Here is a 55,383-nt window from a genome sequence, read left to right as displayed (position 1 = left end):
GACTTGACGTCCACCTTGGTGAGGTCGCCACCCGGCGAGGCTACCGGCTGCAGCGGTCGCTCCAGCGCAATGTCGAGAACCTCATCGATCCAGCGCACCGGGTGGATGTCGAGCGAGCTGGTGATGTTGGCCGGCATATCCGCCAGATCCTTTTTATTCTCCTCCGGAATGATCACCGTGGTGATGCCGCCACGGTGCGCCGCGAGCAGCTTCTCCTTCAATCCGCCGATCGGCAGCACGCGACCGCGCAAGGTGATCTCGCCGGTCATCGCGACTTCGGAGCGAACCGGGACGCGCGTCAGCACCGACACCAATGCCGTGCACATTGCGATGCCTGCACTGGGCCCATCCTTCGGCGTGGCTCCCTCAGGCACGTGGATGTGCATGTCGAGCTTCTGATAGAACTCCGGATCAATGCCCAACGCCTCGGCGCGGGCACGCACCACGGACAGTGCCGCCTGGATGGACTCCTTCATGACATCGCCCAGCTGGCCGGTATGCACCAACTTGCCCTTGCCCGGCACCACCGATGCCTCGATGCTGAGAAGATCTCCGCCAACCTGAGTCCAGGCCAGGCCGGTGACGAGACCGACTTCGTTCTGCAACTCCTTTCGGCCGAAGTCGAAGCGGCGTACGCCCAGGTAATGCTCCAGGTTATCGCTCGTCACGGCGATGCCGGACGGCGCCTTTTTCGCCTTGGCCTTGGTCGGCTTGATCTTCGCGCCGGTGGCAGCCTTGCCCGTCGCCTTGACCTCGCCAAGCGTCAACTCCTTCACCACCTTGCGGCAGATTTTGGAAATCTCGCGCTCGAGGTTACGCACACCGGACTCGCGCGTATAGAAGCGCACGATGTCCCGCACCGCGGCCGCGTCGACGCTCAACTCCTCCGACTTCAGGCCGTTGGCCTTGAGCTGCTTGGGCAGCAGATAGCGCTGGGCAATCGCCAGCTTCTCATCCTCCGTGTAACCGGGGATGCGGATGACCTCCATGCGATCCAGCAGCGGCCCCGGAATGTTCAGCGAGTTGGCGGTGGCGATCCACATCACCTCGGAGAGGTCCAGATCGACTTCCAGGTAGTGATCGTTGAAGGTGTGATTTTGCTCTGGGTCGAGTACTTCCAGCAGCGCCGAAGACGGATCGCCGCGGAAATCCATCGACATCTTGTCGATCTCGTCCAGCACGAACAGCGGGTTCTTGGCGCCGACCTTGTTCAAGTTCTGCACGATGCGTCCCGGCATCGAGCCGATGTAGGTACGGCGATGACCGCGGATTTCCGCCTCGTCACGCACGCCGCCAAGACTCATGCGCACGAACTTCCGGTTGGTCGCCTTGGCGATGGATTGACCCAGCGAGGTCTTGCCCACGCCCGGCGGTCCCACCAGGCAGAGGATCGGCCCCTTCATGGTGTTCACACGCTGCTGCACGGCGAGGTACTCCAGGATGCGTTCCTTGACCTTCTCCAAGCCAAAGTGATCGGCGTCCAGCACCTCCTGCGCGAGCTGGAGATCCTTGCGGACCTTGGAACGCTTCTTCCACGGCACGCCAACCAGCCAGTCGAGATAGTTGCGCACGACGGTCGCCTCGGCGGACATCGGCGACATCTGCTTGAGCTTGTTGAATTCCTGGCGAGCCTTGGCAAGAACCGCCTTGGGCATCCCGGCCCCTTCGATCTTGCGCTGCAACTCCTCGACTTCGTTGGGTCCCTCTTCCCCCTCTCCCAACTCCTTCTGAATCGCCTTCATCTGCTCGTTCAGGTAGTACTCGCGCTGGCTCTTCTCCATCTGCGACTTCACTCGACCGCGGATGCGCTTTTCCACCTGCTGCAGATCCATCTCGCCATCCACCAGACCGATCAGCAGCTCAAGACGCTGCCCGACGTCGGCCGTTTCCAGCACCTTCTGCTTGTCGGCCATGCGCACTGAGAGATGGGCAGCAATCGAGTCCGCCAGGCGCGAGGGATCCTCGATTCCCGACAGCGTCGCGAGCACCTCCGGCGGCAACTTGCGGCTCTGCTTCACCAGTTGCTCGAACAGCGAGGTCAAGGTGCGGGATACCACGTCGAGCTCCCGTTCCTTCGAGCTGTAGACCGGCTCGATGACGTGCGAGCGGGCGGTGAGCATGCCGCCGTCGTCCTGGTAATCTTCGATGGCCACGCGAGCCTGCCCCTCCACCAGCACCTTGACGGTGCCGTCGGGCAGCTTCAGCAGCTGCAACACACCGGCGAGGGTGCCGACCTGGTGCAGGTCGGCGATCTCCGGATCGTCAATGTCGGGACTCTTCTGGGCAACCAGCAGGATCTGGCGCTCGCCTTCCATCGCGCGCTCCAGGGCGCGCATGGATTTGTCGCGACCGACAAACAGTGGGATCACCATGTGGGGATAGACCACCACGTCGCGTAACGGCAGCACCGGCAGCGCATCGAGCGACGCCGGCGTTCCGGTGGACACGGTGGTTGAAGAGGCGTTCTTTGCCATGGAGATTTCTCGAGTCAGGCCTGCCCCCGACACTGCGCCGGGGCCACTATCTCGTCAAGTGGAGGCATCGAGCCGTCCGCGCAAGTCCGTGACAGGCATTGGAAAAAGAAAAAGCCCGGCACGGGCCGGGCTCTCGCATCAAGCATCCAGCGTTACTCAGGCAGCGCCACCGCCCTCGCCCACCGCTCGCTGCTGCAGATTGCCGCGATAGATGAGGTAAGGCTCAGCCTGACCTTCGATGACAGCATCATCAACCACTACCTTGCTGACGTGCTCCAGCGACGGCAGCTCATACATGGTATCGAGCAGCACCTGCTCCAGAATAGTGCGCAAGCCGCGCGCGCCCGTCTTGCGCTTGAGCGCCTTGCGCGCGATGGCCTGCAGGGCCTCGGGGCGGAACTCCAGTTCGGCACCTTCCATCTCGAACAGCTTGCGGAACTGCTTGGTCACCGCGTTCTTGGGTTCGGTAAGAATCTTCACCAGGGCCGCTTCGTCCAGCTCATCGAGCGTCGCCACCACCGGCAGGCGGCCCACGAATTCCGGAATCAGTCCGAAGCGCACCAGATCGGCCGGCTCGACATCAGCCAGCACCTTGCCCAAGTTGGTGGTGCGCTCCTTGGAACGAACCTCGGCAGAGAATCCGATGCCCGTGGTTTCAGAGCGTTGCTGAATCACCTTCTCCAGACCGGCAAAGGCACCGCCGCAGATGAACAGGATGTTCTTCGTGTCGACCTGCAGGAATTCCTGCTGGGGATGCTTGCGCCCGCCCTGTGGCGGCACCGAGGCCAGCGTGCCCTCGATCAGCTTGAGCAGCGCCTGCTGCACACCTTCTCCCGACACATCGCGGGTAATGGACGGGTTCTCGCTCTTGCGTGAGATCTTGTCGATTTCGTCGATGTAGACGATGCCCGACTGCGCCTTCTCGACGTCGTAATCACACTTCTGCAGGAGCTTCTGGATGATGTTCTCGACATCCTCGCCCACGTAACCCGCCTCGGTGAGCGTGGTTGCATCGGCGATCGTGAAAGGCACGTTCAGCAGCCGTGCCAGCGTCTCGGCCAAGAGGGTCTTGCCCGAGCCGGTCGGCCCGATCAGCAGGATGTTGGACTTGCCCAGTTCGATCTCGTCGCTCTTCTGGCGCGACTCCATCCGCTTGTAGTGGTTGTAGACCGCAACGGCCAGCGACTTCTTCGCGCGCGTCTGCCCGACCACGTACTGGTCCAGCGTTTCCATGATTTCGCGGGGCTTCGGCAGCTGCGTGCGGCCGGAGGCCGCCTTCTCTTCCAGCTCTTCGCGGATGATGTCGTTGCAGAGCTCGACACATTCGTCGCAAATGAACACGGAAGGGCCCGCGATCAGCTTGCGCACTTCATGCTGGCTCTTGCCGCAGAAGGAGCAGTAGAGAATCTTGCCGCTGTCGGTGGAACGCCCCTGCCGCTCGTCGCTCATGCTTGTGATCCTGCCTGTAACTCGGTTTTCGACCCGAGAATAACACAGGGCCCTGCGCCTGAATCCAGACGCAGAGCCCGGGAAAAACAGCCTGGTGACTGCTCGATCAGGCCGACTTGACGCTGTCGACCGCCCGACGGTCCAGCACGGAATCGATCAGGCCATACTCCTTGGCCGCCTCGGCGCTCATGAAGCGGTCGCGCTCCATGTCCCGCTCGATCTTGTCCAGCGGTTGACCAGTATGGTCGACGTAGATCTGGTTCAGGCGGCGACGCAGGTAGAGGATTTCCTGAGCCTGGATCTCGATATCCGTCGCCTGTCCGCGAGCACCACCGGAGGGCTGGTGGATCATCACGCGGGAGTTGGGCAACGAGTACCGCTTGCCCTTGGCGCCCGCCATGAGCAGCAGCGAGGCGGCACTGCAGGCCTGGCCGATGCACATGGTGCTGACGTCGGGCTTGACGAACTGCATCGTGTCGTAGATCGCCAGACCGGCGGTCACCGCGCCACCGGGGCTGTTGATGTACAGATGGATGTCCTTCTCGGGGTTTTCCGATTCCAGGAACAGCATCTGCGCCACCAGCAGGTTGGCGACGTGATCGTTCACCTCGCCCACCAGAAAGATCACCCGCTCCTTCAGCAAACGGGAGTAGATGTCGTACGAGCGCTCACCGCGGGCCGTCTGCTCGACGACCATGGGAATCAGGTTGAGGTTGGTGATCGTATCCATGGTCATTTGTGCGGCACTCCGGTGATTGGCGTGATGGAACAACCCGAGAATACGCGGCTCAGGCACCCGCCGGACGCATCACCTCATCAAAGCTCAGATTCTGGGCCGTGGTGCTGGCGTGTTCTGCCACCCACTCGGCCACCTGGTCTTCCATTACGCGGTTCTGCAGTCCCTGCATCAGTTGGGGATCGGAGTTGTACAGTTCAATGACCTGCTCCGGCTCCTCGTAGGTCGAGGCGATTGCTGCCAGCTGCTCGGCCACGCGCTTGCGATCGATCACCAGCGACTGCTTGCGGGCGATCTCACCCATCAACAGGCCAGCCAGCACGCGCTTGCGCGCCATCGGAGCAGCGGCCTCGACCAGCTGCGGCGGGGGCTGCTGGCCCTTCGGAACGCTGCCCGCAGCGAGGGCACGGGCTTCGGACTGCACCATCAGGTTCGGCACATCGACATCGGCGTAGGTGTCGGCGAGCTTCTCCGCCACCTCGGACTTCAGGCGCGCCATCAGCGTGGCTTTGAGCTCGCGCTCCAGGTTGGCACGGACTTCCTTGCGGAAAGTGTCCAGGTCGCCGTCGGCGATGCCGAACAGCTTGGCGAACTCCGCGTCGACTTCCGGCAGCTGGGGCTCCTGCACCTTAACGATGCTGAAGCTCACCTTGGCCGTCTTGCCGGCCAGCTGTTCATTACGAAAGTCGGCCGGAAATTCAACATCGGCCTCGAACGACTCCTCGCCCTTGCGGCCGGTCAGCGCCTCGTCCAGCGCCTTGAACAGCGTGCCCGAGCCCAGCACGCTGCCGGCACGCTCCAGGCCCTCGGCCGGGAAGCGATAGTCGCCCGCCTGCGCGGCGTACTCGAACATCACGAAATCGCCATCCTTGGAGGCGCGGTCCACGGCGTCGAACGTGCGGCGCTGCTGACGCAGCGTCTCGATCATCTTTTCGATGTCAGCGTCGGACACCTCGGCCACCGGGCGCTGGATCGCCAGCGTGGAGACGTCGATGGCCGGGAACTCGGGCATCACCTCGAAGGTGGCCGTGTAGGCGATCTCGCCATTCTCCGGCTTGCCCGTGGTGTCGATGGCCGGATTCGCCACCGGGCGGAGGTTCTCCTTGTCGAAGGCCTCGCGCAGCGTGCTACCGATCAGATCTGAGAGCACCTCGCCACGCACCTGCGCGCCAAAGCGCTGCTGGATGACGGTCGTCGGCACCTTGCCCGGACGGAAGCCCTTGAGGCGGACCGTGCGGCCCATTTCCGCGATGCGCGCGCTGACCTGCGACTCGTAGCGCTCGGCAGGAAACTTCACGGTGAGCTTGCGCTCGAGCTTGCCAACGTTCTCAACCGAAACCTGCATGACGACTCCTGGATGACCTTGATGACGGGCCTGACGAAGGCACCGTGGCGGCACGGTAGCCGCCCGTAACGTGAAAAAAAGCAAGGGATTGGTGCGAAAGGCGGGACTCGAACCCGCACGGTGTTACCCGCCAGAACCTAAATCTGGTGCGTCTACCAGTTCCGCCACTTTCGCCTCACCACCGTCGAAGCACCGTAAGCGGCAGATTTCACGAGCAATTTGCTTCGGGCAGAAGCCCTGGCGCAGATCGTTTCGCGCACTCTGCAGAGCGGCTCTAAGTCGATGATTCCCTTACACGAAAGCCCCGTATTCTAGGGTCGCGCCAGCCCGCAGCACAAGCGCTCCGGAGCCGTGGCTGATGCTTTCCCCCGCCGAAGGAAATGCCTGCCCGGAAAAGCAAAACGCCGGTCGATGTCGACCGGCGTCCTGGGTTCACTGGTGGGCCGTGTAGGATTCGAACCTACGACCAATTGATTAAGAGTCAACTGCTCTACCAGCTGAGCTAACGGCCCTGAAACTTCAAATTTGGGGTGAGCGATGGGATTCGAACCCACGACATCCGGAATCACAATCCGGGACTCTAACCAGCTGAGCTACGCCCACCATAAAACACTTTGTTGGCGCGCCCGACAGGACTCGAACCTGCAACCGTCGGCTTAGAAGGCCGATGCTCTATCCGGTTGAGCTACAGGCGCAGTCACCGCACGGAAGAGCCTAGCGTGGTCGGGGCAGAGGGATTCGAACCCCCGACTTTTGCGTCCCAAACGCAACGCTCTACCAGACTGAGCTATACCCCGCCAAAAACATCGATCACGTTCGCTGCGCGAAGCTTTCAAATGTACGGGTGACGTGTCGCCCAGTCAATCCGTATACGAGCACACACCGAACCACCTTGCCGTTCGGCCTACAGGGCAATCCACCGCCCCGCAGCTTGGAAGCATCCGCGAGCGGACATTTCCTGGATGAAGATGGCGCGCCCGGAGAGATTCGAACTCCCGACCGCCTGGTTCGTAGCCAGGTACTCTATCCAGCTGAGCTACGGGCGCACACTTCAAAACGTTTCGCCTTGGCTTCTCATCCACCGGAGTGAAGAGCGCCGAAGCAAGAAGCGGAATTATTCAGATACAGCCGTCGGGCGTCAACACTTTTTTGAATTTTTTTGTTGCACGGTGCCGGTCGCCCAACGACGGCACCGCTCCCACTTGGGATCATCGGCTCGTTTGGCCGTCCAAACAGAAACGCCGCGAAAGACGCGGCGTTCTGGATAAGTGAAAGCGCTTGATGCCGGTCCGTCAACTCTGGACAGCGGGATTGCCGAGCTTGCTCGAACCCGTATCGCCCCGCGGGGGCAACGGCGGCATGGGACCACCCGGGCCGCTCTTGGACCAGTCGGCCGGCGGACCGGGCACACGGCCCTCCATGATCTCGTTGATCTGGTGCGCGTCGATAGTCTCGTACTGCAGGAGCGCCTCGGCCATCACATGCAGCTTGTCGATGTTGTCCGTCAGCAACTGCTTGCTGCGCGCATAAGCGCGATCGAGGATGCCGCGCACCACCGCATCGATCTTGCTCGCGGTTTCGTTCGAGATGCTCTTGTGCTGGGTAACCGAGCGCCCCAGAAACACCTCGTCCTCGTCCTCGCCGTAGGTGATCGGCCCGAGCTCGTCGGAAAGCCCCCATTTGGTGGCCATGTTGCGGGCCATCTTGGTGGCTCGCTCGATATCGTTCGAGGCGCCCGTGGTGACCTTGTCCGCTCCGAAGATCAACTCCTCCGCCACGCGACCGCCGTAGAGCGAGCAGAGCTGTGACTGGATCGCCACGCGGTTGATGCTGTACTTGTCGCTCTCGGGCAGGTACATCGTCACACCGAGGGCGCGACCACGAGGAATGATGGTGACCTTGTAGACCGGGTCGTGCTCCGGGACGAGTCGACCCACAATCGCATGCCCGGCCTCGTGATAGGCGGTGAGTTTCTTCTCGTCCTCGCTCATGGCCATCGAGCGGCGCTCGGCGCCCATGAGGATCTTGTCGCGCGCCTTGTCCAGGTGGCTCATGCGCACTTCGCGCGCATTCTCACGGGCTGCGAACAGCGCCGCCTCGTTGACGAGGTTGGCCAGATCGGCACCGGAGAAGCCAGGCGTGCCTCGCGCGATCACCATCGCGTTGACGTCGCTCGCCATCGGCACCTTGCGCAGGTGCACCTGCAGGATCTGTTCACGGCCCTTCACGTCCGGCAGCCCGACAACCACCTGGCGATCGAACCGGCCCGGGCGCAGCAGCGCCGGATCAAGCACGTCGGGACGGTTGGTCGCAGCGATGACGATGATGCCTTCGGTGCCTTCAAAGCCGTCCATCTCCACCAGCAGCTGATTGAGAGTCTGCTCGCGCTCATCGTGACCGCCGCCCAGACCGGCGCCGCGATGGCGGCCGACGGCATCGATCTCGTCGATGAAAATGATGCACGGTGCGTGCTTCTTGGCCTGCTCGAACATGTCGCGCACACGGCTGGCGCCGACGCCCACGAACATCTCGACGAAATCCGAGCCGGAGATCGAGAAGAACGGCACTTTCGCCTCGCCGGCGATCGCCTTGGCGAGCAAGGTCTTGCCGGTACCCGGTGGGCCAACCATCAATACCCCGCGGGGAATCTTGCCGCCCAGTTTCTGGAACTTGCCCGGGTCGCGCAGGAATTCGACCAGCTCGCCGACCTCCTCCTTGGCCTCGTCACAGCCGGCCACGTCGCTGAAGTTGACCTTCACCTGGTCCTCGCCCTGCAACTTGGCACGGGAGCGACCGAAGCTCATTGCGCCGCGACCACCACCGCCGGACTGCATCTGGCGCATGAACCAGATGAACACGCCCGCGATCAGGATCACCGGCAGCCAGCTCACCAGCAGGCTGACCAGGGAGAACCCGGGCGCCGATTCCTGGCGGACCTCGACGCCCTTGTCCTGCATCTGCTTGATCACGGTGTTGGTGGAGAAGCCGAGCACCGGAGCCACCGTGCGGAAGCTGCTGCCGTCCTTCAGCTTGCCGCTGATGGTGGCTGGATTCTCTGCGCTGATGTTGGCGTTGGACACGTTGCCGTTGTCCACGTTCTGCACGAATGCGCTGTAGGGCAGATCGGACGAAGCACCGCCGTGGGGATTGAAGCTCTGGAACACGGCGATGAGCACCACCGCGATGATCAGCCAGAGCAGGAGGTTTTTAGCCATCTCGTTCATACACGGTTTCCGCCCGGTTGCGCCCCGCCGGACTTGAGCCCGACGGCCAACGCGTACACCTCCCGCGAACGCGCGCGGGAGGCCTTAGGTTTACGCATACTTACGCGCGAAAAGTCCGCACGCAAGCGACGAAGGTAATCATCGAAGCCGGTGCCCTGAAACAGCTTGATCAGGAACGATCCACCCGGCTTGAGCCATTGCTTGCTGAAATCCAGCGCTAGCTCGGCCAGATCCATGGAACGGATCTGATCAGCCAGCGCCACGCCACTCATATTGGGGGCCATGTCCGACAGCACAAGATCGACCTTCTGGTTGTCCAGTCGGGCCTCGAGCTGCGACAACACATCCGCCTCGCGGAAGTCGCCTTGCAGGAAATCCACGCCGGCGATGCCCTGCATGGGGAGAATGTCGAGCGCCACCACCTTGCCGGTATCACCCAGACGCTGACGCACCAGTTGCGACCAGCCTCCCGGAGCTGCGCCGAGATCCACCACGGTGATGCCCGGCTTGAGCAGGCGATCGCGCTCGATCAGTTCCTCGAGCTTGTAGACCGCTCGGGAGCGCACGCCCTCGGCCAGGGCCTTCTTCACGTAGACGTCGTCGAAGTGTTCCCGCAGCCAGCGGGAACTGCTTTTGCTGCGGGGCATGGCGGCAAGATCACAGATACGGGGAATGACCTGCATGATACCCTTTGGGGTCCGTTATCCGCGAATCGAGCGTTTCCCTGCATGGCCCTCTCTCCTTCCCAGCGCCGCTACCTGCGCAGCCTTGCCCACGACCTGAGCCCGGTCATCCTGCTCGGCGCCAAGGGCGCTACCGATGCGGTAGTGAAGGAACTGGACCTCGCGCTGACCCATCACGAACTGGTGAAGGTGAAGCTTTCCGGTGGTGACAAGGACGAGCGCCAGGCGCAGATCCGGTTCCTCGCCGAGGGCACTGGCGCCGAGAACGTGCAGGAGATCGGACACATCGTGGTGCTGTTCCGTCGCAACGCCGACGATCCGAAGCTTGCCCTGCCGCGCTGATGGACCTGTCGCTCGACCGCCCCGAGTCGTTCCTGTTCGTGCGCCGCACGGCGCGCGACCGCATCACGGTGGTCGACCGGGACATCACGGTGAGCTTCCTGCTCGCGCCGGATCGCATGATCGAGGGTTGGCCCGCCTCGGACGCCAGGAGCCTGGGCCCCGACCTTGCCGAGGCGTTCTTCGAGCTGCAGCCGGAACTGGTCCTGCTGGGCACCGGCGAACGGCAAAGCTTCCCTCCGGCCGATTTTCTCGCGGCGTTTCTGCGTCGCGGCGTGGGCATCGAAGTGATGGACAATGCCGCCGCTGCGCGCACCTACGACCTGCTCGCCGGCGAAGGACGCCGTGTCGTCGCGGGTTTCATCCTGCCGGGCCATCCGGCGGCGCCTGAGCCTCAGCGCGCGGGCAGGTAATCGAGCGGATTGACCGGATTGCCGTTACGGCGGATCTGGAACTGCAGCTCGTCGCGCGAGGCGCCGGTGTCGCCCATTTCCGCGATCTGCTGGCCAGCCGACACGCGCTGCCCTTCCTTCACCAATCGCTTGCGGTTGTGGCCATAGGCAGAGAGGAAGTCGTCACTGTGCTTGACGATGATCAGCTCGCCGTATCCAACCAGACCGTTGCCGCTATAGACCACCACGCCATCGGCGGCGGCCCGCACCGGACTGCCGGCCGCGCCGCCGATTTCGATCCCGGGAATGGCATCGCCGCTCTGGAAACCGTTGATCACGCGGCCGTCGGCCGGCCAGCGCCACTGGACGCCACCGGCTGAACGGGTGCCTCCCGACGCCGCTGCGGGCAAAGCCGGCGGTGGCGACACGCTGGCCGGTTCGCCGGCCACCGGCACATTGTCGGCAAGGGCGGGCGAACGCGTGGGAGCCGATGACGAAGCGTACGGCGCGGCGGGGCGCGACCCGGTAACCGCAGCGGGCGATACGCGGGGCGCCGGCGACACCCGCGCCACCGACCGGCTGGTGACGGCATCGCGGGAGGACGGCGAGCGCAGCACCAGCTGTTGTCCGGGTCGGATCGTGTAAGGCGCCGGGATGCCGTTCCAGCGGGCCACGTCGCGGAAATCCACGCCGTGCCGGAACGCGATCGAATAAAGCGTGTCGCCCTTCGCCACCCGATAGCTCGCCGCATGGCCCTGCGGCTGCGAGCGTGAGGATGCCGGATAGGTTGTGATGCGCGGTTGGCTCGTGCGCTGTACGACGACCGATCTAGTCGTGCCGCAGGCGGCCAGCAGGACGGCGAGCAAAAGCATCGCTAGCGACTGGATGGTTCCCTTCATGCCAAGAAGCATAGCGACCTCATGCCGCGTTTCCTATGCGATGACCGGCATGCAGGCGGGCTCAGCGCAGCCACAGCCACCACACCAGCAGCAGGCCGATGACCGCCACGACAGCCCAGCCGATGCGCTCGATGTTCTTGTGCAGGATCTGTTCGGCACGCTCACCCACCACGCGCACCAGCAGGGCCAGCAGCCATACGCGCTTGCCGCGGCCAATCGCCATGCAGGCCAGGAAGGGCACGAGCGGCACGCCGACGATGCCCGCGGCCCAGGTCACGAACTTCATCGGGATTACCGGCTGCAGGGCAGCGAGCATCAAGGCCCCGAGCATGGCCAGCCAATGCTGGCTCATGTCGCTGCGCAACTGCGCCACCCAGGTGCCGATGGTCTGCTGCATCGCCGGGCTGAGCAGGGGGTGGATGCTGTCGTACGCCCAGTGCCCCAGCGCATAGCCGACCAGCGAACCGAGCAGCGAAAACACCAGGCTGAGGTTGGCGTAGAAGAACGCACGATGGCGCTTGCCGAGCATCATCGGCGCCAGCATCACCTCCGGCATTACCGGGAAAATGAAGGCCTCCACGAAGCTGAGCCCGCACAGGTAGTAGATCGCCCGAGGATGGCGCGCCCACTTCAGCGCCCGCGCATACAACGCTCCGAACAGGCGCATCAGCCGATGCCACCAAGCAGCGGAACGAAGCTCACCGGGCCGAGTTCTTCCTGGATGAAGTCACCCTGTCCGTCGCCGCGCATGCGGATCAGCGTCTGGCTGCTGGGCGAACCGACCGGCGCGATCAGCACGCCGGTCGGCGTCATTTGGTCGAGGATGGCGTGCGGAATGGCGTCGCCCGCGGCGGTGAGGATCACCGCATCGAACGGACCCTCGTCCGGCCAGCCGAGCTTGCCGTCGTCGTAGCGGGAACGCAGGTTGGCGATGCCCAGCTGGCGGAATCGCCGGCGCGCCTGGCGCAGCAGCTCCTCGATGCGCTCCACCGTGTAGACCTGCGGCACCAGTGCCGCCAGCACGGCCGCCTGGTAGCCCGAGCCGGTGCCAATCTCCAGCACTTTCTGCGGCATGCCGAATTCGAGCAGCGCCTCGGTCATCCGCGCCACCACCCACGGCTGCGAGATGGTCTGGCCGTGGCCGATCGGCAACGCGGTATTCTCGTATGCGCGCGAGTGCAGCGCCTGGTCGATGAAGTGATGGCGCGGCAGGTTGCGGATCACGTCGATCACCCGCGCATCGCGGATGCCGCTTTCCTTCAGCGTGGCCGCGAGGCGATCGCGGGCTCGCTGCGAGGTCATGCCCTCGCCTTTCAATGCCGACGGCGGCAACGGATGGATGTTCATCGCTCAGGCCGCCTGGTCGTCGATGGCGTCGGTCATCGCCTGCATCCAGCCGCTGACCTTCTCCAGCGCCTGGTAGCGGGTGAGGTCGACGTGGATCGGGGTCACCGACACGTAGCCGCGGCGCACCGCGTGGAAATCGGTGCCGGGGCCGTCGTCCTCGGCGTCGCCGGCCGGCCCGATCCACCACATCGGACGGCCGCGCGGATCGGTCTGCGCGATGCACGCCTCGGCGCGATGGCGCTTGCCCAGCCGCGCCACTTCGAAGCCGCGGATCTGCTCCCACGGCAGGTCGGGCACGTTGACGTTGAGGATGGTATCGGCCGGCAGCGGGTCGACCAGCAGCCGCTCCATCAGCATCACCACGGCCCGCGCGGCGGACTCGTAATGCTCGCCGCGATGGTCCTTGCTGGCGAGCGACACGGCGATCGCCGGCAGGCCGAGGAAGCGCCCCTCCATCGCCGCCGACACGGTGCCGGAATAGATCACGTCGTCGCCCAGGTTGGCCGAGTTATTGATGCCGGAGACCACTATATGCGGCTCCTCATCGAGCAGGCCGGCCAGCGCCAGGTGCACGCAATCGGTGGGCGTGCCGGCGACGCGGTAGTAGCCGTTGTCCATGCGGCCGACACGGATCGGCGCATCCAGCGTGAGCGAATTGCTGGCGCCGGAGCGGTCCCGGTCGGGCGCGACCACCGTTACCTTGCCGACCGCACCGAGGCGCTCGGCGAGCACGCGGATGCCCAGTGCATCCACGCCATCATCGTTGCTTACCAGAACTCGCATGTTGATCCGTAGAAGAACGTTGTCGGGACCGCGGCAGGCGCCTCGCAGCCGAGCCCCGTGCAGGCGTTCGAGTCTAACCGAGCGGCGGGGGAGTTTCATCGACGAAGGCGCGCTTTTGCCGCGTTTCAGCGGGCGCCGCATTGGTTAGCATGGAGTGATGAAGCGCCGCCCGCCCACCACTGTCACCGAGGACGACGCGCGCCTGTTTCGCGAGGCGATCGGCGAGGTGCGCACGTTCGATCCCGCGCCGCTGCCGCCGGCGACGCCCCGACCGGCACCCCGACCGCGCATGTTCGAGGCCGACGAGGCCGCGGTGCCCGGCGAACTGCTGGACATGGCCTTCGACCCGGCACTGATGGAGGTGGGCGAGGAACTGAGCTTCCTGCATGACGGCTACCCGCCCAAGCTGCTCAAGCAGCTCAAGCGCGGCCATTTCAGCGTGCAGGACGACCTGGACCTGCACCACATGAACGCGGCCGCGGCGCAGGCCAGCATCGCCGACTTCCTCGCCGAGGCACGACAGAACGGCCTGCGCTGCGTGCGCATCGTGCACGGCAAGGGGCTGCGCTCGAAATCCGCCGGCCCGGTGCTGAAGGCGTTGACCGACCGCATGCTGCGCCGACGCGACGAGGTGATCGCCTTCGCCTCGGCGCGCCCGGCCATGGGCGGCACCGGCGCGGTGGTGGTGCTGCTGAAATCCTGAGCGGGCGAGCGGTCAGCCGGTCACCGCGGCAAGCTCGCGCACCACGACCGTCGCGTAGGCGCCGGCGGGAAGTTCGAATGCCAGCTCCAGCGTGGCCTCGTCCAGCCAGCGCCAGCGCAGGTCCTTCGGCATCAGCCGCAGCGCGCGCCGCTCCTGCTCCATCCGCGCCTTGACCAGACCCTCGGCCAGATCCGCATGATCGGCCGCCACCTGCCGCTCCAGCGCGCCGACCACCTCGGTGCTGGGCGGCTCACCCTCGCCCCACAACGGACCGGATGGATGGATGTCGCCCTGAGCAAGCCGACCCGCCAGCGCGTCGTCGAACGGCTCCGGGCCAAACCACGAACGTGAGCCGGCCAGCGACCAGATCTCGCCCGGCAGCGCGGTGTCCCACGTGCCCTGCTCCACCCGCGCGGCCAGCACGCTGTTGAAAATCTGCGAGCGTGCGGCGGACAGCAGGATCGAACGCTTGTCGCGATCCATGCGGCGGCCGGCGAACATCGCCCGCGCCTGCGCCAGGTTGCCGCCCTCGCGACCGAAACGCTGCTCGCCGAAATAGTTGGGCACGCCGCGCGCGGCGATCTGCTGCAGCACGCGTTCGGCCGCCTCGCGCTCGCCCTGCACTTCACGCAGCGTGAGCACGAAACGGTTGCCGCGCAGCGCGCCACGCTTGAGCTTGCGCCCGTGCCGCGTGGCGGCCAGCACCTTCACCTCGGCATGCGGAAACGTCGACCAGTCCGGATCCGGACGTCCGGGCAGCTGCACGGAGAACGCCTGCCGCGTCACCGCGTGGCGGTCCTTCAACCCGGCGTACCCCACGTTCACCGGCGGCACTTCGGCAAAGCGGGCCAACTCCCGTGCCACCCAGTCGGTGTTGGCGCCGCGCTTCTCGACCCACAGCAGCGCGTGCTCGCCGGCGCCGTCGGTGTCGTAACCCAGGATTTCCTCGACGACGAAATCTTCCGGCGCCACGCGCAGGCGAGCGGTCAACGGCGCGGCACCGCAGGCAAAGGGCAATTCGGACACGGAACATCACTCCGCCGGACGACGCCGGCCAGAAGAAAAAGACCTAGAGCAGGAAGATCGTCGCCAGGCCAAGAAAGATGAAGAAGCCGCCGCTGTCGGTCATCGCGGTGATCAGCACGCTGGAACCGAGCGCCGGATCGCGCCCGAACCTGGTCATCAGCATCGGAATGCCCACGCCGGCAAACGCGGCCAGCAGCAGGTTGAGCGTCATCGCCGCGGTCATCACCAGGCCGAGCGCAACGTTGTCGTACAACGCGTACGCCACCACGCCGATCACGCCGCCCCAGAGCAGGCCGTTCACCAGCGACACCGCCAGCTCCTTGCGCCACAGCCGGCGCACGCTGTCGGCATTGATCTGGTTGAGCGCCATCGCCCGCACGATCATGGTGATGGTCTGGTTGCCGGAATTGCCGCCGATGCCGGCCACGATCGGCATCAGCGTGGCCAGCGCCACCAGCTGCTGGATCGAGCCCTCGAACAGGCCGATCACCCGCGAAGCGATGAACGCGGTGACCAGGTTGACCGCCAGCCACGACCAGCGGTTGCGCAGGCTGGCCCACACCGAGGCGAAGATGTCCTCCTCCTCGCGCAGGCCGCCGCGACTGAGCGCCTCGCTCTCGCCCTCCTCGCGGATCACGTCGACCATCGCATCCACGGTGAGGCGGCCGATCAGGTGCCCGCCCTCGTCCACCACTGGCGCAGACACCAGGTCGTAGCGCTCGAAGGCCTGGGCCACGTCGTAGGCATCGTCGTGCGGGTGGAAGGTGTTGACGTCCGGCGCCATCACCTCACCGACCATCCGGTCCGGCGAGTTGACCAGCAGCCAGTGCAGCGGCAGCACGCCGGTGAGCAGGTTGTCCTGGTTCACCACGAACAGCTTGTCGGTCTGCGCGGGCAGCTCGTCGAACCGGCGCAGGTAGCGCAGTACGGTCTCCAGGCTCACATCCTCGCGGATGGTCACCATCTCGAAGTCCATCAGCGCGCCGACCTGGTCGTCCTCGTAGGACAGCGCCGACTGCACCCGCTCGCGCTGCTGCGCGTCGAGGCTGGCCATCAGCTCGGGCAGCACCTCGGTGGGCAGATCTTCGACTAGGTCGGCCAGCTCGTCGGCGTCCAGCGGCTCGACCGCCGCCATGATCTCGCCCTGGTCCATGTCGGCGATGAGCGACTCGCGCACCGCGTCGGACACTTCCAGTAGGATCTCGCCATCGCGGTCGGCGCGCACGCGCTGCCACACCGCGAGGCGCTCGGCCAGCGGCAGCGATTCGAGGATGAAGGCGATGTCTGCCGGATGCAGCGGATCGAGCTGCTGCTGAAGCACGTCGGCGCTGTCGCGCAGGGCTTCGGCGATCGGAGCGCGGTCGACCGGGCTGGCGCCGGCGTCGCGCAACTCGTCCAGTTCGTCGCGCATGCGCGACTGCTGCCGCAGCAGTTCGACGATGGCTTCCAACTGCTCCTGCAGCCGGTTGCCGGAACCGCGGGCCTCGACCTCGCTCACGCGCGCTCCAGCAGCACGCAGGCCTGCGCCGCGATGCCTTCGCCGCGCCCGGTGAAGCCGAGTTTCTCGGTGGTGGTGGCCTTGATGCTGATCTGCGCGAGGTCGCAGCCCAGGTCCGCCGCCAGGTTCTGTCGCATGGTCGGCGCGTGCGGGCCGACCTTGGGCGCCTCGCAGATCACGGTGACGTCGGCATTGCCCAGGCGATAGCCCTGCTGCGCCATCAGCGCCGCGGCGTGGCGCAGGAACTGGCGGCTGTCGGCGCCGCGCCAGCGCGGATCCGACGGCGGAAAGTGCTGGCCGATGTCGCCCAGTGCCAAGGCACCGAAGATCGCATCGCACAGCGCGTGGATCACCACGTCGCCATCGGAGTGGGCGAGCAGCCCGCGCCCATGCGGCACGCGCACGCCACCGAGCGTGACGAAGTCGCCATCACCGAAGGCATGCACGTCGAAACCCTGACCGATCCTCACTGTTCTCCCCACCCCTTCATGACGCCGTCCGTGCCAGCAGAAACTCCGCCAGCGCGAAGTCCGCCGCCGTGGTGACCTTGATGTTGTCCTCCGCGCCCTCGACCAGCAACGGCGCGTGGCCGACCAGTTCCATTGCCATCGCCTCGTCGCTTACCGTCACGCGGTCGCGGGCAGCCTGACGCAGTGCCGCCGACAATGCACCACGGCGGAACATCTGTGGCGTGAAGGCGCGCCAGCGCAGTTCACGCGGCTCGGTAAGCTCGCTGCGTCCGGCCGCATCGGCGCGCTTGAGCGTGTCACGCAGCGGCGCGCCGAGCAGGCCGCCATCCGCTCCGCTGGCGCGATCGATCAGGCGGGTGATGTCATCCAGCCGTACGCAGGGTCTTGCCGCATCGTGCACCAGCGCGAAATCGTCGTCGGCCACCTCGTCCGGCAACGCATCCAGCCCGGCCAGCACGGAATCGCAGCGCTCCGCGCCGCCGACAGTGGTCCGCACGGGCTTGCCGTGCAGCTCCGACAACCCGCTCCACAAAGCGTCGCCGGCGGACAGCACCACCATCAACCCGGCAATGTGCGGATGCCGGGCCAGCCGATCGAGCGTGTGCTCGATCAGCGGCCGACCGGCCAGCGTCAGATACTGCTTGGGCCGATCGCCGCCGACGCGCGTGCCGCGCCCGGCCGCGGGGACCACGCACCACAACGGTGCCAGGCTCATGGCTGCGCGGCGTCGGGAGCGGTGGCGGCCGTGGCCGGCGCCGCCGCAGCACCGGGCTTCTCGACCACCTGGTAGAACGTCTCGCCCGGCTTGATCAGGCCGAGCTCGGCACGCGCGCGCGCTTCCACCGCCTGCTCGCCGCTCTTGAGATCGGACACATCGGCAGCCAGCGCCTGGTTGCGCTGCTGCAGGCGCTGGTTTTCATCCGCCTGCTTTTTCACCGCGGCACGCAGGGCGTCGACTTCGCGCATGCCGCCCGTGTCGCTCCACAGCTTGACCTGCAGGGCGATCAGCAGTGCGAGCAGGATCAGCGCGACCCAGCGCAGCATGGCGGCCGTCCTCCCGCTCAGCCAGGCAGGCGCGAGAGATTGGGGAACGCGTCGCGCCCGGCGTACCGGGCGTCGGCACCGAGCTGTTCCTCGATGCGCAACAGCTGGTTGTACTTGGCCACGCGGTCGCTGCGGCACAGCGAGCCGGTCTTGATCTGGGTGGCCGTGGTCGCCACCGCGATGTCGGCGATGGTGGTGTCCTCGGTCTCGCCCGAGCGATGCGAGATCACCGCCGAGTACTTCGCCGCGTCGGCCATGGCGATCGCTTCGAGCGTCTCGGACAGCGTGCCGATCTGGTTCACCTTGATCAGGATCGAGTTGGCGATCTTCTTTTCGATGCCTTCGCGGAAGATCGTCGGGTTGGTGACGAAGAGGTCGTCACCGACCACCTGCACGCGGTCGCCGATGGTATCGGTAAGCAACTTCCAGCCGGCCCAGTCGCCCTCGGCCATGCCGTCTTCGATGGTGACGATCGGGTACTGCTTCGCCCAGCCGGCCAAGAGGTCGACGAACTGCTCGGAGGTGTACTGCTTGCCCTCGCCGGCCAGGTCGTACTTGCCGTCCTTGTAGAACTCCGAGCTGGCGGCATCGAGGCCCAGCAGGATCTCGCTGCCGACCTTGTAGCCGGTCTTGGTGATCGCCTCGAGGATGGTGTCCAGCGCCTCGATGTTGGAGCGCAGGTTCGGCGCAAAGCCGCCCTCGTCACCCACCGCGGTGTTCAGTCCCTTGCCCTTGAGCACGCTCTTGAGCGCGTGGAAGATTTCCGCGCCCGCGCGCAGCGCCTCGGCAAAGGTGGGCATGCCCACCGGCAGCACCATGAATTCCTGCACGTCGATGTTGTTGTCCGCGTGCTCGCCGCCGTTGATGATGTTCATCATCGGCACCGGCAGCATGCCGGGCTTGCCGGTGGTGCCGTCGATCTCCGCCAGGTAGCGCCACAGCGGCAGCTTGCGCTGGGCGGCGACGGCGTGGGCGGCGGCCATGGACACGCCCAGCAACGCGTTGGCGCCGAGCTTGCCCTTGTTCGGCGTGCCGTCGAGGTTGACCAGCTTGGCGTCGAGCCCGCCCTGGTTGGCCGCATCGAAACCCTTCAGCGCGCTGGCGATGGCGCCGTTGACGTGGCCGACGGCCGTCTTTACGCCCTTGCCGCCATAGCGTGCCTTGTCGCCGTCACGCAGCTCCACCGCCTCGCGGGTGCCGGTCGACGCACCGCTCGGCACCGCCGCGCGACCAAAACCGCCGCCGGCCAGGGTCACTTCGGCTTCAAGCGTGGGATTGCCGCGGGAGTCGAGGATTTCGCGTGCGTGGATGCGGGTGATCTCGGTGGTCATGGGTCGTCCGTCAAGTCAGTCGTGTGGATGTGATTGCACTGTAGGAGCCCGCTCGCGGGCGATGCTCTTCGCATTCGATGTGGCATCAAGGCCCGGGCATCGCCCGCGAGCGGGCTCCTACCAAGGTGTCAGAGGGTTTGTTCGACGAAACCGTGCCGTTTGGTCACCGCATCGAGTTCGAGCAGCGTCTCCAGCAGCGCCTCCATCTTGCCCAGCGGCCAGGCGTTGGGGCCATCGCTGAGCGCCTTCTCCGGATTGGGATGCGTCTCGGCGAACAGGCCGGCCACGCCCACCGCCACGGCGGCGCGCGCCAGCACCGGCACGAACTCGCGCTGGCCACCGGAGGTGGCGCCCTGCCCGCCCGGCAGCTGCACCGAGTGGGTGGCATCGAACACCACCGGGCAGTTCGTATCGCGCATCACGCTGAGCGAGCGCATGTCCGACACCAGGTTGTTGTAGCCGAAGCTGGCGCCGCGCTCGCACACCATGATGTCGTCGTTGCCCACATCACGGGCCTTGGCGACCACGTGCTTCATGTCCCACGGGGCGAGGAACTGGCCCTTCTTGATGTTCACGGGCTTGCCGGCGCGCGCCACCTTCTGGATGAAGTCGGTCTGGCGGCACAGGAAGGCCGGCGTCTGCAGCACGTCAACCACCGAGGCGACCTCGTCCATCGGGGTGTATTCGTGCACGTCGGTAAGCACCGGCAGGCCGAGCTGACGCTTGACCTCGCCGAGCACGCGCAGGCCCTCCTCCATGCCCGGACCGCGGAAGCTCTGGCCGGAGGAACGGTTGGCCTTGTCGAAGCTCGACTTGAAGATGAAGTGGATACCCAGCCGCGCGGTGATTTCCTTCAGCGTGCCGGCGGTATCGATCTGCAGCTGCTCGGACTCCACCACGCAGGGCCCGGCGATCAGGAACAGCGGCTGGTTCAGCCCGACCTCGAATCCACACAGCTTCATGCAACCGACTCCTTCGCCGCCAGGCGCTCGGCGCCCTGCACGGCCTTGTATTCGCGCGCGGCGCGGACGAACCCGATGAACAGCGGATGGCCATCGCGCGGCGTGGAGGTGAACTCCGGATGCGCCTGGCAGCCCAGGAACCAGGGGTGCTTCTGCGGCGACAGCTCGACGATCTCCACCAGCAGGTCGTCCATCGACTTGCCCGAGATCACCAGCCCGAGGTCCTCGAACGACTGGCGGTAGCGGTTGTTGAACTCGTAGCGGTGGCGATGACGCTCGCGCACCACGTCCTGGCCGTACATCTCGCGCGCCAGCGTGCCGGCCTTGAGGCGGCACTCCTGCGCGCCAAGGCGCATGGTGCCGCCGAGGTCCGAGCGTTCGCTGCGCTGCTCGACTTCGCCGGTGGCGGTAGTCCACTCGGTGATCAGCGCGATCACCGGGTTGGCGGTGTGGCGATCGTTCTCGCTGGAGTCGGCGTCGGCCAGGCCGGCCACATGGCGGGCAAAGTCCACCACCGCCGCATGCATGCCGTAGCAGATGCCGAAGTACGGCACGCCGTGCTCGCGGGCGTACTTCGCCGCGAGCACCTTGCCCTCGAAGCCGCGCTTGCCGAAGCCGCCGGGCACGAGGATGGCGTCCGCCTTGCCGAGCACCTTCTGGGCACCCTCGGCCTCGATCTGCTCCGAGTCGATCCACTCCAGGTTCACCCGGGTCTGCTGCTTGATGCCGCCGTGGCGCAGCGCCTCGCCCAGCGACTTGTAGGCGTCCTTGTGCTCGACGTACTTGCCGCAGATGGCGACGGTGACCTCGTCCTTCGGATGCACCACGGCATCCACCGTGCGCTGCCAGCCGCTGAGATCGGCCGGCTTGGCGTCCAAGCCGAGCTTCTTCACCACGATGTCGTCCAGGCCCTGGCTATGCAGCCACAGCGGCATCTTGTAGATGACATCGACATCGACCGCGCTGATCACGGCGTTCTCGGGCACGTTGGTGAACAGGGCGATCTTGCGGCGCTCGCCGTCCGGCAGCGCCTCTTCGCAGCGGCACAGCAGGATGTCCGGCTGGATGCCGATCGAGCGCAGCTCCTTCACCGAATGCTGGGTCGGCTTGGTCTTGATCTCGCCGGCGGCCTTGATGAAGGGCACCAGGGTGAGATGCATGAAAAGGCACTTCTCCGGGCCGTGCTCGATGCGCAGTTGGCGGATCGCCTCCAGGAACGGCAGCGACTCGATGTCGCCCACCGTGCCGCCGATCTCCACCAGCGCCACGTCGAAGCCGCGGGTGGCCTCGTGGATGCAGTGCTTGATCTCGTCGGTGATGTGGGGGATCACCTGCACGGTGGCACCGAGATAATCGCCGCGACGCTCCTTGCGGATCACCGACTCGTAGATCTTGCCGGTGGTGATCGAGTTCTTGCCGGTCAGGCGGGTGTGGACGAACCGCTCGTAGTGGCCGAGGTCGAGGTCGGTCTCGGCACCGTCGTCGGTGACGTAGACCTCGCCGTGCTGAAAGGGACTCATGGTGCCCGGATCCACATTGATGTATGGATCGAGCTTCATCATGGTGACCGAGAGACCACGCGCTTCCAGGATGGAAGCCAGCGACGCCGCGGCGATGCCCTTGCCAAGCGAGGACACCACACCGCCGGTGACGAAAATCAGGGGGGTCATGGGATGCAGCCGTGCTGGAAATTAGGCATTTTAGCGGCAGACGGGCCCGACCGCGAGACGTCAGGGGCAAATTCCTCCAAAGCGGTTCATGTCCGACCCGATCGGAAGCGTTCCAGCGGAGCGCGCTGATAGCATGAAGGGATGACACACCCCATTCCTCCCCGCCTCGCCGCCCTGCGCCAGGCCATGGCTGCCCGCAACGTGGCCGCATGCCTGGTACCGACTGCCGACCCGCACCTGTCCGAATACCTGCCCGGCCACTGGGCCGCGCGCGAGTGGCTGTCCGGCTTCACCGGCTCGGCCGGGACGCTGCTGGTCACCGCCGACCACGCCGGCCTGTGGACCGACTCGCGCTACTTCGCCCAGGGCGAGCAGCAGTTGGCAGACAGCGGCGTCACTCTGATGAAGCAAAAGGTGGCGCATGCGCCGGAGCACCTCGTCTGGCTGCAGCAGCACCTGCACGCCGGCGACGCGGTGGCCATCGCCGGCGACAGCCTTAGCGTCGCCTCGCGGCAGCAGATCACCCGCCTGCTCGGCGAGGTGGGCGCCACGTTGCGAACCGACCTGGACCTTCCTGCCGCGATCTGGACCGATCGCCCGGCCCTGCCGCGCGCACCGGTGGTCGAGCACGCGCTGACCTGGGCGCACACGCCGCGCGCAGACAAGCTGGCGCGGGTGCGTACCGCCATGCGCAAGCTCGGCGCCACGCACCACCTGGTATCCAGCCTGGACGACGTGGCGTGGCTGACCAACCTGCGCGGCAGCGATGTGGAATGCAATCCGGTGTTTCTCGCCCACCTGCTGATCGAGGCCGAAGGCAGGGCCACGCTGTTTGCCGAACGCGGCAAGCTCGGCGACGCCCTGGTGGCTGCGCTCGCGACCGACGGCATCCGTCTGGCCGACTACGCGGCCGTGACCGACGCGCTGGGCGAACTGGGCGCTGACGACACGCTGCTGCTGGATCCGGGCAAGGTGGTCTGCGCGGTGGCCGACGCCGTGCCGGCGACGGTCCGGCGGATCGAAACGGCCAACCCGTCCACCGCGATGAAGGCGCGCAAGAGCGCGGCCGAATTGGATCACATCCGCGAGACCATGCGGCGGGATGGCGCCGCGCTGGTACGCGCCTTCCGGCGCCTGGAGGAACGCCTGGCGGCCGGCATGGCGCAGACCGAGCTGGACGTCGATGCGCTGGTACGTGAGGAGCGCGCCGCGCAGCCGAACTTCATCGGCGAGAGCTTCGCCACCATCGCCGGCTACCAGGCCAACGGCGCCCTGCCGCACTACCGTGCCACGCCGGAGCATCACAGCACGCTGGCCCGCAAGGGCCTGCTGCTGGTGGATTCCGGCGGCCAGTATCTCGGCGGCACCACCGACGTCACCCGCGTGCTGGCGCTGGGCGAGACCAGCGCCGAGCAGCGCCGCGACGCCACGCTGGTGATGAAGGGCCTGATCGCCCTCTCGCGCGCCCGCTTCCCCAAAGGCGCCAGCGGCCCGCAGCTCGACGCCCTGGCCCGCGCACCGCTATGGGCGGTGGGCATGGACTACGGCCACGGCACCGGTCACGGCGTGGGTTATTTCCTCAACGTGCACGAAGGGCCGCAGGGCATCCGCCCGCCGGTGAGCGGGGGCGCGCTGGTCGCGCTGGAGCCGGGCATGGTCACCTCGATCGAGCCGGGCCTGTACAAGCCGGGCCGCCACGGCATCCGCCACGAGAACCTGGTCGTGGTGGTGGAGGCGGAGCAGACCGAGTTCGGCGACTACTACGCCTTCGAGACGCTGACACTGTGCCCGTTCGACCGCCGCGCGCTGGAGTCGCACCTGCTCAATCCCGAGGAGCGCGCCTGGCTGGACGACTACCACGCCGGCGTGCGTGCCGCGCTCAGCCCCCTGCTGGACGGCACCGACCTCGCCTGGCTCGAACGCCACTGCGCGCCTCTCTGATTCACCCGTCGCGGAATGCGAGACGGCTGCCCCGGAAGCTCCGGCCTCCGGACGCCGCCGCGGCTTGACCCCACCGGCGTCACCGCCCATTCTCCCGCGCCTTACCCGAGTCGAACGTATCCATGAGCAGTCGCTACAACGCCGCCGATATCGAAGTCCTCTCCGGCCTGGATCCGGTCAAGCGCCGCCCTGGCATGTACACCGACACCTCGCGTCCGAACCACCTGGCGCAGGAGGTGATCGACAACTCGGTGGACGAGGCGCTGGCCGGCCACGCGAAGAACATCGAGGTGGTGCTGCACGCCGACGGCTCGGTGGAAGTGAGCGACGACGGCCGCGGCATGCCGGTGGACATCCACCCTGACGAGGGCGTGCCGGGCGTCGAGCTGATCCTCACCCGCCTCCATGCCGGCGGCAAGTTCAGTGGCAAGAACTACAACTTCTCCGGCGGCCTGCACGGCGTGGGTGTGTCGGTGGTGAACGCGCTGTCGCAGCGGGTGGAAGTGACGATCCGCCGCGACGGCAATGAATACCGCATGGCGTTCGAGCACGGCGACCGCGTCAGCGAACTGGAAGTGATCGGCACGGTACCCAAGAAGAAGACCGGCACCACTGTGCACTTCTGGGCCGATCCGAAGTACTTCGACTCGCCGAAGATCTCGATCCCGAAGCTCAAGCACCTGCTGCGCGCCAAGGCGGTGCTGTGCGCCGGCCTCAACGTGAAGCTCACCGACGAAGCCAGTGGCGAAACCGTCGAATGGCATTACGAGGACGGCCTGCGCGACTACCTGCGTGGCGAGCTGGATGGCGCCGAGGCGCTGCCGGCCGAGCTTTTCGTGCACCACGTGGCGCGCGACACCGAAGGCCTCGACGTTGCCCTCACCTGGCTGCCCGAGGGCGAGCTGGTGCAGGAGAGCTACGTCAACCTGATCCCCACCGCGCAAGGCGGCACCCACGTCAACGGCCTGCGCACCGGCCTGACCAACGCCATCCGCGAGTTCTGCGACATCCGCAACCTGCTGCCGCGCGGCGTCAAGCTGGCGCCGGAGGACGTGTGGGAGCGCCTCGCCTTCGTGCTCAGCGCCAAGCTGCTCGATCCGCAGTTCGCCGGCCAGACCAAGGAGCGGCTGTCCTCGCGCCAGGCCGCGGCGCTGGTAGAGAACGTGATCCACGATGCCTTCAGTCTGTGGCTCAACCAGCATGTGGATCTGGGTGAGAAGATCGCCCAGCTCGCCATCGAGCGCGCCAGCGCGCGGCTGAAGGCGGCCAAGCAGGTCGTGCGCAAGAAGATCACCCAGGGCCCCGCCCTGCCCGGCAAGCTGGCCGACTGCACCGCCACCGACCTCACCCGCACCGAGCTTTTCCTGGTCGAGGGCGACTCAGCCGGCGGCTCGGCCAAGCAGGCGCGCGACAAGGAGTTCCAGGCGATCCTTCCGCTGCGCGGCAAGATCCTCAACACCTGGGAAGTGGAGTCCACTTCGGTGCTGGCCTCCGAGGAAGTGCACAACTTGGCCGTGGCGATCGGCTGCGACCCGGGCAAGGATGACCTCTCCGGCCTGCGCTACGGCAAGGTGGTGATCCTCGCCGACGCTGACTCCGACGGCCTGCACATCGCCACGCTGCTGTCGGCACTGTTCCTCAAGCACTTCCCGTCGCTGGTGCGCGAGGGCCACGTGTTCGTGGCGATGCCGCCGCTGTTCCGCGTCGACGTGGGCAAGCAGGTGTTCTATTGCCTGGACGAAGGCGAGAAGCAGGCCATGCTCGATCGCATCGAACGCGAAAAGATGAAGGGCGCGGTGAGCACCACCCGCTTCAAGGGCCTGGGCGAGATGAACCCGGCGCAGCTGCGCGAGTCGACCATCCATCCAGATACCCGTCGGCTGGTGCAGCTCACAGTCGACGACAACGAAGGCACCGCCAAACTGATGGACATGCTGCTGGCCAAGAAGCGCGCCGGCGATCGCAAATCCTGGCTGGAGGAAAAGGGCGACCTCGCCACGCTTGAAGTCTGAGCCCGAGCCACCCCTCTTGCCGATGCCTCATTCAGACGCCATGCTTGAAGCCATGCTCACATCCAAGCCCCACTCTCGCCTCCGATCCCGCATCGCGCGTCCGTGCCGGGCGACCGCTGCATGAGCGCCGTGGACACCACCGAGCGCGAAGAACTGGCCGAGTTGCTCGCCGCATCGAGCCGACAGGATCAGCGGGCCTTCGCCGAACTCTACCGCCGCACCTCGTCGCGTCTTTTCGGCGTGTGCATGCGCATGCTGCGCGATCGCGCCGAAGCGGAAGAGGTACTGCAGGAAGTCTTCACCTCCGTGTGGCGTCGCGCCGACACCTTCGATCCGGGCAAGGCCAGCGCCACCACGTGGCTGGTCACCATGGCGCGCAACCGGTCGATCGATCGGCTGCGTCAGCATCGGGAAAGCGCGCTGGACGACAGCATGATGCTCGACCTGGAGGACGAGGGTCCGAGCCCCGCCGCCAGCGCCGAGAGCAGCCAGGAGCGCCAGCGTCTTGAGCAGTGCCTGGACGGTCTGGAGCCGCAACAGAAGTCAGCCATCCGTGAAGCCTTTTTCTCCGGGGCTACGTATAACGATTTGGCTGCACGTTGCCGGGTGCCGCTGGGAACGATGAAAAGCTGGATCCGGCGCAGCCTGATACGCCTGCGGATATGTCTGGAGCAATGAACAACCCGATGCCACCCAGCCAGGAAGAGCTTCGCTACGCCGAGTATGTGCTGGGCGTGCTCGATGCCGATGCGCGTGCGGCGGTCGAGCAGGAAGTGCGCACCGATCGTGCTGCGGCGGCGGCCGTGTCGCTGTGGCAGCGGCACCTTATGCCGCTGAGCGAAGACATCGCTCCGGTGCAGCCGGCCGAGTACGTCTGGGTACGCATCCGCGAAGCGGTCGGGCTGGACGCTTCCGTGTCACCACGCTCACCTGCCGCAACGGGATCGCAACGCACGGGCGGCTGGTGGAACAGCCTGCAGCTGTGGCGCTGGATCGGCGCCGGCGCCACGCTCGCCGCTGCGGCCAGCTTCACGCTGTGGTTCACCACGCCGCATGCGCCGCAAGCACCCGCCTCGGCCACGGCCGGTCCGGACTACATGGTCGCCAGCATCGCGCAGGACAACGGCGTCGCCGGCTGGACCGCGACGATGGATCTCAAGCAGTCCAGCATGGTGATCGTGCCGGCTACACCGGCAGCGCTCGGCGCCGACCGCTCGGCCGAGCTCTGGCTGGTGCCGCCCGGCGAGAAGCCGATTTCGCTGGGCGTGATCGCGCCGAACAAGCCGACCACCGTGCATCTGCGCCCCGACCTGCTGGCGCGCCTCAGCGCCAAGGCCCTGCTTGCCGTGTCCAACGAGCCGCTGGGCGGCTCGCCAACGGGCCAGGCAACCGGCCCGATCATCGCCAAGGGCGCCATCAGCGGCGCGTGATCCGCGGGTCGTCCGTCTGACGGATGACCCGCTCCTTGAGGCGTTGTGTCGCACGCCCTGCATCTCTCCCGGTTCGGCTGGCGTATCTCCATGGCTTCCCTGTTGAAGCCAGTTCACTTACCAGGAGATACGCCCATGAAGCTTGTCCATCGCAGCCGCGCTCTCTCCACCGCCTTCGCCCTCGCCTTAGCGGGACTCTGCGCCAGCACCGCTTTTGCCGCCACAGGCGACATGGCCGGCATGAGCATGGAGAAGACCGTCGAGGTCGGCGGCGCACCGATGTATCCCTCGAAGAACATCATCGAGAACGCGGTCAACTCCAAGGATCACACCACGCTGGTTGCGGCGGTCAAGGCCGCCGGCCTCGTCGACACCTTGTCGGGCCCGGGTCCGTTTACCGTGTTCGCGCCCACCAACGAGGCGTTCGCGGCGCTGCCCGCCGGCACCGTCGACACCCTGCTCAAGCCGGAGAACAAGGCTACGCTGACCAAGGTGCTCACGTATCACGTGGTCGCCGGCAAGGTGAGCGCGGCCGACGTGCTTGCACTGATCAAGAAGGGCGGCGGCAAGGCCGTGGTGAAGACGGTGGAAGGCGACTCGCTCACCTTCTCCAAGGACGCCAAGGGCGTGGCGATCACCGACGACAAGGGCAACACTGGCCACGTCACCATCGCTGACGTGAACCAGTCCAATGGCGTGATCCACGTGGTCGACACCGTACTGATGCCGTAAGCGCGAACGCCATTCCCGTTCCAGATGCGTTACCTCCCCTTTGCCCCGGCCCCGCCGGGGCGTTTTCTTTGCCGCGGCGACAGCGCTATGTTGGCGCGCCCACCCTGCTGAAGACACGCATGTCCCTGCCCAGCCCCATCAACCTGCAGCACTGGATCGCCCAGCATCGCCACCTGCTCAAGCCGCCGGTGGGCAACAAGTGCATCGTCGATGGCGACTTCATCGTGATGATCGTCGGTGGCCCCAATGCGCGCAGCGACTACCACCTCGACGAAGGCCCGGAATTCTTCTACCAGCTCGAAGGCGAGATGGTGCTGAAGGTGCAGGACGAGGGCGTCGCCCGGGACATTCCCATCCGTGCCGGCGAGCTGTTCTACCTGCCACCGCGCGTGCCGCATTCGCCGCAGCGCCTGCCCGATTCCATCGGCCTGGTGATCGAGCGCCGGCGACGCCCGGGCGAACGCGACGGGCTGCAGTGGTACTGCGCCGTCTGCAACCACAAGCTTTACGAGGAATATTTCGAGCTCAAGGACATCGAGCAGGATTTCCCGCCCGTGTTCGATCGCTTCCACGCATCGTTGACCGCACGCACTTGCCCGCAGTGCGGTGCCGTGCACCCGGCGCCCTGACACACAGGGGGCAAGATCACGGACTGCGTGCCATCCAGCGCTGCGCCATCCGTCGCAACGAGGCATCGGCGGTCGGATCGGCGACCAGCGCCTCGATCGGCATCCACGCCAGCGCCAGCGATTCGTCGCTGACGGCGAAGCACTCGCTGCCGGTGGCCCGCACGACGTAACGGACGTCGTAATGCCAATGACCCGGCTCGTTGCCGCGTGCCGGTATCCAGTGACGATCCAGATCGAAGATCGCCGGTTCCACCTGCAGATCCGCCAGGCCCGACTCCTCTTCCGCTTCGCGCAGTGCAACACGCGCCAGGTCGCGATCGCCGTCGGCGTGACCGCCGAGCTGCAGCCAGCGGCCGAGCTTGCGGTGATGGGTGAGCAGCACGCGTTCGCCGTCATTGCTCACCAGCCATGCCGATCCGGTGAAATGCCCGGGCGGATGGTGGCGGTGAAAAACCTCAGGCGAGGAGTCGAGAAAGGCCGCAAAAACGGCAGGGACCGCGGACGCCCCGTCCGCCGCAGAAAAACGCTGCAGTGCAGCGCGAAAAGAGACGGCCACAATATCCAGAACGTCGCTCCGACGGGCTTTGGCGAGCACGCGATTCTACGCGCCGTCGATGTGCCGCACGGCGCTTGTCGCCCCCATCCTCGTCGGCTATGGTTGCCCGTCACCTCCGCCTGCCGCGTGCCTGTTTCGCGGTGTCGCCATGGGGATGGCGTCTGTTTCCACGGGGAATCACCACATGCTTTTTCAGCGCGTCAAACCGCTTGACCAGATTCTTGCCACGGCCGAAAAGAAAAGCCTCAAGCGGCAGCTCGGTCCGATCCAGCTCACCCTGATGGGCGTCGGCGCCATCATCGGAACCGGTATCTTCGTGCTCACGGCCGAAGCGGGTCAGAAGGCCGGTCCGGGCATGATGATCGCCTTCATCATCGCGGCGGTGGTCTGCGGCCTGGCCGCTCTTGCCTATGCCGAACTCGCTTCGATGATCCCGGTGGCAGGCTCGGCTTACACGTACACCTACGGCGTGCTCGGCGAGGGCCTGGCATGGATCGTGGGCTGGGCGCTGGTGCTGGAATATGCGATCGCCGCGGGCACGGTGGCGGTAGGCTGGTCCGGCTACATGAATGGGTTCCTGCTGCACACCAATTTCTTCGGACTGGTCGGCGAGGGTGCGCTCGCGCTTCCCGAGTCGCTGCGGTCCGGCCCTTACGCCGGCGGCACGTTCAACCTGCTCGCCTTCCTGATCTCGATCGTGATCACCCTGCTGCTGATCGTGGGAACGTCCAAGTCGGCCAAGGTCAATGCCGTTCTGGTCGCCATCAAGATCGTGGCGCTGAGCGCCTTCATCCTCATCGCGGTCCCGGCTGCCAGCACGCCGAACTTCCATCCGTTCCTGCCCAACGGCTGGGGCAGCCCGCTAGGCGGCATTGGCGTGCTCGGTGCAGCTGCGTCGATCTTCTTCGCCTACGTGGGTTTCGATGCCGTCTCCACGGCAGCCGAAGAAACCAAGAACCCGAACCGCAACATCCCGATCGGCCTCATCGGCTCGTTGGCGGTGTGCACCGTCTTCTATTTGCTGGTGGGCTACGGCGCCGCGGGTGCGATCGGCATCCAGCCGCTGTTCGGGCCGGACGGGGTCGCGTTCCACCCGGGCAGCCCGGAGATGGCCGCCGCCTGCAAGGGTTCGGAGGCACTGGTGTGTTCGAAGGAGCCTCTGGCGCACGTGATCCGCATGCTGGGCCACGGCTCGATTGGCAACTGGATCGGCGGTGCCGCCGTCATCGCGCTGCCGTCGGTCATCCTGGTGATGATCTATGGCCAGACGCGCATCTTCTTCACGATGTCGCGCGACGGCCTGCTGCCTGGCGGCCTGTCCAAGCTGCATCCGCGCTTCAATACCCCCCACGTGCTCACCCTGATCACCGGCGTGGCCGTCTCCCTGTTTGCCGCGATGTTTCCCGTCGGCCTGCTGGCGGACATCACCAACTCCGGCACGCTGTTCGCCTTCATGATGGTGTCCATCGGCGTCATGGTGCTGCGAGTGCGCGAGCCGCAGCGCCCGCGTCCGTTCCGCACTCCGCTGGTGTGGATCATCTGCCCGCTGGCGATGATCGGCTGCCTGATGCTGTTCCTGAATCTCGGCGCGATCACGCTGAAGCTGTTCTTCGGCTGGGCAGCCATCGGGCTGGTCGTCTATTTCGCCTACGGTCGCCGCAAGAGCCATCTGGCCAACGGCACCGAGGCGGCCTGAGTTCATCCGCATCCGACCGATTCAAGCCAAGACGGCACGGTGAAAACCGTGCCGTCGTCTTTTCCGGAATAACCATGCTCAAGCAATTGCTCGCCCGCAAGACCAATTTCAGCGACGTCGTCGACGACAGCCACGGCCCCGGCCTGCGCCGCACGCTCGGGCCGTGGGGCATCACCGCGCTGGGCATCGGTGCGGTGATCGGCACCGGCATCTTCGTGGTCACCGGGACCGCGGCGGCCGAACATGCCGGACCAGCAGTACTGATCTCCTTCGTCCTGGCCGCGATCTGCAGCGCCTTCAGCGCGCTGTGCTACGCCGAGTTCGCCACCCTGATTCCCGTGTCGGGCAGCTCCTATTCCTACGCCTACGCCACCCTGGGCGAACTGGTCGCCTGGTTCATCGGCTGGAACATGGTGCTGGAATACGGCATCTCGGCCTCGGCCGTGGCCGCCAGCTGGACCGGCTACTTCACCAGCCTGCTCGACCACGTCGGCATCCACCTGCCGGTCGCGCTCACCGAGGCGCCGCTGGCATTTACCGGCGGCCACCTGGTGGCCACCGGCCATCTGCTCAACTTGCCGGCGGTCGCCATCGTGCTGGCGCTGACCTGGCTGTGCTACGTGGGTATCCGCGAATCGTCGGGACTGAACGCGCTGATGGTGCTGCTGAAGGTCGGCCTGATCCTGATGATCATCATCGCTGGCGCCCGCTACGTGAACACCGACAACTGGCATCCCTTCATCCCCGAACCGAAGGGCGACGGCGAGTTCGGCTGGTCCGGCATCTTCCGCGGCGCAGCGATGGTGTTCTTTGCCTACATCGGCTTCGAGGCGACCTCCACCGCGGCACAGGAATGCAAGAACCCCCAGCGCGACCTGCCCTTCGGCATCATCCTGTCGCTGGTCCTGTGTACCCTGCTGTACCTCGGCATGGCCGCGGTGATGACGGGCCTGGTGCCCTACACCGTGCTCAACACGGTCGACCCGGTGGTGACTGCGCTGCAAGGTCATGCGGAGCTGGGCTGGCTGCGCACCTGGGTGGAAGTCGGCGCGCTGATCGGCCTGTCCTCGGTGATCCTGGTGATGATCATCGCCCAGCCGCGCATCTTCATGATCATGGCCCGCGACGGCCTGCTGCCCAAGGTGTTCGCCAAGGTGCACCCGAAGCACCGCACGCCGCACATCAACACCCTCATCACCGGCTTCGGCATAGCCGTGCTGGCGGCGATTTTTCCGCTCGATTTGCTCGCCGACCTCACCTCGATGGGCACATTGATCGCCTTCACCGCGGTATGCGCCGGCGTGCTGATCCTGCGCTACACCGCGCCGGAACTGCCGCGCACCTTCCGTGTACCGTGGGCGCCAGTGATCTGCGTGGCCGGCGTGCTCAGCTGCCTCGGACTGCTCTACACGATGAACTGGTTCAACTGGGCCTTGATGGGCGCATGGACCGTGATCGGGCTGCTGATCTACTTCGGTTACGGCATGCGCCACAGCCACCTGCATGCGCCGAAAATCGATCAATAGCCTACTAAATGCGGCTATATTCCGCCCTCTTCCGCGAAATTGACTCTAACGTGTCGAATGAGCTGAAAGGACGCAGGCTTCCCGAAAGTGTTAACTCAATGTTTCGCAATGCATTGATACTTAACGTTTTTGTGAAAAAAACATCAATCGATCGGAACGGTTCGCACAGCCCGGGGTAGCGGAGTATGATCCGTGGTCCGCGGGTTGATCACTTGGCAGTGGGCCCCCGGATCGCCGCCCGGCGCGTCAGACAGGGTCAGCTCCTCATCCTGGCGCGCCGGGCAGCACTTTTGAGGTGAGAGGTGCTTGCCGCGTTCCGCGCAGAGCCTCGACAAACAAAAAGGCCGGCTTCACAGCCGGCCTTTCTTTTTTGCCGAACGGCAGCAGCAGGAATCAGCCGGCCTTCACCGCGTGCGACACGCACCAGCCCTTGGCGGCGACGGACTTGCCCGGGAACAGCTGGCAAGGACCGAAGCCGGTCGCTCCGCCACTGTAGAACTGGCAGTTCGCGCAGGTGTCGCCGGCCTTGTGCTTGGGATCCTTGGTCGCGTTGGCGTCTTCCACGTAACCGAGCGCCTTGGCGGTCGGATCCGATTCGGACACATGCGGCAGATCCGCGGCGCGCGCCAGGCGCGGCAGCGTACCGACCACCACCGCCGCAGCGGCCGTGCCGGCAGCGATCTTGAGGAATCGGCGACGCGACTCGTTGCTTTCTTCGTGGGACATTGGCAAACCTCCGTCGTGGATGAACTGCCGCTGGTGCGGCGATTGATGTCTGGATGCTACGCCGTTCGCCCCAATCTTTCCTGACTTGCGAGAATGCCTCGCATTATCCGGTGGCGGCGCAACGGGCCGTGCTATTCTTTTCTACCGTTTGGACGTCCAAATACTCATGTCACAAGTGCTTCCCGAGGGTATTTCCAGCGACGCTTTCTTCGCCTGTGCCGATGCTATCGTGCTGGCCGCCAAGGATCTCGCCGCACTGGGCTGGACTCCCGCCACCAGCAGCAACTTCTCGATGCGGCTGGACGATGCGCATGCTGCTATCACCATCTCCGGCCGCGACAAAGGCAAGCTCAGCCGCGCCGACATCATGCTCATCGACCTCAGTGGCAACGCCGTGGGTACCGACGCCCGACCCAGCGCGGAGACCGCCTTGCATACACAGGTCTACCGCTACTGGCCGGAGATGCAGGTAGTACTACACACCCATTCGCGCACGCAGAGCGTAGCCTCGCGTCTATTTGCCACACAGGGCGTGATCCGTCTCGAAGGCTGGGAGTTGCAAAAGGCGATCACCGGTTTCCACACTCACGAAAGCGTGCTGGAGATCCCGGTGTTTCCCAACACGCAGCACATGCCCGAGCTGGTGGCGCAGGTCGACGCCTGGCTGGACGCAGGCAAGCCGCTGCATGCATACCTGATCGATGGCCATGGCATCTACACCTGGGGCCGGACGATGGCCGAAACGCGCCGCCACCTGGAGGCGCTGGAATTCCTGCTTGCCTGCGAACTAGATCTGAGGAGGTTGTCCGCATGAGCCGTCTGCGCGTCTATGACGACACCAAACCGAACTCTGCCCTGGCCGAGCATCACGACCACCCATCCATCGCCCGCGAGCTGGGCGCGGTCGGCATCCGCTTCGAGCAGTGGCAGGCCAGCCAGCCGATCGCTCCGGGCGCCAGCCAGGAGGAGGTGATCGCTGCCTACCGCAGCGACATCGACCGCCTGATGGCCAGCGAGGGCTACCAGGCGGTGGACGTGATCAGCCTCAAGCCCGACCACCCGGACCGAGCCGCGCTGCGCCAGAAGTTCCTGGACGAGCACACCCACAGCGAGGACGAGGTGCGCTTCTTCGTCGCTGGCGCCGGGCAGTTCACCCTGCACATCGGCGGCAAGGTGTACGAGGTGCTGTGCGAACAGGGCGACCTGATCGGCGTACCCGACGGCACACCGCACTGGTTCGACATGAGCGAGTCGCCCTATTTCGTGGCGATCCGCCTGTTCACCAACAAGGAGGGCTGGGTCGCCAACTTCACCGGCACCGACATCGCCGGGCGTTTCCCGCGCATGACGCCGCGCGCCGCCTCCGGCGCCTGACCTTCGCACCAGCTTTGCCCAAGGACACCCATACGATGATCGAGATTCGCGCCATCGTCACCGACATCGAGGGCACCACCAGCTCGATCGATTTCGTCAGGGACGTGCTCTTTCCCTACGCGCGCAAGCGCCTGCCCGCCTTTGTCGAAACCCATGGCGACACGCCAGAGGTGCAGCACTGGCTGCATGAGGCGGCCAAGGAGGCCGGCATCATCGAGGCCAGCAGGCAGGAGATCATCGAGATGCTGCTGCGCTGGATCGACGAGGACCGCAAGTCCACCGCGCTCAAGGCACTGCAGGGCATGATCTGGAAGGATGGATACGAGGCCGGCGACTATCGCGCCCACGTCTATCCCGAAGTGCCGGCCCGCCTGCGGGCCTGGCGGGCGCAGGGCCTGAAGCTCTACGTCTACTCGTCCGGTTCGGTGCCGGCACAGAAGCTGTTCTTCCGCCACAGCGACGCGGGCGACCTGGGTCCGCTGTTCGCCGGCTATTTCGACACGCAGACCGGCCCCAAGCGCGAGGCCGCCTCGTACGCCGCCATCGCCGAGGCCATCGACGAGCAGCCGGCGCATATCCTGTTCCTGTCCGACATCGTGCAGGAGCTCGATGCGGCCCGCGCGGCCGGGTTCCAGACCGGCTGGCTGCTGCGCGATCCCGCACAGGCATCGGGTACACCGACCCATCCCGCGTACCCCGACTTCGACGCCATCACCGTCTGACCCGGCGAACCTCCGACATGCGCCTGCTGCTTACTGCCCTGCTCGCGTTCACTGCCGGCGCAGCGCTGACCATCGCGCTGGAACAGTCGCATCTCCGGGCGGCGACGGCGGCGCCCGTCGCGGCGGCCAGCACCGAGCCTGCCAGCGGTGTCCAGGATGCTCCCGCCGACGCATGGCCGGCCGACGCCCCGTCTCCCGAGCAGGTGCTCTACGCGCAACCGCACCTGCTGCAGCAGGCGCTCGATCGCCTGTCGCCGCGGGTCGCGGGCGTGCCGAATCTCTACCTGGTGAGCTTCGCTGGCGATGGCAGCGAGAATGTGTTCCGCAACGAGGCCGAATATGCTGCCCAGCTGTTCCGCCAGCGCTACGGCCAGCGGGCTCACACGGTGGTGCTGGCCAACAATCCGGCGACACTGGACACCTATCCGCTGGCCAGCTGGAGCAATCTGGAGACGGTGCTCGCCAGGCTGTCCCGGGTGATGGATCCGAACCAGGACATCCTGATGCTCTACCTCACCAGCCACGGCGATCCGGAACACACCCTGCTGGTAGACATGGATCCGCTGCCGTTGGATCAGATCGGCGCGCAGGATCTGGCCGGCATTCTCGCCGAGCATCCGTTCAAGTGGAAGGTGGTGGTGGTCAATGCCTGCTACTCGGGCGGGTTCGTGCCGCCGCTCGCGGGCGACGGCACCCTGGTGATCACCGCCGCGCGCGCCGATCGCAGCTCCTTCGGCTGCGGCAACGATTCAAATGCCACCTACTTTGGCCGCGCCTGGCTCGTCGATGCACTCAACCAGACCGCCGACCCGGTCGACGCCTTCCGGCGTGCGCAGGCGGAAGTAGCCCGCTGGGAACAGCAGGACAAGCTCACGCCCTCCGAGCCACAGATCTCCGTCGGCAGCGGCATCGACGCCCAGCTCGCGCGCTGGCGCCGGGGCGACCCGATCGGATCGGCGGTACCATTCCGCCCCGACGCGGGTGGCGAAGCCCCCGCCACGCGCTGAACCCCGGCTACTTTGCGGCGTGGCGTGCCGCCAGCACGACCGCCACGTCGGCCAGCGACAGCCCCCGCGAGCGCAGCAAGACCGTGAGATGGAAGACCATGTCGGCCGCTTCGCCGAGCAGCTCCTCGTCGCCCTGTACCACGCCGGCCAGCGCTGTCTCGACACCCTCCTCGCCCACTTTCTGCGCGATGCGCCGCACGCCGCTCTCGAACAGGCGCGTGGTGTAGCTGCCTTGCGGGCGCTCGGCGTGGCGTTGCGCGACCAGCGCGTCCAGTTCCGCGAGGAAGCCCAGCGGCGGGCGCACCGCATCGCCGAAACAGCTCGAGGTGCCGGTATGGCAGGTCGGGCCGTGCGGCAGCGCGCCGACCAGCAGCGTGTCCGCGTCGCAGTCCACGCGGATCGATTGCAGGGCCAGCACGTGCCCCGAACTCTCGCCCTTGGTCCACAGGCGCTGCTTCGAACGGCTGAAGAACGTGACGTGACCGGTGCGCTGCGTGGCCTCCAGCGCCGCGGCGTTCATGTAGCCGAGCATCAGCACCTCGCCGGTCTGTGCGTGCTGCACGATCGCCGGCAGCAGGCCATCGCCCTTGTTCCAGTCGAGGCGGGATAGGTCGGATTGGGGCTCGGTCATAGGGTGGGCCATGCGGGACAAGTGAATGAGGAAAAGCGAGGAGTGAGGAGTGAGGAGTGAGGAGTGAGGAGTGAGGAGTGAGGAGTGAGGAGTGAGAGAAGAGCGCAGAAACTGCGCGATCACCGATGCTTTTCTCTCACTCCTCACTCCTCTTTACTCACTCCTGACACGGACGCCATGCGCTCCCAGATACCGCTTCAACTCGGGAATCGCGATTGCACCGGAATGGAACACGCTGGCGGCCAGCGCGCCGTCCACGTCGGCATCGACGAACGCGTCGCGGAAATGCTCCGGCGCACCGGCACCCCCAGAGGCGATCAGCGGCACGTGGCAGATCGCGCGGGCCGCGCGCAGCTGCTCCAGGTCGTAGCCCTGACGCACGCCGTCGCTGCCCATGCAGTTGAGCACGATCTCGCCGGCACCGCGGCGCTGCGCCTCGGCCATCCAGTCCAGCGTGCCGCGTGCGAGCGCCTGGGTTTTACCGGGGTCACCGGTGTACTGGCGCACACGCCACTGGCCATCAGCGTCGCGCAGCGAATCGATGCCCACCACCACGCACTGCACGCCAAACGCCTGCGCCAGTTCGTCGATCAGTTCGGGCCGCTCCAGCGCGGGCGAATTCACCGAGATCTTGTCGGCCCCGGCGTGCAGCACGGCACGCGCCTCGTCCACCGAGCGGATGCCACCGGCGACGCAGAATGGAATGTCGATCACCCGCGCCACGCGCTCGACCCAGGCGCGGTCCACGCTGCGGCCCTCCGGGCTGGCGGTGATGTCGTAGAACACCAGCTCGTCGGCGCCTTCGTCGCGGTAGCGCAGCGCGAGATCGACGATCTCGCCCATCACCACGTGATCGCGGAAGCGCACGCCCTTGACGACCTGGCCGTCGCGCACGTCGAGGCAGGGAATGATGCGGCGGCTCAGCATGCCAGCGCTTCCTCCAGGGTAAAGCGGCCTTCGAGCAGCGCCCGTCCGAGGATCACGCCGCGCGCGCCCACGTCGCGGGCGGCGCGAATGTCGGCCAGCGACCGTACCCCTCCTGACGCCTGCGCGGCCAGCTGCGGCGCGATGTCCGCGAGGTGGCGATACAGATCCAGATTGAAGCCGGCGAGCATGCCGTCGCGATCGATATCCGTGCACAGCAGGTGGTGGGCACCGTGCGCCGCGTACCAGGGCGCCAGCTCGTCCAGCGTGCGCGCCTCGGTTTCGGTCCAGCCGGCGCTGGGCAGCGTCCAGCGATCATCGATGCGGCGCGTGTCGAGCGCGATCGTGATGCGCTCGCCACCCCAGGTATCCAGCCAGCGGGCAACCGTCTCCGGCTCGCGAATCGCCACGCTGCCCAGCACCACGCGCTGCACGCCGACATCGAACAGACGCCTGAGGTCATCTTCCTCTCGCACGCCGCCGCCGGCCTGCACCTGCAGGCCATCGGCCGCCATCGCCCGGATGACCGCCAGATTGTCGAGCTTGCCGGAGCGCGCACCGTCCAGATCCACCACATGCAGCCAGAGCGCACCGTCGTGCAGATAACGCCGGGCCAGCTCGCCCGGATCGTTCGAATACGTCGTCTGCTGCGCATAGTCGCCTTGGCGCAGGCGGACCACGCGGCCATCGCGAAGATCGATCGCGGGAATGATGTCGAAGCTCATAGGCTGAGGAAATTCCTGAGAAGTCTCGCGCCGACAGCGGCCGAGCGCTCGGGATGAAACTGCATCCCATGGAAATTGCCGCTCGCGATCACCGCCGAGAACGGGCCACCGAAATCGGCCGTGGCGAGCGTGTAGTCGCCGACCGGCACCGCGTAGCTGTGCACGAAATAGGCCTGCTCGCCGGCCGTCATTCCCGCCAGCAGCGGATGCTCGCGCACCGGCTCCAGCGCGTTCCAGCCCATGTGCGGCACGCGCAGGCCCGGTGCCTCATGGAAGCGGCGCACCGGGGCATCGATCACGCCCAGGCACTCGGTGTCGCCCTCTTCCGAATGCATGCACAGCAGCTGCATGCCCAGGCACACGCCCAGCACCGGCTGGGTCAGTGAACGCATCAACTCGACCAGCCCAAGCTCGCGCAGCCGCGCCATGCCCGGACCGGCCGCGCCCACGCCCGGCAGGATCACCTTGTCTGCGCCGCGGATGGTGTCCGGATCGGAAGTGAGCGCGGCCTCCACACCCAGGCGCTGCAGCGCGTAGCGCACCGAGCCGATGTTGGTGCCGCCGGCATCGACGAGAACAACGGACATCACAGCGTTCCCTTGGTGCTGGGCAGTTCGCTGCCCTCGCGGCGGATCGCCTGGCGCAGCGTGCGCGCCACCACCTTGAAGCAGGCCTCGACCATGTGGTGCGCGTTGTCGCCCTTCACGGTGAGGTGCAGGTTGGCCCCCAGCGTTTCGCACAGCGAGCGGAACACGTGCGGCACCAGCTCGGTGGGGATGTCGCCCACTCGCTCGCGCGGGAAGCTGCCCTCGAACACGAAGTACGGCCGGCCGGAGAGATCCAGCGCGGCGCTGGCGAAGGACTCGTCCATCGGCAGCGTGAAGCCGTAGCGGCCGATGCCACGCTTGTCGCCCAGTGCCTGCTTCAGCGCCTGGCCGAGGGCCAGCGCGCTGTCTTCCATCGTGTGGTGCTCGTCGATGTGGGTATCGCCCTTGCAGGTCAACTCCAGCGCGAAGCCGCCGTGCTTGCCGATCTGCTCGAGCATGTGGTCGAAGAAGCCCAGCCCGGTGCGGATCTTCGGCTCGGCCACGCGATCCAGATCGACGTTTACCGTGATGCGGGTTTCCTTCGTGTTGCGCTGGACCGTGGCGGTGCGTGGCGCGTCGAGCAGGCGGTGCGCGACCTCATCCCACGACTCGCCCTGTGGCCCCACGCGCAAACCGCGCACGCCCAGATTGGCGGCGAGTTGCAGGTCCGTCTCGCGGTCGCCGATGACGGCCGAAGCGGCCCGACTCCAGCCGTCGTCGGCAAGGTAGTGGCGCAGCATGCCGATGCCCGGCTTGCGCGTGTCCAACCCTTCGTGCGGAAAGCTGCGGTCGATCAGCTGCTCGCGGAACGCGATGCCCTGCGACGCCAGGATGCGCAGCAGCAGCGCGTGCGGTCCGTCGAAGTTTTCCTGCGGAAAGCTCGCGGTGCCCAGTCCGTCCTGATTGGTGACCATCACCAGCTCGTAGCCGGCGGCAACGCAGCGCTGCAGCGCGCCGATCACCCCGGGCAGCAGCTCGAGCTTGGCGTAGCTGTCGATCTGCTCGTCCGGCGGCTCGACGATGAGGCAGCCGTCGCGGTCGATGAAAAGGATCTTGCGGCTCATGAAGTTTTTTTCCTTGCCGATCCCTCGGCAACAACCCGGCCATCCATGGCCGGACTCTTCAATGTTGAAAGCACGTCCAGCACGCGGGCATTTTCCTCCGGCGTGCCGATGGTGATGCGAAGCGTGTCGCCCAGGTTCGGATAGCGGCGAACGTCGCGCACCACGATGCCGGCGGCGAGCAGGCGTTGGTAGACAGCGCCCGCATCATCGAAGCGCACGGCGAGGAAGTTCGCCTGCGACGGCAACACCTCGAGCACACCGGGCACGGCGGCCAGCGCGTCGGCCATGCGCGAGCGCTCGATCTTGATCTGATCGATATGCCCGCGCGCCAACGCCTGCCCGGCCGTCGACAGCGCGGCCAGCGCAGCCTCCACGCAGGGCAACGGCAGCGGATACGGCGGCATGATCCGGCGCAGCAGCGCAATGACCTCGGCATTCGCCAGCAGCGTGCCGATGCGCGCACCGGCCAGCGCCCAAGCCTTGGACAATGTGCGCAAAATGGCGACGTGCTCGTAGCGATCGATGAGGCCAGCCATGCTCGGCGCATCGGCAAATTCGACATACGCCTCGTCGACGATCAGCAGCGCGCGACCGGCCAGCGCCTGCGCCAGCCGCTCGATGGCCGCCGATGCGATCACCTGCCCCGTCGGATTGTTCGGCGTGCAGACGAACACCAGCTTCACCGCCGGCGTCATCGCCGCCAGCACGGCGTCCACGTCCAGCGTGAAGTCGACGGCCAGCGGCGCCTCGATCACTGCGGCGTTCTGGATGCGCGCGCACACGGCGTACATGCCGAACGTGGGCGGCTGGATCAGGATCGCGTCCTCGCCCGCACGGCAGAACGCGCGCACCAGGAGGTCGATCGCTTCGTCGCTGCCGCGGCCTACCAGCAGTTGGTCGCGGCGCACGCCATACAAGTCCGCGAGCGCATCGACCAAGGCGGCCGGTTGCGGATCGGGATAGCGGTGGCAGCCCGCGCCCGCCTCGCCGAACGGCGCCCACGCGGACTCGTTGGCATTGAGCAGGATCTGCCCGCCGCTGGCTTCCATCCTCGCCGAGGAATACGGCTGCATGGCGCGGATCTCCGCGCGCGCCAGATCGAGCACGCTCATGCGCGACCCTCCAGCGCGTCCAGCCGCATCGACACGGCACGGCGGTGCGCTTCCAGTTGCTCGGCGGCAGCCAGTGTCACCGTGCATGGGCCAATGTTGCGCAGGCCCTCGGCGCTCACTTCCTGCACGCTGATTTGCTTGACGAAGCTGGCCACCGACACGCCGCTGTAACTGCGCGCGTAGCCGTAGGTGGGCAGCACGTGGTTGGAGCCGCTGCAGTAGTCGCCCACCGACTCCGGCGTCCAGGAACCTAAGAAGATCGACCCCGCGCTTTCGATGCCGTCGAGCAGCGCGCGCGGCTCGGCGGTCTGGATGATCAGGTGTTCGGGCGCATAGCGGTTGCTCACCTCGACCGCCTGGGTCAGCGAGTCCACCGCGATCAGGCGGCTCTGCGCCAGCGCCTTGAACGCGGTCTCGCTGCGCGGCAGCGTCGCTACCTGCCGCTGCACTTCCGCGGCCACGGCGTCGAGCAGCGCGGCCGACGGGCTGAGCAGCACCACCTGCGAATCCGGCCCGTGCTCGGCCTGCGACAGCAGGTCGGCGGCGACGAAGGCGGGGTTTGCGCCGTCGTCGGCGATCACCAGCACCTCGGACGGACCGGCCGGCATGTCGATGGCGGCACCTTCCGGATCGCCCGACACCTGCAGCTTGGCCTCGGTCACCCAGGCGTTGCCCGGGCCGAACAGCTTCTCGCACTTGGGCACGCTGTCCGTGCCGTAGGCCATCGCGGCGATCGCCTGCGCGCCGCCGAGCTTGAACACGCGGTGCACGCCGGTGATGCGCGCCGCGTACAGCACGGCTTCGTCGCAACGGCCGTCGGCGCGCGCGGGCGAGCACAGCACCACCTCGCGACAACCGGCGATCGCCGCCGGCACGCCCAGCATCAGCGCAGTGGACGGCAGCGGCGCGGTGCCGGCCGGCACGTACAGGCCGACCCGGGTGATCGGGCGCAGCATGCGCTCCACGCGTACGCCCGGCGCCGTGTCCACGCCCACCGGCGTGGGCTGAGACGCGCGGTGGTAGGTGTCGATGCGGCTGGCCGCCTCGCGGATCGCCGCCTTCAGCGCTTCATCCAGGCTGGCCTCGGCCGCGTCAAACTCGGCCGCGGTGACTTCGATGGCGTCCAGCGCGCAGCGGTCGTACTTCGCGCTCAGCTCGCGCAGCGCAGCGTCGCCGTGCGCGCGCACCTGGCCGATGATCACCGCCACGCCCTGCTTGAGTTCGTCCGCGCGGGCCTGCGCCGGGCGCGCCAGCGCCTCGCGCCGGGCGGTTTCGTCGAGTGCGTTCCAGTCCAGCCGCTTCATCGTCTCGTATCCTCGCGCCCGCTCAGGCGAGCATCTTTTCCACCGGCAGCACGAACATCTCGCGCGCGCCGGCCTTCTTGATTTCTTCCAGCTGGCGCCAGCTCACCTCGCCCGCGCACAGCGCCTGCAGCATCAGCTGGTCGGGCTGGCCGGCCACCGGCAGCAGCGTGGGCTGCGGGCCGCCGGGCAACAGGCGGGTGACCGCCTCCAACGTGCTGCGCGAGGTCTGCAGCAGCAGCAGCCGCGACTCGCGCACCTGGATCACGCCGTCCAGCCGCTTGAGCAGCAGCTCGATCATGTCGCCGCGCTCGTCCGCCGGCAGCGTCTGCGGGCCGGCCAGCACGGCCTCGCTTTCCAGCAGCACCTCGACCTCGCGCAGTTGGTTGGCCACCAGCGTGCCGCCGCTCTGCACCAGGTCGCAGATGGCGTCGGCGGTGCCAAGCTTGGGCGCGATCTCGACCGAGCCGGCCAGCGTCACCACTTGGGTATCGACGCCCTGGGTGCGCAGCCAATCACCGAGCAGACCGGGATAGGAGGTGGCGACGCGCTGCCCACCGAGATCACTGGCACGCTCGTAAGCCATATCGTGTGGCACGGCGATCGACAGCCGGCAGCGTCCGAAGCCGAGCGGGCGCCACTCGTGCAAGGGGGCCGCATCCACACCGCCGGTGAGCTGGAACTCGTTGAGCACGTTGCGCCCGACGATGCCCAGGTCGCACACGCCCTGTGCGATAAGCCCGGGAATGTCGTCATCGCGCACCAGCAGCAGGTCCACCGGCTCGCCCTCGCCGAAGCAGAACAGCTTGTCGCGGCTCTGCCGGAAGGTGAGGCCGCAGCGGGTGAGCAGGTCCAGCGCCGGCTCGGTGAGCCGACCGGATTTCTGCATCGCAATGCGCAGGCGATCGCGCGTTTTCATGACTTGTCCTTTTTCAATGCCGCGCGGCGCCGCGCACCGCGCGCGGCCGCCGCCAGATAGCCGCCGTTGCCCTGGTTTAGATAGCGCGCCACCCGGCCGATGGTGGTGATGCTCACCGCGGTGCGCTCGTGGATCTCGCGATAGGCCACGCCGTCGAGCAGGTAAGGCACCACGCGCCAGCGATCGACCAGCACTTCCAGCTCCGCCGGCGTGCACAGGTCGTGCAGGAACGCCGACATTTCCTCGGCGTTCTTCAGCGACAGCAGGGCCTCGCACAGGCTCAGCTCGGCGGATGCAGCGGGTGTCTCGGGATCGACGGAGCGACGCTTCATAATGTACTAACGCGTTAATACAATACGACGAGTCTAACGAGGCGACAGAGGCTTGTCGAGCGGTGCGGCCGGAGGCATTCAGCCGCAGCGGGCAGCGTGGCCCGGTTGAGGGGCTTCCTGCCGGCCGGGCGTTGCATGGAGGCGCCCTGGAGCGCCGGGCGCGTCAGCGTGACGAGCGCGCGCGGCCCACGGCCACCGCGTCGAGACGGGCAGCCAGTGCCTCGATGAAATGCTCGTCGAGGACCGCCCGCACGGGTACGCGCCACCAGCCCGGCCGGGCAAATCGCCGGCACTTGATCGCGTCCTTGTCGGTCATCAGCAGCGGCGCATCGCCGGCCACGGCCAGGTCCTCCGGCAAGAACGCGTGGTGATCGGCGAAGGCGTGCCCCACCACCGTGAGCCCCTGCGCGCGCAGGCTGTCGAAAAAGCGATCGGGGTGGCCGATAGCGGCAACGGCGTGGACCGGCTCGCCGACGAACTCGGCCAGCGGGCGCGTAGCGTCATCCATCAGCGACACTGCCGTTCCACCCGCGAGGCGCATGGCGAATTCGCCCTGCTCTGCCTCGCCGTTGCAGACGCGAAAATCGACGCGGCGCAGGCGCGACAGCGGCTCGCGCAGCGGACCTGCCGGAAGCAGGCGGCCGTTGCCGAAACGGCGGGCGCCGTCGATCACGCAGATCTCCACGTCGCGGGCCAGCGCATAGTGCTGCAGGCCGTCGTCGGCGATCACCACGTTGCAGCCGGCTTCGAGCAGCAGCGCCGCGGCCGCGGGACGATCCCGCCCCACCGCCACGGATACGCCGCTGGCGCGGATCAGGCAGGGCTCGTCACCGAACTGCGCCGGGTCGGGATCGTCGCCCAGCAACGCCGGTTCACGCTGCGTGCCGCCGTAGCCCCGGCTGACCACGCCCGGGCGCCAGCCGCGCGCGATGAGTGCCTCGACCAGCGCCAGGGTGAGTGGCGTCTTGCCGGTACCGCCGGCGGTGAGGTTGCCCACCACCACCACCGGTACCGCCAGCCGCGTGCTGCGCAGCCAACCGATGCGGTAAAGGGCGCGGCGCAGTGCGGTGAGCGCGCCGTAGAGCCAGGCCAGCGGGCAGGTCCAGATCGGCGCGCCGCGCGTGCCGTACCAGCTCGCCTGCAGCGTGTCGGCCAGCGCCATCGGCCGATCAGTCGCTGGCGGGCTGGTGGAACTGCATGCGATGCAGCGCCGCGTAGTGGCCCTGCATCGCCAGCAGCTCGGCGTGCGTGCCGCGCTCCACGATGCGTCCCTGATCCATCACGGCGATCTGGTCGGCGCCCTCGATGGTCGACAGGCGATGGGCGATCACCAGTGTGGTGCGGTCCTTCATCAGATGCTGCAGGGCCTGCTGGATCAATCGCTCCGATTCGGTGTCCAGCGCGCTGGTGGCTTCGTCCAGCACCAGGATCGGCGCATTCTTGAGAATCGCCCGTGCGATGGCGATGCGCTGGCGCTGGCCACCGGAGAGCATGCCGCCGCCCTGCCCGATCGGGCTGTGCAGCCCCTTGGGCATGCGACTGATGAATTCCATCGCATTGGCTGCCGCGGCCGCCGCCTCGATATCCGCCTCGCTGGCACCGGCCAGTTCGCCGTAGGCGATGTTCTCGGCCACCGTGCCGTCGAACAGCACCACGCTCTGGCCCACCCAGGCGATCTGCCGGCGCAGGGAACCCAGCGTGTAGGCGAGATAGTCCTGACCGTCCAGCACGATGCGGCCGGCACTCGGCTCGTAGAAACGCGGCAGCAGGCTGACCAGGCTGCTCTTGCCGCTACCCGAGCGACCGACCAGTGCGGTGACTGTTCCGGGCGCGCAGTGCAGGTCGACCCCGCGCAGTGCCTGGGCCTCGCTGCGCGGATACTGCAGGCGGACGCCTTCGAACACGAGATCGCCGCGGGTGCGCGCCAGCGTCAGCGTCCCTTCGTCGCGTTCGGGCGTCTCATCGATGACTTCGAACAGATCCTCGGCGGCCGAGACGCCACGCTGGATGTTCGCCTGCACGTTCGCCAACCGTTTGAGGGACGGCATCATCGCGCCCATCGCGGTGAGCACGGCGATGAAGACACCCGAGGAGATCTTGTCGATCTGCTCGGGGCGGGTGCCGAGGTAGACCAGCACGGCGAGCGCGAACGCGGCCACCGTCTGGATCGCCGTGCTGGACATTGCGCTGGTGGCGGCGATCTTCAGGTTGAGGCGACGGGTGCGCTGGGTCACGTCGTCGAAGCGTTGCGCCTCGTGCGGCTGGCCGCCGTAGATGCGTACCTCACGGTGTGCCCCCACCGATTCCTCCACCGTGCCGGTGACCGAACCCATCGAACCCTGGATGCGCCGGCTGATCGCGCGATAGCGCTTGCTCACGATGCTGGCGATCAGCACCACCAGCGGGATCATCACCAGCAACGCGGAGGTGAGATAGGCACTGGTGGAAATCATCACATAGAACATGCCGACGACCGTGACGCCTTCGGTCACCGCGATCTTCACTGCATCAGTCGAGGCGGAGGCGACCTGCTCGGACGTATAGGTAATGCGCGAGATCTGCTGGCCGGACGGCTCGGCGCCGAAGAACGTCGCGGGCAGGCGCAGATAGGCGGCGAAGACGTCGCGCTGGATGGTCTGCACCACGCTGCGACCGATATAGGCGATGCCGTAGTTGCTGACGAAGGTGCCGATGCCGCGCACGGCGAAGATCGCCATGATCCAGATCGGCATCCAGAAGATCAGATAGGGATCCTTGTTCGCGAACAACTGGTCGAACATCGGCTGGAGCAGCTTGGTGAACACGGCCAGGCCGCCGCCATCGACCGCCATACCCACCAGCGCGAGCAGGCCGATGCCCCAGTGGCGTCGGGTGTAACCGAGCAGGCGACCATAGACGCGCCGCGTCTGCGCGTCCCACAGGGCCGGTTTTTTGCCGCTGCTCAACGCGCCGGCTCCTCGGTCGGCGTGGTGGCAATCGACAATTTGGTAAAGCCCAGCTGGCCCAGCGCATCCATCGCGGTGACCACGTATTGATGCGGGGTCATCGCGTCGGCGCGGATAACCACCTGTCCGTCACGGCGGTCGCCCGCGTTCTGTTCGAGCATGCGCTTGAGCGGCTCGATGCCCTCGCCCATCACCTCGTCGCTGCCCACGTAGAAGCGCCCGTCACGGTCGATCATCACCGTGAGCAGCGGCGCCTGCGCATCACGATCCTCGGCACTGGCCTTGGGCAGGGTTACCTGCATGCGCGAGTGCTGCACGAAGGTGGTGGTAAGCACGAAGAACATCAGCAGGGTCAGCAGCACGTCGATCAACGGGATGACGTTGATCTCGAAATCGTCGCGGCGACGGTCCGAACCGATACGCATCGCCGCTTACCCTGCCGCCGGCGCACGGCGCGAACGCGGCGCCGCCGGGCTGGCCGGGGCGCCAAGGGTGAGGTCGTCCAGCAGGGCGATCGCCTCTTTCTCCATCGCCACGCAGTACCCGGTGACGCGCGAGCGGAAGTAGCGGTGCAGCACGTAGGCGGGAATCGCCACCACCAGGCCGCTCGCCGTGCAGATCAGCGCCTCGCCGATGCCGCCGGCCATCTTCATGGGATCGCCGACGCCGCCCCTCATCACGTCCAGGAACATGCGGATCAGGCCGATCACGGTGCCGAACAGGCCGAGCAGCGGACCGATCAGCGCGATCGTGCCGAGCGTGTTGAGGTAGCGCTCCATGCGGTGCGCCACGTGCCGGCCGGTATCTTCCAGCCGCTCCTTGATGATCTCGCGCGAACGGTCGCGCACGGCCAGCGCCGAGGCGAGCAGCTCGCCCAGCGGCGAACCGCCGGCCAGCGCCTCGAGATGCTGCGGATCGAGCTTGCCGCTGCGCGCCCATTCACGCACTTCGGCGCCCAGCCCCGGCGGCAGCACCGAAGCACGGCGCAGCGACCAGAAGCGCTCGAGCACGATCGCCAGCGCGATCGCCGAACAGAACAGGATGGGCGCCATGGCCCAACCGCCAGCCATCAGGATTTCCAGCACGACGACTCCCGCACGATGCAGCCAAGAACGAAGCGGGGATCATACCAGTCCACCACGGTGGTTCCGTGGGCTGCGTCCGGATGCGGAGGATCGAACCGGCCAGCCTATTTTTCTCGCCAGTAGCGGCGCTGCCGGCGCCGTTCCTCCGCGGTGACCGAGGCCGGGCCGCGCGCGGGGAAATCCAGGCGTATCGCCCCGGTAGTCGCGGTATTGCGCAGCACCACCCCGGCCGCGGCGTAGCGCGCCACGACGTCCGGGTGCGGATGGCCGAAGCGGTTGTGCCAGCCGGCCGAGACCAGGCCCATGGCCGGATGCAGCGCCTGCAGGAACGCCTCGGAGGATGAGGTCTTGCTGCCGTGATGCGGCACGCTCAGCACCAGCGGCCGGCCCGCCGGTACCGCGGCGGCAACGGTGGCCTCGACGCGCCGGGTGATGTCCCCGGTGAGCAGCAGCCGGTCCGCGCTGCCGCCCACCAGCAGCACGCACGAGCGGTCGTTGCCCTCACGCTCGCCACCGCGCGGACCGAGCATGCGGAACGTCACGCCGTCCCACGTCCATGCCTGCCCGGCGACACAGCTGTCCATTCGTAGCAGTAGCCGCGTCGGCTCGCCGCTGAGCCGCAGGATCGGCGCATAGGCGGCCAGCACCGCGTCGGCGCCGCCCGCGTGATCGTTGTCGGCATGGCTGATCACCAGCGCATCGAGACGACGCACACCCAGCGCATGCAGCGAGGGCACCACCGCGGCGGCGCCAACGTCGAAGCCCGACGGATAGCGCGCCCCGGCGTCGTACAGCAGCGTGTGATGCCGCGTGCGCACCACCATGGAGAGCCCCTGCCCCACGTCGAGCATCCAGACTTGAAAAGCAGACGACGGGATCGGCGCCTGCATCGGCCACAGCAGCGGCAGGAACAGGCAGGCGCCAAGCCAACGCGAGGGCGTACCCCGCGGCGCCAGCAGCCACAGCGCACCGACCGATGCCAGCAACAGCGCCCACGGCGACACAGCCGGCAGATACCAGGACGCACCCGGCAGCTCGGCCAGCCAGGCCAGCATGCGCCAGAGCTGGTGCGCCACCGCACCGGCAAGCCACAGCGGCACGAACGCCAGTGGCGGACACGACAGCATCAGCAACACGCCGCACAACGCCAGCGGCACCAGCACGAAACTCACCACCGGCACGGCGAGCAGGTTCGACAGCGCCCCCAGCAGCGACGCCTGCCCGAAGAACCACAGCGTGAGCGGCAGCAGCGCGATCGTCATCACCCACTGGCCCGCGGTGAGGTCGCGCAGGAATCCAGCCCATCCGCGTCGTGGCGACCCCAGGCACAGCATCAGGAAGGCCACGCCCACGAAGGACAGCCAGAACCCCGCCGACAGCACCGCCAGCGGATCCACCAGCAGCATCGCCAGCGCGGCCAGCGCCAGACCATGTGCCGCGCTGACGTGGCGTCGCCCGCTGCGCGCCACGACCACCACGGCAATCATCAACAGCGTGCGCAGCGTGGGCAGCCCCATCCCGGCCAGGGCGCCGTATCCAGAAGCAGCGACCAATGCTCCCAGCGCCTGTGCCTGCAGGCGCGGCCGGCGCAGGGCCAGGGCGGGCCACAGCCAGTAGAGCAGGCCCGCGAGTCCCGCGCCGAAGCCCGCTGCCACACCAACATGGAAGCCGGAAATGGCGAGCAGGTGCGACACGCCGTTGGCCCGCGCCACCGACCAGTCGTCTGCCGAAAGGCCTCGCGTATCACCAACCGCGAGGGCGCGCAGCAAGGCGGCATCGTGCGCGTCGCTCACCCGCCGGTCGATGCCGTCGGCCAGCACTCCTCGTAGTCGGTCGACACAGCGACCGGCGGCCATGCGGTGGTTCAGGGCGCTTTTCCGCACGTAACCGTTGGCGACGATGCCGCGCTCCAGCGCACGGCGCTCGCTGTCGGCACCGCCAGGATTGATCATTCCACGTGGGCGCTTCAAGCGAAGCTGCAGCCGCCACGTATCGCACGGCAGCACCGCGGGAGGAGCTTCGTACCATGCCACCTGGACGCGCCCGTGCAAGGCGATGGGCCGGCCATCCAGCGTGGCCGATTGCACGGCCAGCGCGAAGCGGATGCCGTCCGGGCGGGTATCCGGCAGATCGATGATCCGGCCGATGGCGACCAGGTCCTCGCCCTCAAGCGAAGGAGACAGCCTCGCCTGCATCGCCCATGCGCCGTGCAGCATCGCCCAGCCCAGGCCCAGGGCAACCCATCCCGATAATCGCCAGCGGCGCCGACACCAGGCCGCGACAGCGAGCGCCAGGCTGGCGATCACCGCGGCGGCAAGCCACCCGCCCGCGGGCAGTGCCGGCCAGCACTGCACCGCCAGCACGCCGAGCAGCAGCGCCACGCTGCAGGGAATGAGTCCGACCAAACCGGGTTGCCTTGGCGACATCCTTGCGCCTGCCGTGGGAAGCCAACGGCAAGGCTAACGGCGCCGACGCACCCGCATGGGCAAGGTCGACGTAGGCGTTCGCCACGGCGCGAAGCGAGGGGACGCCCCGGATGAGGCTTACATCTCGCGCAGCAGCGCCGCCGGATCGGTGCGCGGCTGCTCGGTGAGCACGCCGTTGTGCAGCACCAGGGTGCGATCCATCCGCGCGGCCAGGCGTGTGTCGTGGGTGACCAGGATGAAGCTGGTGCCGATCTCGCGATTGAGTTCCAGCATCAGCGCGTAGACCTGCGCCGCGTTGGCCTCGTCGAGGTTGCCGGTCGGTTCGTCACCCAGCACGCAGGCCGGCCGGGTGACCAGCGCGCGCGCCACCGCGCAGCGCTGGCGCTCGCCGCCGGACAGCTCCGACGGCTTGTGCTGCAGGCGGGCGGCCAGGCCGACGCGACCGAGCAGTTCGCCCGCCTCGCGCTGCGCCTGCGCAATGCCCACGCCACGGATCAGCAGCGGCATGCACACGTTCTCCAGCGCGGTGAACTCGGGCAGCAGGTGGTGGAACTGGTAGATGAAACCCAGCGAGCGATTGCGCACGCGGCCGCGCTCGGCGTCGGAGAGCGAGGAGAGCAGGCGCCCGTCCACCTCCACTTCGCCGGTCGTGAGCGTGTCCAGGCCGCCCAGGATGTGCATCAGCGTGCTCTTGCCCGAGCCGGACGCGCCCACGATCGCCGCCGTCTGCCCGCGCTTGAGCTCGAAGCTCACGTCGGTGAGCACGTCGGTGTGGAGGTCGCCCTCGCGGTAGCTCTTGGCGATATGGCTGGCGCGCAGCACCACGTCGTTGCTTGCGTTCATCGGCTTACTCATAGCGCAGCGCCTGCGCCGGCTGCGTGCGCGAGGCACGCCACGCGGGATAAAGGGTGGCCAGCAACGAGAACAGGAAGGTGACCAAGGCCACCCAGCCGACGTCGGCCGCATCGAGCTTGCTGGGCACGTTGGAGATGTAATAGACGTCAGGCGACAGGAACTGCACGTGGAACACGTCCTGGATCCAGTCGACGATGGCCGGCAGCTTCCAAGACAGCAGCGAACCCAGGCCCACGCCGAAGCCGATGCCGACGAATCCCACCAGCAGCCCCTGCACCATGAACATGCCCATGATGCTGCGCGGCGTGGCGCCGAGCGTGCGCAGGATGGCGATGTCGGCCTGCTTGTCGGTCACCAGCATCATCAGCATCGAGATCAGATTGATCACCGCCACCAGGATGATCAGCGAGAGGATGATGAACATCACCTTCTTCTCCATCGAGATGGCGGAGAAGAAGTTGCTGTTTTCCTGCATCCAGGTGCGCACGCTGTAGAGCTGGCCGAGCTGGTCGCTCAACTGGCGCGCCACCGTGCCCGCGTTCCACAGATCGTCCAGCCGCAGGCGAATGCCGGTGGGGCCGGACAGGCTGCCCAGCTTTTCCGCATCGGTCATGTTGATCAGCACCAGGCCCGAGTCGTACTGCTGCATGCCCAGCTCGAAGATGCCCGCCACGCGAAAGCCGCGGATGCGCGGCACCGAGCCCATCGGCGTGGCGCGCAGCTGGGGCACGTACATGGTGACGTGATCGCCCACGTTCACCCCCAGCGTCATCGCCAGCTCCTTGCCCAGCACGATGTTCCAGCCGCCGGGCGTGAGCGAGTCGAACCGGCCCTGCACCATGTGCTTGTCGATGTCCGACGTCTTCGGTTCCAGCGCCGGCTCGATGCCGCGGACGATGGCGCCGTTGGAACCGTAGCTGCCCTGCAGGAAGGCCTGTATCTCCACGTAGGGCGCAGCGCCCTTCACGTGCGGATTGCGCTGGGCGAGCGCCACCGTGCCGGGCCAGTCGTGGATGCTCTCGCCCACCCCGGAGATCGTGGCGTGCGACACCGCACCGAGGATGCGCGTGCGCAGCTCGTTGTCGAAGCCGTTCATCACCGACATCACGGTGATCAGCGCCATCACGCTGATGCAGATGCAGATGATCGACACCGTGGAGATGAATGAGATGAACTGGTTGCGGCGCTTGGCGCGCGTGTAGCGCAGGCCGATGAAAAGTTCGAGCGGTCGGAACATGGCAACCTGATCTGTGTGGGGCTGGCGCGCCGGCCAGTTGGGCATGCCTGACGGCTCAGGCCCTGATCGCTCAGGCTTGGCATGGACCGCACCAGCGCGGCAGAGTGCCCGATGCCGGCGCAGGCGGCAACCGGCTCAGCGCGGGGAAACCGCCTCGACACCCGATATGGCCAGGCGCATGCGCAGGCGCCGGCGGGTGTCCGCATCGCTGTTGTCGGGCAGCAGCCAGAGGTCGTGACGCACGCCTCCACCGGCCAGGTTGAGGACGATGCAGCCGGCCAGGACGCGGAACGAACGCAGGGTCACGGCGGCGTCGCTGCCGTCGGCCATCCGCAGCGTCCAGCCGGACGCCGGGTGCCAACCCACGGCAGTGGGGGGCGCCACGCGCCGCCAGTGGGCCAGGCCAAGACCCGCGATCAACAACAAGCCGAGTCCCGCCTGGGTGGCCAGGCCCACGCCACTCAGCATCAGCGCCAGCACGGCAAGCCCCGCCACCGACCAGCGCAGACGCCGGATCAGTCGCGACGGCCGGTACTCAAAGCCGATGGCGGGTGCGGATGCCATCGATGATCGCCTGCCAGTCGACGCGCGGTGGGCGGGAATGACCCATCACCCAGTCCCACAGGTCCGGATCCTGCACATCCAACAGCTCGTCGAAAGCCTGCCGGGTAGCCTCGTCGGCCACCGGAAAAGACTCGTCCAGCCAGCCGCCAAACAGTGCGTCGAGCTCGCGGGTGCCGCGGCGGGTGCGCCAGCGCAGTCGTTTGATGCGTGCCTCTTCCACGATATCCAGTTCTCCAAAACATGCGGGCTGCCCGAAGGCAGCCCGCAGGTCAGACACTAGCAGGCCTCCACTCAGGCCGCGCGGCGCTGCACGATCAGCTTCTTGATCTCGGCGATCGCCTTGGCCGGGTTCAGCCCCTTCGGGCAGGTGCGCGCGCAGTTCATGATGGTGTGGCAGCGGTAGAGCTTGAACGGATCTTCCAGGTCGTCCAGGCGCGCACCGGTGTCCTCGTCGCGCGAGTCGACGATCCAGCGATAGGCCTGCAGCAGGATCGCCGGGCCGAGATATTTGTCGCCGTTCCACCAGTAGCTCGGGCAGCTGGTCGAGCAGCAGGCGCACAGGATGCACTCGTACAGGCCGTCGAGGTGCTTGCGGTCTTCCGGCGACTGCAGGCGCTCGCGATCCGGCGCCGGGCTCTGCGTGCGCAGCCACGGCTTGATCGAGGCGAACTGTGCGTAGAAGTGGGTCAGGTCCGGCACCAGGTCCTTCACCACCGGCATGTGCGGCAGCGGGTAGATCTTGACGTCGCCCGAACCGCACTCCTCGATGGCCTTGGTGCAGGCCAGCGTGTTGGTGCCGTCGATGTTCATCGCGCACGACCCGCAGATGCCCTCGCGGCAGGAGCGGCGCAGTGTGAGCGTGGGGTCGATCTCGTTCTTGATCTTCAGCAGCGCGTCCAGAACCATCGGGCCGCACGCGGCCAGATCGACCTCGTAGGTGTCGATGCGCGGGTTCTGGCCGTCATCCGGCGACCAGCGATAGATGCGGAAGGTGCGCGGCTTCTTCGCGCCCTGCGCCGGGAAATGCTTGCCCGGCTGGATCTTCGAATTCTTCGGGAGGGTGAACTCTGCCATGTGCGGAACCCTTCAATCTCGTTAGGAGGGCCTGTCGGCCCCGACCACCTGCGATGCGCGATACCGCACCAGCGACATCAAGTCGCCGGTGCCGACACGATCAGTAGACGCGCTTCTTCGGCGGCACCACTTCGACCTCGTCGGTCATCGTGTACATGTGCACCGGGCGGAACTCGAAGCTGGTATTGCCCGCCTCGTCCACCTTGACCAGGGTGTGCTTCATCCACTCGTCGTCGTTGCGATCCGGAAAATCCTCGCGGGCATGCGCGCCGCGGCTTTCCAGGCGCTGCTCGGCCGAGTGCATGGTGGCCACGGCCTGGTCAAGCAGGTTGGCCAGCTCCAGCGTCTCGATCAGGTCGGAGTTCCACACCAGCGAGCGATCGGAGACCTTGACGTCCTTGAACGACTCGCGGATCTCGGAAATCTTGCGCTTGCCTTCCTTGAGCGTGTCGCCGGTGCGGAACACGGCGGCGTCCTGCTGCATGGTGCGCTGCATCTCGGCGCGGATCTTCGCCGTGGGCGTGCTGCCGTTGGCGTTGCGCAGGGCGTCGAAGCGACCCAGCGCCTTGTCCAGCACACTGGCCGGGAGGTCCTTGTGCGATGCACCGGGAGTGATGATCTCGGCGCAGCGCTTGGCCACTGCACGGCCGAACACCACCAGGTCCAGCAGCGAGTTGGAACCGAGACGGTTGGCGCCGTGCACCGACACGCAGCCGGCCTCGCCGATGGCGAACAGGCCCGGCACTACCGAATCCGGATTGCCGTCCTTCAGCTGCACCACTTCGCCGTGGAAGTTGGTCGGGATGCCGCCCATGTTGTAGTGCACGGTCGGCAGCACCGGGATCGGCTCCTTCGCCACGTCGACCCCGGCGAAGA

General features: G+C 66.8%; 55 protein-coding genes and 6 tRNA genes (2 of these 61 running past the window's edge). 15 read left to right on the top strand and 46 right to left on the bottom strand.

Annotated elements, in window-relative coordinates; genetic code table 11:
• From lon to rlmE, 12 genes are all read right to left on the bottom strand, one after another.
• A protein-coding gene (lon, locus tag ISP17_RS12300; protein WP_404633537.1) for an endopeptidase La crosses the window boundary here: on the bottom strand, positions 1-2,474 show its 5' portion. Its footprint begins 37 nt before the window's first position; only the first 2,474 of its 2,511 coding nucleotides appear in the window; its start codon is at positions 2,472-2,474; the stop codon falls past the left edge of the window.
• Between the two features lie 156 nt (positions 2,475-2,630).
• On the bottom strand, positions 2,631-3,923 hold the full coding sequence (gene clpX / locus ISP17_RS12295; RefSeq protein ID WP_404633535.1) for an ATP-dependent Clp protease ATP-binding subunit ClpX: 1,293 nt from the start codon (positions 3,921-3,923) through the stop codon (positions 2,631-2,633).
• Between the two features lie 106 nt (positions 3,924-4,029).
• On the bottom strand, positions 4,030-4,653 hold the full coding sequence (gene clpP, locus ISP17_RS12290; RefSeq protein ID WP_449757873.1) for an ATP-dependent Clp endopeptidase proteolytic subunit ClpP: 624 nt from the start codon (positions 4,651-4,653) through the stop codon (positions 4,030-4,032).
• 58 nt (positions 4,654-4,711) lie between these two features.
• Positions 4,712-6,004, bottom strand: coding sequence for a trigger factor (gene tig, locus ISP17_RS12285; protein ID WP_404633531.1), 1,293 nt, complete (start codon positions 6,002-6,004; stop codon positions 4,712-4,714).
• Between the two features lie 89 nt (positions 6,005-6,093).
• Positions 6,094-6,178: transfer RNA gene (locus ISP17_RS12280), tRNA-Leu, on the bottom strand.
• Between the two features lie 262 nt (positions 6,179-6,440).
• A tRNA-Lys gene (locus ISP17_RS12275) sits at positions 6,441-6,516 on the bottom strand.
• Positions 6,517-6,530: 14 nt separating this feature from the next.
• Positions 6,531-6,607: transfer RNA gene (locus ISP17_RS12270), tRNA-His, on the bottom strand.
• Between the two features lie 15 nt (positions 6,608-6,622).
• Positions 6,623-6,699: transfer RNA gene (locus ISP17_RS12265), tRNA-Arg, on the bottom strand.
• A gap of 25 nt (positions 6,700-6,724) precedes the next feature.
• Positions 6,725-6,801, bottom strand: a tRNA-Pro gene (locus tag ISP17_RS12260).
• 172 nt (positions 6,802-6,973) lie between these two features.
• Positions 6,974-7,050, bottom strand: a tRNA-Arg gene (locus ISP17_RS12255).
• A gap of 246 nt (positions 7,051-7,296) precedes the next feature.
• Positions 7,297-9,228: an ATP-dependent zinc metalloprotease FtsH gene (gene ftsH / locus ISP17_RS12250; protein WP_404633529.1), complete on the bottom strand. Its 1,932-nt coding sequence runs from the start codon at positions 9,226-9,228 to the stop codon at positions 7,297-7,299.
• On the bottom strand, positions 9,225-9,875 hold the full coding sequence (rlmE, locus tag ISP17_RS12245; RefSeq protein WP_404634304.1) for a 23S rRNA (uridine(2552)-2'-O)-methyltransferase RlmE: 651 nt from the start codon (positions 9,873-9,875) through the stop codon (positions 9,225-9,227). Before rlmE ends, ftsH begins: the two co-directional genes overlap by 4 nt.
• Before the next feature lie 81 nt (positions 9,876-9,956).
• Between rlmE and yhbY the strand changes: the two genes are divergently transcribed.
• Together yhbY and ISP17_RS12235 are read left to right on the top strand one after the other, a co-directional pair.
• Positions 9,957-10,253 carry a ribosome assembly RNA-binding protein YhbY gene (yhbY, locus tag ISP17_RS12240; protein WP_404633527.1) on the top strand — a complete coding sequence of 99 codons (297 nt, stop codon included), beginning with the start codon at positions 9,957-9,959 and terminating at the stop codon, positions 10,251-10,253.
• Positions 10,253-10,663 carry an Mth938-like domain-containing protein gene (locus ISP17_RS12235; RefSeq protein WP_404633525.1) on the top strand — a complete coding sequence of 137 codons (411 nt, stop codon included), beginning with the start codon at positions 10,253-10,255 and terminating at the stop codon, positions 10,661-10,663. The genes yhbY and ISP17_RS12235 overlap by 1 nt, the downstream gene beginning before the upstream one ends.
• Here the strand turns inward: ISP17_RS12235 and ISP17_RS12230 are convergent.
• The 4 genes from ISP17_RS12230 to surE all read right to left on the bottom strand — a co-directional run bounded on the left by ISP17_RS12230 (position 10,645) and on the right by surE (position 13,671).
• Positions 10,645-11,541 (bottom strand): peptidoglycan DD-metalloendopeptidase family protein, encoded by an 897-nt coding sequence (locus tag ISP17_RS12230; protein ID WP_404633523.1) that lies wholly within the window; start codon positions 11,539-11,541, stop codon positions 10,645-10,647. The two genes, ISP17_RS12235 and ISP17_RS12230, sit on opposite strands and share 19 nt — an antisense overlap.
• A 61-nt stretch (positions 11,542-11,602) precedes the next feature.
• On the bottom strand, positions 11,603-12,208 hold the full coding sequence (locus ISP17_RS12225) for a YqaA family protein (protein WP_404633521.1): 606 nt from the start codon (positions 12,206-12,208) through the stop codon (positions 11,603-11,605).
• Positions 12,208-12,888 carry a protein-L-isoaspartate(D-aspartate) O-methyltransferase gene (locus ISP17_RS12220; RefSeq protein ID WP_404633519.1) on the bottom strand — a complete coding sequence of 227 codons (681 nt, stop codon included), beginning with the start codon at positions 12,886-12,888 and terminating at the stop codon, positions 12,208-12,210. The genes ISP17_RS12225 and ISP17_RS12220 overlap by 1 nt, the downstream gene beginning before the upstream one ends.
• A gap of 3 nt (positions 12,889-12,891) precedes the next feature.
• Positions 12,892-13,671, bottom strand: a complete 780-nt coding sequence (gene surE, locus ISP17_RS12215; RefSeq protein WP_404633517.1) for a 5'/3'-nucleotidase SurE — start codon at positions 13,669-13,671, stop codon at positions 12,892-12,894.
• 157 nt (positions 13,672-13,828) lie between these two features.
• Between surE and ISP17_RS12210 the strand changes: the two genes are divergently transcribed.
• A complete protein-coding gene (locus ISP17_RS12210) occupies positions 13,829-14,374 on the top strand; it encodes a Smr/MutS family protein (RefSeq protein ID WP_404633515.1) in 546 nt (181 codons plus the stop codon).
• Positions 14,375-14,386: 12 nt separating this feature from the next.
• On the opposite strand, the gene truD is transcribed toward ISP17_RS12210, so the two are convergent.
• The 8 genes from truD to ISP17_RS12170 form a co-directional block, all read right to left on the bottom strand.
• A complete protein-coding gene (truD, locus tag ISP17_RS12205) occupies positions 14,387-15,400 on the bottom strand; it encodes a tRNA pseudouridine(13) synthase TruD (protein ID WP_404633513.1) in 1,014 nt (337 codons plus the stop codon).
• A gap of 43 nt (positions 15,401-15,443) precedes the next feature.
• Positions 15,444-16,898 carry a magnesium transporter gene (gene mgtE, locus ISP17_RS12200; RefSeq protein ID WP_404633511.1) on the bottom strand — a complete coding sequence of 485 codons (1,455 nt, stop codon included), beginning with the start codon at positions 16,896-16,898 and terminating at the stop codon, positions 15,444-15,446.
• Positions 16,895-17,368, bottom strand: coding sequence for a 2-C-methyl-D-erythritol 2,4-cyclodiphosphate synthase (gene ispF, locus ISP17_RS12195; RefSeq protein WP_404633509.1), 474 nt, complete (start codon positions 17,366-17,368; stop codon positions 16,895-16,897). The genes mgtE and ispF overlap by 4 nt, the downstream gene beginning before the upstream one ends.
• A 16-nt stretch (positions 17,369-17,384) precedes the next feature.
• Entirely contained in the window at positions 17,385-18,083 is a 699-nt protein-coding gene (ispD, locus tag ISP17_RS12190; protein ID WP_404633507.1) for a 2-C-methyl-D-erythritol 4-phosphate cytidylyltransferase, read from the bottom strand.
• On the bottom strand, positions 18,080-18,412 hold the full coding sequence (ftsB, locus tag ISP17_RS12185) for a cell division protein FtsB (RefSeq protein ID WP_404633505.1): 333 nt from the start codon (positions 18,410-18,412) through the stop codon (positions 18,080-18,082). The genes ispD and ftsB overlap by 4 nt, the downstream gene beginning before the upstream one ends.
• 17 nt (positions 18,413-18,429) lie before the next feature.
• Positions 18,430-19,743, bottom strand: a complete 1,314-nt coding sequence (gene eno / locus ISP17_RS12180; RefSeq protein WP_404633503.1) for a phosphopyruvate hydratase — start codon at positions 19,741-19,743, stop codon at positions 18,430-18,432.
• Positions 19,744-19,871: 128 nt separating this feature from the next.
• On the bottom strand, positions 19,872-20,705 hold the full coding sequence (gene kdsA / locus ISP17_RS12175) for a 3-deoxy-8-phosphooctulonate synthase (RefSeq protein WP_404633501.1): 834 nt from the start codon (positions 20,703-20,705) through the stop codon (positions 19,872-19,874).
• Positions 20,702-22,375, bottom strand: a complete 1,674-nt coding sequence (locus tag ISP17_RS12170; protein WP_404633499.1) for a CTP synthase — start codon at positions 22,373-22,375, stop codon at positions 20,702-20,704. The genes kdsA and ISP17_RS12170 overlap by 4 nt, the downstream gene beginning before the upstream one ends.
• Positions 22,376-22,516: 141 nt before the next feature.
• Here ISP17_RS12170 and ISP17_RS12165 point away from each other — a divergent pair, with 141 nt between their 5' ends.
• The 6 genes from ISP17_RS12165 (at position 22,517) to ISP17_RS12140 (ending at position 29,119) form a co-directional block, all read left to right on the top strand.
• The gene (locus ISP17_RS12165) at positions 22,517-24,316 is read left to right on the top strand and encodes a M24 family metallopeptidase (RefSeq protein ID WP_404633497.1); all 1,800 of its coding nucleotides are present in this window, start codon (positions 22,517-22,519) and stop codon (positions 24,314-24,316) included.
• 122 nt (positions 24,317-24,438) lie between these two features.
• On the top strand, positions 24,439-26,328 hold the full coding sequence (parE, locus tag ISP17_RS12160) for a DNA topoisomerase IV subunit B (RefSeq protein ID WP_404633495.1): 1,890 nt from the start codon (positions 24,439-24,441) through the stop codon (positions 26,326-26,328).
• A 120-nt stretch (positions 26,329-26,448) separates the two neighbouring features.
• Positions 26,449-27,006 (top strand): sigma-70 family RNA polymerase sigma factor, encoded by a 558-nt coding sequence (locus tag ISP17_RS12155; RefSeq protein ID WP_404633493.1) that lies wholly within the window; start codon positions 26,449-26,451, stop codon positions 27,004-27,006.
• Positions 27,003-27,758 (top strand): anti-sigma factor, encoded by a 756-nt coding sequence (locus ISP17_RS12150; RefSeq protein WP_404633491.1) that lies wholly within the window; start codon positions 27,003-27,005, stop codon positions 27,756-27,758. Before ISP17_RS12155 ends, ISP17_RS12150 begins: the two co-directional genes overlap by 4 nt.
• 135 nt (positions 27,759-27,893) lie before the next feature.
• Positions 27,894-28,490, top strand: coding sequence for a fasciclin domain-containing protein (locus ISP17_RS12145; protein ID WP_404633489.1), 597 nt, complete (start codon positions 27,894-27,896; stop codon positions 28,488-28,490).
• A gap of 119 nt (positions 28,491-28,609) precedes the next feature.
• Complete coding sequence (locus ISP17_RS12140) at positions 28,610-29,119, top strand: 3-hydroxyanthranilate 3,4-dioxygenase (protein ID WP_404633487.1); 510 nt, start codon at positions 28,610-28,612, stop codon at positions 29,117-29,119.
• A gap of 16 nt (positions 29,120-29,135) precedes the next feature.
• On the opposite strand, the gene ISP17_RS12135 is transcribed toward ISP17_RS12140, so the two are convergent.
• Positions 29,136-29,678 (bottom strand): NUDIX hydrolase, encoded by a 543-nt coding sequence (locus ISP17_RS12135; protein ID WP_404634302.1) that lies wholly within the window; start codon positions 29,676-29,678, stop codon positions 29,136-29,138.
• A 181-nt stretch (positions 29,679-29,859) separates the two neighbouring features.
• Here ISP17_RS12135 and ISP17_RS12130 point away from each other — a divergent pair, with 181 nt between their 5' ends.
• Together ISP17_RS12130 and ISP17_RS12125 are read left to right on the top strand one after the other, a co-directional pair.
• Positions 29,860-31,371, top strand: coding sequence for an amino acid permease (locus tag ISP17_RS12130; protein WP_404633485.1), 1,512 nt, complete (start codon positions 29,860-29,862; stop codon positions 31,369-31,371).
• Between the two features lie 74 nt (positions 31,372-31,445).
• Entirely contained in the window at positions 31,446-32,897 is a 1,452-nt protein-coding gene (locus ISP17_RS12125) for an amino acid permease (protein WP_404633483.1), read from the top strand.
• A gap of 393 nt (positions 32,898-33,290) precedes the next feature.
• On the opposite strand, the gene ISP17_RS12120 is transcribed toward ISP17_RS12125, so the two are convergent.
• Positions 33,291-33,623, bottom strand: coding sequence for a high-potential iron-sulfur protein (locus ISP17_RS12120; RefSeq protein ID WP_404633481.1), 333 nt, complete (start codon positions 33,621-33,623; stop codon positions 33,291-33,293).
• Positions 33,624-33,789: 166 nt separating this feature from the next.
• Here ISP17_RS12120 and ISP17_RS12115 point away from each other — a divergent pair, with 166 nt between their 5' ends.
• Genes ISP17_RS12115 through ISP17_RS12100 form a run of 4 tightly spaced genes read left to right on the top strand, consistent with a single transcriptional unit; the run spans position 33,790 to position 36,726 of the window.
• Entirely contained in the window at positions 33,790-34,437 is a 648-nt protein-coding gene (locus ISP17_RS12115; protein WP_404633479.1) for a methylthioribulose 1-phosphate dehydratase, read from the top strand.
• On the top strand, positions 34,434-34,997 hold the full coding sequence (locus tag ISP17_RS12110; RefSeq protein WP_404633477.1) for a 1,2-dihydroxy-3-keto-5-methylthiopentene dioxygenase: 564 nt from the start codon (positions 34,434-34,436) through the stop codon (positions 34,995-34,997). Before ISP17_RS12115 ends, ISP17_RS12110 begins: the two co-directional genes overlap by 4 nt.
• A 35-nt stretch (positions 34,998-35,032) precedes the next feature.
• Entirely contained in the window at positions 35,033-35,719 is a 687-nt protein-coding gene (mtnC, locus tag ISP17_RS12105) for an acireductone synthase (RefSeq protein WP_404633475.1), read from the top strand.
• 17 nt (positions 35,720-35,736) lie between these two features.
• The gene (locus ISP17_RS12100; RefSeq protein WP_404633473.1) at positions 35,737-36,726 is read left to right on the top strand and encodes a C13 family peptidase; all 990 of its coding nucleotides are present in this window, start codon (positions 35,737-35,739) and stop codon (positions 36,724-36,726) included.
• Between the two features lie 7 nt (positions 36,727-36,733).
• Here the strand turns inward: ISP17_RS12100 and hisIE are convergent, their stop codons facing one another.
• The 20 genes from hisIE to sdhA all read right to left on the bottom strand — a co-directional run.
• On the bottom strand, positions 36,734-37,357 hold the full coding sequence (gene hisIE / locus ISP17_RS12095) for a bifunctional phosphoribosyl-AMP cyclohydrolase/phosphoribosyl-ATP diphosphatase HisIE (protein ID WP_404633471.1): 624 nt from the start codon (positions 37,355-37,357) through the stop codon (positions 36,734-36,736).
• Positions 37,358-37,510: 153 nt separating this feature from the next.
• Entirely contained in the window at positions 37,511-38,284 is a 774-nt protein-coding gene (gene hisF, locus ISP17_RS12090) for an imidazole glycerol phosphate synthase subunit HisF (protein ID WP_404633469.1), read from the bottom strand.
• The gene (gene hisA, locus ISP17_RS12085) at positions 38,278-39,006 is read right to left on the bottom strand and encodes a 1-(5-phosphoribosyl)-5-[(5-phosphoribosylamino)methylideneamino]imidazole-4-carboxamide isomerase (protein WP_404633467.1); all 729 of its coding nucleotides are present in this window, start codon (positions 39,004-39,006) and stop codon (positions 38,278-38,280) included. The genes hisF and hisA overlap by 7 nt, the downstream gene beginning before the upstream one ends.
• Positions 39,003-39,593 carry an imidazole glycerol phosphate synthase subunit HisH gene (gene hisH / locus ISP17_RS12080; protein ID WP_404633465.1) on the bottom strand — a complete coding sequence of 197 codons (591 nt, stop codon included), beginning with the start codon at positions 39,591-39,593 and terminating at the stop codon, positions 39,003-39,005. Before hisH ends, hisA begins: the two co-directional genes overlap by 4 nt.
• On the bottom strand, positions 39,593-40,657 hold the full coding sequence (gene hisB / locus ISP17_RS12075; RefSeq protein WP_404633463.1) for a bifunctional histidinol-phosphatase/imidazoleglycerol-phosphate dehydratase HisB: 1,065 nt from the start codon (positions 40,655-40,657) through the stop codon (positions 39,593-39,595). The genes hisH and hisB overlap by 1 nt, the downstream gene beginning before the upstream one ends.
• Complete coding sequence (gene hisC / locus ISP17_RS12070) at positions 40,654-41,769, bottom strand: histidinol-phosphate transaminase (protein WP_404633461.1); 1,116 nt, start codon at positions 41,767-41,769, stop codon at positions 40,654-40,656. Before hisC ends, hisB begins: the two co-directional genes overlap by 4 nt.
• The gene (hisD, locus tag ISP17_RS12065; protein WP_404633459.1) at positions 41,766-43,073 is read right to left on the bottom strand and encodes a histidinol dehydrogenase; all 1,308 of its coding nucleotides are present in this window, start codon (positions 43,071-43,073) and stop codon (positions 41,766-41,768) included. Before hisD ends, hisC begins: the two co-directional genes overlap by 4 nt.
• A 22-nt stretch (positions 43,074-43,095) precedes the next feature.
• Complete coding sequence (gene hisG / locus ISP17_RS12060) at positions 43,096-43,989, bottom strand: ATP phosphoribosyltransferase (protein WP_404633457.1); 894 nt, start codon at positions 43,987-43,989, stop codon at positions 43,096-43,098.
• Complete coding sequence (locus ISP17_RS12055) at positions 43,986-44,321, bottom strand: YerC/YecD family TrpR-related protein (RefSeq protein WP_404633455.1); 336 nt, start codon at positions 44,319-44,321, stop codon at positions 43,986-43,988. Before ISP17_RS12055 ends, hisG begins: the two co-directional genes overlap by 4 nt.
• 163 nt (positions 44,322-44,484) lie before the next feature.
• The gene (gene lpxK / locus ISP17_RS12050) at positions 44,485-45,483 is read right to left on the bottom strand and encodes a tetraacyldisaccharide 4'-kinase (protein WP_404633453.1); all 999 of its coding nucleotides are present in this window, start codon (positions 45,481-45,483) and stop codon (positions 44,485-44,487) included.
• A 7-nt stretch (positions 45,484-45,490) separates the two neighbouring features.
• Positions 45,491-47,266 carry a lipid A export permease/ATP-binding protein MsbA gene (gene msbA, locus ISP17_RS12045; protein ID WP_404633451.1) on the bottom strand — a complete coding sequence of 592 codons (1,776 nt, stop codon included), beginning with the start codon at positions 47,264-47,266 and terminating at the stop codon, positions 45,491-45,493.
• The gene (locus tag ISP17_RS12040) at positions 47,263-47,691 is read right to left on the bottom strand and encodes an ExbD/TolR family protein (protein WP_404633449.1); all 429 of its coding nucleotides are present in this window, start codon (positions 47,689-47,691) and stop codon (positions 47,263-47,265) included. Before ISP17_RS12040 ends, msbA begins: the two co-directional genes overlap by 4 nt.
• Before the next feature lie 6 nt (positions 47,692-47,697).
• Positions 47,698-48,336, bottom strand: a complete 639-nt coding sequence (locus ISP17_RS12035; RefSeq protein ID WP_404634300.1) for a MotA/TolQ/ExbB proton channel family protein — start codon at positions 48,334-48,336, stop codon at positions 47,698-47,700.
• Between the two features lie 119 nt (positions 48,337-48,455).
• Positions 48,456-50,777 carry a DNA internalization-related competence protein ComEC/Rec2 gene (locus ISP17_RS12030; RefSeq protein WP_404633447.1) on the bottom strand — a complete coding sequence of 774 codons (2,322 nt, stop codon included), beginning with the start codon at positions 50,775-50,777 and terminating at the stop codon, positions 48,456-48,458.
• A 117-nt stretch (positions 50,778-50,894) separates the two neighbouring features.
• Complete coding sequence (gene lolD / locus ISP17_RS12025) at positions 50,895-51,620, bottom strand: lipoprotein-releasing ABC transporter ATP-binding protein LolD (RefSeq protein ID WP_404633445.1); 726 nt, start codon at positions 51,618-51,620, stop codon at positions 50,895-50,897.
• A gap of 4 nt (positions 51,621-51,624) precedes the next feature.
• Positions 51,625-52,869: a lipoprotein-releasing ABC transporter permease subunit gene (locus ISP17_RS12020; RefSeq protein WP_404633443.1), complete on the bottom strand. Its 1,245-nt coding sequence runs from the start codon at positions 52,867-52,869 to the stop codon at positions 51,625-51,627.
• A 135-nt stretch (positions 52,870-53,004) separates the two neighbouring features.
• Positions 53,005-53,433: a hypothetical protein gene (locus ISP17_RS12015; protein ID WP_404633441.1), complete on the bottom strand. Its 429-nt coding sequence runs from the start codon at positions 53,431-53,433 to the stop codon at positions 53,005-53,007.
• Complete coding sequence (locus tag ISP17_RS12010; RefSeq protein WP_404633439.1) at positions 53,405-53,653, bottom strand: FAD assembly factor SdhE; 249 nt, start codon at positions 53,651-53,653, stop codon at positions 53,405-53,407. Before ISP17_RS12010 ends, ISP17_RS12015 begins: the two co-directional genes overlap by 29 nt.
• A 71-nt stretch (positions 53,654-53,724) precedes the next feature.
• Positions 53,725-54,507: a succinate dehydrogenase iron-sulfur subunit gene (locus ISP17_RS12005; RefSeq protein ID WP_404633437.1), complete on the bottom strand. Its 783-nt coding sequence runs from the start codon at positions 54,505-54,507 to the stop codon at positions 53,725-53,727.
• A 100-nt stretch (positions 54,508-54,607) separates the two neighbouring features.
• Positions 54,608-55,383 carry the 3' end of a succinate dehydrogenase flavoprotein subunit gene (gene sdhA, locus ISP17_RS12000; RefSeq protein ID WP_404633435.1) on the bottom strand. The gene runs 1,012 nt beyond the window's last position, so only the last 776 of its 1,788 coding nucleotides appear in the window; its start codon lies beyond the right edge, outside the window; it ends in the stop codon at positions 54,608-54,610.

It is taken from the genome of Dyella ginsengisoli (genome assembly GCF_044904665.1).
In the GTDB taxonomy this organism is placed as follows: domain Bacteria; phylum Pseudomonadota; class Gammaproteobacteria; order Xanthomonadales; family Rhodanobacteraceae; genus Dyella_A; species Dyella_A ginsengisoli.
This window is presented reverse-complemented; position numbering and strand designations above follow the sequence as displayed.

What these genes read in the sequence shown, in the direction of transcription:
- clpX (WP_404633535.1), bottom strand. Translation starts at nt 3,923, where the DNA reads ATGAGCGACGAGCGGCAGGGGCGTTCCACCGACAGCGGCAAGATTCTC.
- clpP (WP_449757873.1), bottom strand. Translation starts at nt 4,653, where the DNA reads ATGGATACGATCACCAACCTCAACCTGATTCCCATGGTCGTCGAGCAG.
- tig (WP_404633531.1), bottom strand. Translation starts at nt 6,004, where the DNA reads ATGCAGGTTTCGGTTGAGAACGTTGGCAAGCTCGAGCGCAAGCTCACC.
- ftsH (WP_404633529.1), bottom strand. Translation starts at nt 9,228, where the DNA reads ATGAACGAGATGGCTAAAAACCTCCTGCTCTGGCTGATCATCGCGGTG.
- rlmE (WP_404634304.1), bottom strand. Translation starts at nt 9,875, where the DNA reads ATGCCCCGCAGCAAAAGCAGTTCCCGCTGGCTGCGGGAACACTTCGAC.
- yhbY (WP_404633527.1), top strand. Translation starts at nt 9,957, where the DNA reads ATGGCCCTCTCTCCTTCCCAGCGCCGCTACCTGCGCAGCCTTGCCCAC.
- ISP17_RS12235 (WP_404633525.1), top strand. Translation starts at nt 10,253, where the DNA reads ATGGACCTGTCGCTCGACCGCCCCGAGTCGTTCCTGTTCGTGCGCCGC.
- ISP17_RS12230 (WP_404633523.1), bottom strand. Translation starts at nt 11,541, where the DNA reads ATGAAGGGAACCATCCAGTCGCTAGCGATGCTTTTGCTCGCCGTCCTG.
- ISP17_RS12225 (WP_404633521.1), bottom strand. Translation starts at nt 12,208, where the DNA reads ATGCGCCTGTTCGGAGCGTTGTATGCGCGGGCGCTGAAGTGGGCGCGC.
- ISP17_RS12220 (WP_404633519.1), bottom strand. Translation starts at nt 12,888, where the DNA reads ATGAACATCCATCCGTTGCCGCCGTCGGCATTGAAAGGCGAGGGCATG.
- surE (WP_404633517.1), bottom strand. Translation starts at nt 13,671, where the DNA reads ATGCGAGTTCTGGTAAGCAACGATGATGGCGTGGATGCACTGGGCATC.
- ISP17_RS12210 (WP_404633515.1), top strand. Translation starts at nt 13,829, where the DNA reads ATGAAGCGCCGCCCGCCCACCACTGTCACCGAGGACGACGCGCGCCTG.
- ispD (WP_404633507.1), bottom strand. Translation starts at nt 18,083, where the DNA reads ATGAGCCTGGCACCGTTGTGGTGCGTGGTCCCCGCGGCCGGGCGCGGC.
- ftsB (WP_404633505.1), bottom strand. Translation starts at nt 18,412, where the DNA reads ATGCTGCGCTGGGTCGCGCTGATCCTGCTCGCACTGCTGATCGCCCTG.
- eno (WP_404633503.1), bottom strand. Translation starts at nt 19,743, where the DNA reads ATGACCACCGAGATCACCCGCATCCACGCACGCGAAATCCTCGACTCC.
- kdsA (WP_404633501.1), bottom strand. Translation starts at nt 20,705, where the DNA reads ATGAAGCTGTGTGGATTCGAGGTCGGGCTGAACCAGCCGCTGTTCCTG.
- ISP17_RS12170 (WP_404633499.1), bottom strand. Translation starts at nt 22,375, where the DNA reads ATGACCCCCCTGATTTTCGTCACCGGCGGTGTGGTGTCCTCGCTTGGC.
- ISP17_RS12165 (WP_404633497.1), top strand. Translation starts at nt 22,517, where the DNA reads ATGACACACCCCATTCCTCCCCGCCTCGCCGCCCTGCGCCAGGCCATG.
- parE (WP_404633495.1), top strand. Translation starts at nt 24,439, where the DNA reads ATGAGCAGTCGCTACAACGCCGCCGATATCGAAGTCCTCTCCGGCCTG.
- ISP17_RS12155 (WP_404633493.1), top strand. Translation starts at nt 26,449, where the DNA reads ATGAGCGCCGTGGACACCACCGAGCGCGAAGAACTGGCCGAGTTGCTC.
- ISP17_RS12150 (WP_404633491.1), top strand. Translation starts at nt 27,003, where the DNA reads ATGAACAACCCGATGCCACCCAGCCAGGAAGAGCTTCGCTACGCCGAG.
- ISP17_RS12145 (WP_404633489.1), top strand. Translation starts at nt 27,894, where the DNA reads ATGAAGCTTGTCCATCGCAGCCGCGCTCTCTCCACCGCCTTCGCCCTC.
- ISP17_RS12140 (WP_404633487.1), top strand. Translation starts at nt 28,610, where the DNA reads ATGTCCCTGCCCAGCCCCATCAACCTGCAGCACTGGATCGCCCAGCAT.
- ISP17_RS12130 (WP_404633485.1), top strand. Translation starts at nt 29,860, where the DNA reads ATGCTTTTTCAGCGCGTCAAACCGCTTGACCAGATTCTTGCCACGGCC.
- ISP17_RS12125 (WP_404633483.1), top strand. Translation starts at nt 31,446, where the DNA reads ATGCTCAAGCAATTGCTCGCCCGCAAGACCAATTTCAGCGACGTCGTC.
- ISP17_RS12120 (WP_404633481.1), bottom strand. Translation starts at nt 33,623, where the DNA reads ATGTCCCACGAAGAAAGCAACGAGTCGCGTCGCCGATTCCTCAAGATC.
- ISP17_RS12115 (WP_404633479.1), top strand. Translation starts at nt 33,790, where the DNA reads ATGTCACAAGTGCTTCCCGAGGGTATTTCCAGCGACGCTTTCTTCGCC.
- ISP17_RS12110 (WP_404633477.1), top strand. Translation starts at nt 34,434, where the DNA reads ATGAGCCGTCTGCGCGTCTATGACGACACCAAACCGAACTCTGCCCTG.
- mtnC (WP_404633475.1), top strand. Translation starts at nt 35,033, where the DNA reads ATGATCGAGATTCGCGCCATCGTCACCGACATCGAGGGCACCACCAGC.
- ISP17_RS12100 (WP_404633473.1), top strand. Translation starts at nt 35,737, where the DNA reads ATGCGCCTGCTGCTTACTGCCCTGCTCGCGTTCACTGCCGGCGCAGCG.
- hisIE (WP_404633471.1), bottom strand. Translation starts at nt 37,357, where the DNA reads ATGACCGAGCCCCAATCCGACCTATCCCGCCTCGACTGGAACAAGGGC.
- hisF (WP_404633469.1), bottom strand. Translation starts at nt 38,284, where the DNA reads ATGCTGAGCCGCCGCATCATTCCCTGCCTCGACGTGCGCGACGGCCAG.
- hisA (WP_404633467.1), bottom strand. Translation starts at nt 39,006, where the DNA reads ATGAGCTTCGACATCATTCCCGCGATCGATCTTCGCGATGGCCGCGTG.
- hisH (WP_404633465.1), bottom strand. Translation starts at nt 39,593, where the DNA reads ATGTCCGTTGTTCTCGTCGATGCCGGCGGCACCAACATCGGCTCGGTG.
- hisB (WP_404633463.1), bottom strand. Translation starts at nt 40,657, where the DNA reads ATGAGCCGCAAGATCCTTTTCATCGACCGCGACGGCTGCCTCATCGTC.
- hisC (WP_404633461.1), bottom strand. Translation starts at nt 41,769, where the DNA reads ATGAGCGTGCTCGATCTGGCGCGCGCGGAGATCCGCGCCATGCAGCCG.
- hisD (WP_404633459.1), bottom strand. Translation starts at nt 43,073, where the DNA reads ATGAAGCGGCTGGACTGGAACGCACTCGACGAAACCGCCCGGCGCGAG.
- hisG (WP_404633457.1), bottom strand. Translation starts at nt 43,989, where the DNA reads ATGAAAACGCGCGATCGCCTGCGCATTGCGATGCAGAAATCCGGTCGG.
- ISP17_RS12055 (WP_404633455.1), bottom strand. Translation starts at nt 44,321, where the DNA reads ATGAAGCGTCGCTCCGTCGATCCCGAGACACCCGCTGCATCCGCCGAG.
- lpxK (WP_404633453.1), bottom strand. Translation starts at nt 45,483, where the DNA reads ATGGCGCTGGCCGACACGCTGCAGGCGAGCTGGTACGGCACGCGCGGC.
- ISP17_RS12040 (WP_404633449.1), bottom strand. Translation starts at nt 47,691, where the DNA reads ATGCGTATCGGTTCGGACCGTCGCCGCGACGATTTCGAGATCAACGTC.
- ISP17_RS12035 (WP_404634300.1), bottom strand. Translation starts at nt 48,336, where the DNA reads ATGGCTGGCGGTTGGGCCATGGCGCCCATCCTGTTCTGTTCGGCGATC.
- ISP17_RS12030 (WP_404633447.1), bottom strand. Translation starts at nt 50,777, where the DNA reads ATGTCGCCAAGGCAACCCGGTTTGGTCGGACTCATTCCCTGCAGCGTG.
- lolD (WP_404633445.1), bottom strand. Translation starts at nt 51,620, where the DNA reads ATGAACGCAAGCAACGACGTGGTGCTGCGCGCCAGCCATATCGCCAAG.
- ISP17_RS12020 (WP_404633443.1), bottom strand. Translation starts at nt 52,869, where the DNA reads ATGTTCCGACCGCTCGAACTTTTCATCGGCCTGCGCTACACGCGCGCC.
- ISP17_RS12015 (WP_404633441.1), bottom strand. Translation starts at nt 53,433, where the DNA reads ATGGCATCCGCACCCGCCATCGGCTTTGAGTACCGGCCGTCGCGACTG.
- ISP17_RS12005 (WP_404633437.1), bottom strand. Translation starts at nt 54,507, where the DNA reads ATGGCAGAGTTCACCCTCCCGAAGAATTCGAAGATCCAGCCGGGCAAG.